This window comes from Mesorhizobium sp. M2A.F.Ca.ET.042.01.1.1 (genome assembly GCF_003997405.1).
GTDB lineage: Bacteria > Pseudomonadota > Alphaproteobacteria > Rhizobiales > Rhizobiaceae > Mesorhizobium.
Window position 1 is genome coordinate 1 of record NZ_RZRX01000019.1, and the last position, 42,216, is coordinate 42,216.

51 protein-coding genes are annotated in these 42,216 nt (G+C 63.3%); 21 read left to right on the forward strand and 30 right to left on the reverse strand.

Going from position 1 to position 42,216, the window contains the following annotated elements:
* The 4 genes from EOA23_RS04920 to EOA23_RS04935 form a co-directional block, all read left to right on the forward strand.
* Positions 1 to 556, forward strand: a 556-nt coding sequence (locus EOA23_RS04920; RefSeq protein ID WP_127303082.1) for an ATP-binding cassette domain-containing protein, incomplete at its 5' end; no start/stop codon positions are given.
* A gap of 155 nt (positions 557 to 711) precedes the next feature.
* The gene (locus EOA23_RS04925) at positions 712 to 2,604 is read left to right on the forward strand and encodes an ABC transporter ATP-binding protein (RefSeq protein ID WP_127303083.1); all 1,893 of its coding nucleotides are present in this window, start codon (positions 712 to 714) and stop codon (positions 2,602 to 2,604) included.
* Positions 2,601 to 4,484 carry an ABC transporter ATP-binding protein gene (locus tag EOA23_RS04930; protein WP_127303084.1) on the forward strand — a complete coding sequence of 628 codons (1,884 nt, stop codon included), beginning with the start codon at positions 2,601 to 2,603 and terminating at the stop codon, positions 4,482 to 4,484. The genes EOA23_RS04925 and EOA23_RS04930 overlap by 4 nt, the downstream gene beginning before the upstream one ends.
* Positions 4,485 to 4,493: 9 nt before the next feature.
* Positions 4,494 to 4,805 (forward strand): DUF6665 family protein, encoded by a 312-nt coding sequence (locus EOA23_RS04935; RefSeq protein WP_126059753.1) that lies wholly within the window; start codon positions 4,494 to 4,496, stop codon positions 4,803 to 4,805.
* An 82-nt stretch (positions 4,806 to 4,887) separates the two neighbouring features.
* Here the strand turns inward: EOA23_RS04935 and EOA23_RS04940 are convergent, their stop codons facing one another.
* Genes EOA23_RS04940 through EOA23_RS04950 form a run of 3 tightly spaced genes read right to left on the reverse strand, consistent with a single transcriptional unit; the run spans position 4,888 to position 5,944 of the window.
* Complete coding sequence (locus EOA23_RS04940) at positions 4,888 to 5,232, reverse strand: cupin domain-containing protein (protein WP_127303085.1); 345 nt, start codon at positions 5,230 to 5,232, stop codon at positions 4,888 to 4,890.
* A 5-nt stretch (positions 5,233 to 5,237) separates the two neighbouring features.
* Positions 5,238 to 5,657, reverse strand: a complete 420-nt coding sequence (locus EOA23_RS04945; protein ID WP_127303086.1) for a type II toxin-antitoxin system VapC family toxin — start codon at positions 5,655 to 5,657, stop codon at positions 5,238 to 5,240.
* Positions 5,657 to 5,944 (reverse strand): type II toxin-antitoxin system prevent-host-death family antitoxin, encoded by a 288-nt coding sequence (locus tag EOA23_RS04950; protein WP_127303087.1) that lies wholly within the window; start codon positions 5,942 to 5,944, stop codon positions 5,657 to 5,659. The genes EOA23_RS04945 and EOA23_RS04950 overlap by 1 nt, the downstream gene beginning before the upstream one ends.
* A 260-nt stretch (positions 5,945 to 6,204) precedes the next feature.
* On the opposite strand from EOA23_RS04950, the gene petA reads away from it, so the two are divergent.
* The 5 genes from petA to EOA23_RS04975 all read left to right on the forward strand — a co-directional run bounded on the left by petA (position 6,205) and on the right by EOA23_RS04975 (position 10,552).
* Positions 6,205 to 6,765, forward strand: a complete 561-nt coding sequence (gene petA, locus EOA23_RS04955) for a ubiquinol-cytochrome c reductase iron-sulfur subunit (RefSeq protein ID WP_042647595.1) — start codon at positions 6,205 to 6,207, stop codon at positions 6,763 to 6,765.
* 16 nt (positions 6,766 to 6,781) lie between these two features.
* Complete coding sequence (locus EOA23_RS04960; RefSeq protein WP_126059754.1) at positions 6,782 to 8,083, forward strand: cytochrome b N-terminal domain-containing protein; 1,302 nt, start codon at positions 6,782 to 6,784, stop codon at positions 8,081 to 8,083.
* 21 nt (positions 8,084 to 8,104) lie between these two features.
* Positions 8,105 to 8,977, forward strand: coding sequence for a cytochrome c1 (locus tag EOA23_RS04965; RefSeq protein ID WP_042647593.1), 873 nt, complete (start codon positions 8,105 to 8,107; stop codon positions 8,975 to 8,977).
* A 142-nt stretch (positions 8,978 to 9,119) separates the two neighbouring features.
* Positions 9,120 to 9,815: a phosphatase PAP2 family protein gene (locus EOA23_RS04970; RefSeq protein WP_127303088.1), complete on the forward strand. Its 696-nt coding sequence runs from the start codon at positions 9,120 to 9,122 to the stop codon at positions 9,813 to 9,815.
* A 191-nt stretch (positions 9,816 to 10,006) separates the two neighbouring features.
* A complete protein-coding gene (locus EOA23_RS04975; protein WP_126059756.1) occupies positions 10,007 to 10,552 on the forward strand; it encodes an adenine phosphoribosyltransferase in 546 nt (181 codons plus the stop codon).
* A gap of 162 nt (positions 10,553 to 10,714) precedes the next feature.
* Here EOA23_RS04975 and EOA23_RS04985 read toward each other — a convergent pair whose 3' ends face one another.
* The 6 genes from EOA23_RS04985 to EOA23_RS05010 form a co-directional block, all read right to left on the reverse strand.
* Positions 10,715 to 11,185 (reverse strand): MaoC family dehydratase, encoded by a 471-nt coding sequence (locus EOA23_RS04985; RefSeq protein WP_126059757.1) that lies wholly within the window; start codon positions 11,183 to 11,185, stop codon positions 10,715 to 10,717.
* Positions 11,182 to 11,643 carry a MaoC family dehydratase gene (locus EOA23_RS04990; RefSeq protein ID WP_126059758.1) on the reverse strand — a complete coding sequence of 154 codons (462 nt, stop codon included), beginning with the start codon at positions 11,641 to 11,643 and terminating at the stop codon, positions 11,182 to 11,184. The genes EOA23_RS04985 and EOA23_RS04990 overlap by 4 nt, the downstream gene beginning before the upstream one ends.
* 113 nt (positions 11,644 to 11,756) lie before the next feature.
* Positions 11,757 to 12,731 (reverse strand): magnesium/cobalt transporter CorA, encoded by a 975-nt coding sequence (gene corA, locus EOA23_RS04995; RefSeq protein ID WP_127303090.1) that lies wholly within the window; start codon positions 12,729 to 12,731, stop codon positions 11,757 to 11,759.
* 19 nt (positions 12,732 to 12,750) lie between these two features.
* Complete coding sequence (gene ychF / locus EOA23_RS05000) at positions 12,751 to 13,854, reverse strand: redox-regulated ATPase YchF (protein ID WP_127303091.1); 1,104 nt, start codon at positions 13,852 to 13,854, stop codon at positions 12,751 to 12,753.
* 92 nt (positions 13,855 to 13,946) lie between these two features.
* The gene (gene pth / locus EOA23_RS05005) at positions 13,947 to 14,669 is read right to left on the reverse strand and encodes an aminoacyl-tRNA hydrolase (protein WP_127303113.1); all 723 of its coding nucleotides are present in this window, start codon (positions 14,667 to 14,669) and stop codon (positions 13,947 to 13,949) included.
* A 41-nt stretch (positions 14,670 to 14,710) separates the two neighbouring features.
* Positions 14,711 to 15,352: a 50S ribosomal protein L25/general stress protein Ctc gene (locus EOA23_RS05010; protein WP_127303092.1), complete on the reverse strand. Its 642-nt coding sequence runs from the start codon at positions 15,350 to 15,352 to the stop codon at positions 14,711 to 14,713.
* A 346-nt stretch (positions 15,353 to 15,698) separates the two neighbouring features.
* Between EOA23_RS05010 and EOA23_RS05015 the strand changes: the two genes are divergently transcribed.
* Complete coding sequence (locus EOA23_RS05015) at positions 15,699 to 16,343, forward strand: glutathione S-transferase family protein (RefSeq protein ID WP_127303093.1); 645 nt, start codon at positions 15,699 to 15,701, stop codon at positions 16,341 to 16,343.
* Positions 16,344 to 16,403: 60 nt separating this feature from the next.
* On the opposite strand, the gene EOA23_RS05020 is transcribed toward EOA23_RS05015, so the two are convergent.
* Positions 16,404 to 16,847 (reverse strand): MarR family transcriptional regulator, encoded by a 444-nt coding sequence (locus EOA23_RS05020; RefSeq protein WP_126059763.1) that lies wholly within the window; start codon positions 16,845 to 16,847, stop codon positions 16,404 to 16,406.
* 148 nt (positions 16,848 to 16,995) lie between these two features.
* On the opposite strand from EOA23_RS05020, the gene EOA23_RS05025 reads away from it, so the two are divergent.
* Positions 16,996 to 17,853, forward strand: a complete 858-nt coding sequence (locus tag EOA23_RS05025; RefSeq protein ID WP_127303094.1) for an alpha/beta hydrolase — start codon at positions 16,996 to 16,998, stop codon at positions 17,851 to 17,853.
* A gap of 78 nt (positions 17,854 to 17,931) precedes the next feature.
* Here the strand turns inward: EOA23_RS05025 and EOA23_RS05030 are convergent, their stop codons facing one another.
* Positions 17,932 to 19,161: an MFS transporter gene (locus EOA23_RS05030; protein ID WP_189341502.1), complete on the reverse strand. Its 1,230-nt coding sequence runs from the start codon at positions 19,159 to 19,161 to the stop codon at positions 17,932 to 17,934.
* A 131-nt stretch (positions 19,162 to 19,292) separates the two neighbouring features.
* Between EOA23_RS05030 and EOA23_RS05035 the strand changes: the two genes are divergently transcribed.
* Positions 19,293 to 20,162, forward strand: coding sequence for a helix-turn-helix transcriptional regulator (locus EOA23_RS05035; protein ID WP_127303096.1), 870 nt, complete (start codon positions 19,293 to 19,295; stop codon positions 20,160 to 20,162).
* A gap of 114 nt (positions 20,163 to 20,276) precedes the next feature.
* Positions 20,277 to 20,840, forward strand: coding sequence for a dihydrofolate reductase family protein (locus tag EOA23_RS05040; RefSeq protein ID WP_127303097.1), 564 nt, complete (start codon positions 20,277 to 20,279; stop codon positions 20,838 to 20,840).
* Between the two features lie 97 nt (positions 20,841 to 20,937).
* Here the strand turns inward: EOA23_RS05040 and EOA23_RS05045 are convergent, their stop codons facing one another.
* From EOA23_RS05045 to EOA23_RS05075, 7 genes are all read right to left on the reverse strand, one after another.
* A complete protein-coding gene (locus tag EOA23_RS05045) occupies positions 20,938 to 21,873 on the reverse strand; it encodes a ribose-phosphate pyrophosphokinase (protein WP_126059768.1) in 936 nt (311 codons plus the stop codon).
* Between the two features lie 175 nt (positions 21,874 to 22,048).
* Positions 22,049 to 22,666 (reverse strand): hypothetical protein, encoded by a 618-nt coding sequence (locus EOA23_RS05050; protein ID WP_127303098.1) that lies wholly within the window; start codon positions 22,664 to 22,666, stop codon positions 22,049 to 22,051.
* A 55-nt stretch (positions 22,667 to 22,721) separates the two neighbouring features.
* On the reverse strand, positions 22,722 to 23,873 hold the full coding sequence (locus EOA23_RS05055) for a Xaa-Pro peptidase family protein (protein ID WP_127303099.1): 1,152 nt from the start codon (positions 23,871 to 23,873) through the stop codon (positions 22,722 to 22,724).
* The gene (gene pgeF, locus EOA23_RS05060; RefSeq protein WP_127303100.1) at positions 23,873 to 24,661 is read right to left on the reverse strand and encodes a peptidoglycan editing factor PgeF; all 789 of its coding nucleotides are present in this window, start codon (positions 24,659 to 24,661) and stop codon (positions 23,873 to 23,875) included. The genes EOA23_RS05055 and pgeF overlap by 1 nt, the downstream gene beginning before the upstream one ends.
* Before the next feature lie 86 nt (positions 24,662 to 24,747).
* Positions 24,748 to 25,815: a class I SAM-dependent methyltransferase gene (locus EOA23_RS05065; RefSeq protein WP_127303101.1), complete on the reverse strand. Its 1,068-nt coding sequence runs from the start codon at positions 25,813 to 25,815 to the stop codon at positions 24,748 to 24,750.
* Positions 25,812 to 26,666, reverse strand: a complete 855-nt coding sequence (lgt, locus tag EOA23_RS05070) for a prolipoprotein diacylglyceryl transferase (protein WP_127303102.1) — start codon at positions 26,664 to 26,666, stop codon at positions 25,812 to 25,814. The genes EOA23_RS05065 and lgt overlap by 4 nt, the downstream gene beginning before the upstream one ends.
* 102 nt (positions 26,667 to 26,768) lie before the next feature.
* Positions 26,769 to 27,008 carry a BrnA antitoxin family protein gene (locus EOA23_RS05075; RefSeq protein WP_127303103.1) on the reverse strand — a complete coding sequence of 80 codons (240 nt, stop codon included), beginning with the start codon at positions 27,006 to 27,008 and terminating at the stop codon, positions 26,769 to 26,771.
* A gap of 188 nt (positions 27,009 to 27,196) precedes the next feature.
* Between EOA23_RS05075 and EOA23_RS05080 the strand changes: the two genes are divergently transcribed.
* The 3 genes from EOA23_RS05080 to EOA23_RS05090 all read left to right on the forward strand — a co-directional run bounded on the left by EOA23_RS05080 (position 27,197) and on the right by EOA23_RS05090 (position 28,691).
* Positions 27,197 to 27,499 (forward strand): accessory factor UbiK family protein, encoded by a 303-nt coding sequence (locus tag EOA23_RS05080; protein WP_040990372.1) that lies wholly within the window; start codon positions 27,197 to 27,199, stop codon positions 27,497 to 27,499.
* Positions 27,500 to 27,812: 313 nt separating this feature from the next.
* Positions 27,813 to 28,313, forward strand: coding sequence for a YbjN domain-containing protein (locus EOA23_RS05085; protein WP_040989643.1), 501 nt, complete (start codon positions 27,813 to 27,815; stop codon positions 28,311 to 28,313).
* 18 nt (positions 28,314 to 28,331) lie between these two features.
* Entirely contained in the window at positions 28,332 to 28,691 is a 360-nt protein-coding gene (locus EOA23_RS05090) for a tRNA-binding protein (protein WP_040989641.1), read from the forward strand.
* Here EOA23_RS05090 and EOA23_RS05095 read toward each other — a convergent pair.
* The 4 genes from EOA23_RS05095 to EOA23_RS05110 all read right to left on the reverse strand — a co-directional run bounded on the left by EOA23_RS05095 (position 28,683) and on the right by EOA23_RS05110 (position 32,720).
* Entirely contained in the window at positions 28,683 to 29,747 is a 1,065-nt protein-coding gene (locus EOA23_RS05095) for a glycosyltransferase family 1 protein (RefSeq protein ID WP_245473996.1), read from the reverse strand. The genes EOA23_RS05090 and EOA23_RS05095 overlap by 9 nt on opposite strands.
* Before the next feature lie 269 nt (positions 29,748 to 30,016).
* Entirely contained in the window at positions 30,017 to 31,432 is a 1,416-nt protein-coding gene (locus tag EOA23_RS05100) for an ATP-binding protein (protein WP_127303104.1), read from the reverse strand.
* Positions 31,433 to 31,483: 51 nt separating this feature from the next.
* Positions 31,484 to 32,203 carry a response regulator transcription factor gene (locus tag EOA23_RS05105; protein ID WP_040989639.1) on the reverse strand — a complete coding sequence of 240 codons (720 nt, stop codon included), beginning with the start codon at positions 32,201 to 32,203 and terminating at the stop codon, positions 31,484 to 31,486.
* Positions 32,190 to 32,720, reverse strand: coding sequence for a MarR family transcriptional regulator (locus EOA23_RS05110; RefSeq protein ID WP_189341504.1), 531 nt, complete (start codon positions 32,718 to 32,720; stop codon positions 32,190 to 32,192). The genes EOA23_RS05105 and EOA23_RS05110 overlap by 14 nt, the downstream gene beginning before the upstream one ends.
* Positions 32,721 to 32,999: 279 nt before the next feature.
* On the opposite strand from EOA23_RS05110, the gene EOA23_RS05115 reads away from it, so the two are divergent.
* The 3 genes from EOA23_RS05115 to EOA23_RS05125 all read left to right on the forward strand — a co-directional run bounded on the left by EOA23_RS05115 (position 33,000) and on the right by EOA23_RS05125 (position 35,163).
* Positions 33,000 to 33,893, forward strand: a complete 894-nt coding sequence (locus EOA23_RS05115) for a branched-chain amino acid aminotransferase (RefSeq protein ID WP_127303106.1) — start codon at positions 33,000 to 33,002, stop codon at positions 33,891 to 33,893.
* Between the two features lie 146 nt (positions 33,894 to 34,039).
* Positions 34,040 to 34,357, forward strand: coding sequence for a hypothetical protein (locus EOA23_RS05120; RefSeq protein ID WP_126081674.1), 318 nt, complete (start codon positions 34,040 to 34,042; stop codon positions 34,355 to 34,357).
* Between the two features lie 164 nt (positions 34,358 to 34,521).
* Positions 34,522 to 35,163 carry an MBL fold metallo-hydrolase gene (locus EOA23_RS05125; RefSeq protein WP_127303107.1) on the forward strand — a complete coding sequence of 214 codons (642 nt, stop codon included), beginning with the start codon at positions 34,522 to 34,524 and terminating at the stop codon, positions 35,161 to 35,163.
* A gap of 169 nt (positions 35,164 to 35,332) precedes the next feature.
* Here the strand turns inward: EOA23_RS05125 and EOA23_RS05130 are convergent, their stop codons facing one another.
* The 3 genes from EOA23_RS05130 to EOA23_RS05140 all read right to left on the reverse strand — a co-directional run bounded on the left by EOA23_RS05130 (position 35,333) and on the right by EOA23_RS05140 (position 36,638).
* Positions 35,333 to 35,743, reverse strand: coding sequence for a BA14K family protein (locus EOA23_RS05130; protein ID WP_127303108.1), 411 nt, complete (start codon positions 35,741 to 35,743; stop codon positions 35,333 to 35,335).
* A gap of 233 nt (positions 35,744 to 35,976) precedes the next feature.
* On the reverse strand, positions 35,977 to 36,189 hold the full coding sequence (locus EOA23_RS05135) for a cold-shock protein (protein WP_006202521.1): 213 nt from the start codon (positions 36,187 to 36,189) through the stop codon (positions 35,977 to 35,979).
* A gap of 236 nt (positions 36,190 to 36,425) precedes the next feature.
* The gene (locus EOA23_RS05140; RefSeq protein WP_006202520.1) at positions 36,426 to 36,638 is read right to left on the reverse strand and encodes a cold-shock protein; all 213 of its coding nucleotides are present in this window, start codon (positions 36,636 to 36,638) and stop codon (positions 36,426 to 36,428) included.
* Between the two features lie 448 nt (positions 36,639 to 37,086).
* Here EOA23_RS05140 and EOA23_RS05145 point away from each other — a divergent pair, with 448 nt between their 5' ends.
* Positions 37,087 to 37,476 (forward strand): Kazal-type serine protease inhibitor domain-containing protein, encoded by a 390-nt coding sequence (locus tag EOA23_RS05145; RefSeq protein WP_127303109.1) that lies wholly within the window; start codon positions 37,087 to 37,089, stop codon positions 37,474 to 37,476.
* A 198-nt stretch (positions 37,477 to 37,674) separates the two neighbouring features.
* Positions 37,675 to 39,309 (forward strand): tetratricopeptide repeat-containing sulfotransferase family protein, encoded by a 1,635-nt coding sequence (locus EOA23_RS05150; RefSeq protein ID WP_127303110.1) that lies wholly within the window; start codon positions 37,675 to 37,677, stop codon positions 39,307 to 39,309.
* 276 nt (positions 39,310 to 39,585) lie between these two features.
* Here EOA23_RS05150 and EOA23_RS05155 read toward each other — a convergent pair whose 3' ends face one another.
* The 5 genes from EOA23_RS05155 to EOA23_RS05175 all read right to left on the reverse strand — a co-directional run.
* Positions 39,586 to 39,939 (reverse strand): DUF1428 family protein, encoded by a 354-nt coding sequence (locus tag EOA23_RS05155; protein ID WP_126059781.1) that lies wholly within the window; start codon positions 39,937 to 39,939, stop codon positions 39,586 to 39,588.
* Between the two features lie 102 nt (positions 39,940 to 40,041).
* Positions 40,042 to 40,458, reverse strand: coding sequence for a glyoxalase/bleomycin resistance/extradiol dioxygenase family protein (locus tag EOA23_RS05160; RefSeq protein WP_042645760.1), 417 nt, complete (start codon positions 40,456 to 40,458; stop codon positions 40,042 to 40,044).
* 147 nt (positions 40,459 to 40,605) lie between these two features.
* Complete coding sequence (locus tag EOA23_RS05165; RefSeq protein ID WP_127303111.1) at positions 40,606 to 40,788, reverse strand: hypothetical protein; 183 nt, start codon at positions 40,786 to 40,788, stop codon at positions 40,606 to 40,608.
* A 93-nt stretch (positions 40,789 to 40,881) separates the two neighbouring features.
* Positions 40,882 to 41,271 (reverse strand): nuclear transport factor 2 family protein, encoded by a 390-nt coding sequence (locus tag EOA23_RS05170; RefSeq protein ID WP_127303112.1) that lies wholly within the window; start codon positions 41,269 to 41,271, stop codon positions 40,882 to 40,884.
* A gap of 101 nt (positions 41,272 to 41,372) precedes the next feature.
* Positions 41,373 to 42,216 (reverse strand): ATP-binding cassette domain-containing protein (locus EOA23_RS05175; protein ID WP_145966400.1); only part of this gene is annotated, 844 nt, incomplete at its 5' end.

Genomic DNA, 42,216 nt, shown 5'->3' on the forward strand with positions numbered 1-42,216 from the left:
GACGCAGGACACCTCGCTGCTGCATCGCTCGGTGAAGGAGAACATCCTTTACGGCCGGCCGGACGCGACCGACGAGATGCTGATCGAGGCGGCGCGGCGGGCGGAGGCGCTCGATTTCATCGGCGGCCTTTCGGACCACAATGGGCGTAAAGGGTTCGATGCCCATGTCGGCGACCGCGGCGTCAAACTCTCCGGCGGCCAGCGGCAGCGCATCGCGATCGCCCGCGTCATGCTGAAGGACGCGCCGATCCTGATCCTCGACGAGGCGACCTCGGCGCTCGATTCGGAGGCCGAGGCGGCGATCCAGGAGAACCTCTACAAGCTGATGCAGGGCAAGACCGTCATTGCCATCGCGCACCGGCTGTCGACGATCGCGGCAATGGACAGGCTCGTCGTCATGGACAAGGGCCGCATCATCGAGGAGGGCTCGCATGAGGAGCTCGTCGCCAAGGGCGGGCTCTACGCCCAGCTCTGGCAGCGCCAGTCAGGCGGCTTCCTGCTCGATGACGGACCGGCCGAGTCCGACGCCAAGGCGACGGAAATGGCGGCGGAGTAACGCGATCGCGATTGGGATCAAGGTTACGGCGATTGCCGGGAATCGATCCCGGGCGTAACCACGGTACGGCCAGAGGCCCTGCCTCGACCTGCTCACAGAGGCCCGCCGGCGACCAAATCGGGTGCCGGCGGGTTTGTGGCCTCCACGAGACAAAAATGTTCGACCGCATCTTCACCTGGTTCGAAAGCCGTTATTCACCGGTGGCGCTGGCCGACGACAGGCAGCCGCCAATGGGGCTTTGGCGGTTCTACTGGTATTTCATTAGGCAGTTTCGCGCCGCCTATCGGCTGCGCATGATCATCGTTGCCGTAGCGGCAATCATCGACGCGATGCTGCCGATTTTCGTCGGCATGATCGTCGGCCTGCTCGCCAGCACCAGGCCCGGCGATTTCTTCGCCGCACATGGGCCGCTGCTCGTCCTGATGGCCTTCGTCGTGCTTTTGCGTCCGCTGTCGATGGTCGTCGATGCGCTGATCCGCAACCATGCCATCGCGCCGAACCTCATCGACCTCATCCGCTGGCAGAGCCACTGGCATGTCGTGCGCCAGGACTGGTCGTTCTTCCAGAACGACTTTGCCGGCCGCATCGGAACCAAGGTCATGCAGAGCGGCGATTCGGTGGAGATGAGCGTCAATCTCACCGTCGATGCCGTCTGGTACGCGCTGGTGTTCGTCGCGGTCGCCATCGTGGTGCTGGCCCGGCTCGACACGCTTCTGCTGGCGGTCGTGGCGGTCTGGCTGTTGTTCTATTGCCTGATCTTCTGGTCCGCGATGCCCAGGATCACGCAACGCTCGTCCCAATTGTCGGAGCGGTGGTCGCAGGTGAGCGGCCGCATGGTCGACAGCTACACCAACATCCTGACGCTCAAGACATTCTCGACCGGCGAGCACGAGGACAAATATGTCTCGCAGGCGGTGGTCGAGCACGCCGACACATTCTACCAGCTGATGCGCGTTTTCACGCTGATGTGGTCGGCCTTGTTCGTCCTCAACGCGGCGCTGCTTATCGCCGTGAGCTGGCTGGCGCTCGCTGGCTGGAACGCCGGGACGATGACCACCGCCGCCGTGGCGACGGCGATACCTTTCGCGCTGCAGATCGCCAACATCTCCGGCAGGATCCTCGATGTCGGCGCCAATGTCTTCCGGCAGATCGGCGTCGCCAGCAACTCGATGACGACGATCGCGCGGCCGATCGTCATGCAGGACCAGCCGGACGCACCGGCCCTCGTCGTGACCGCCGGCGGCATCGAGTTCGACCGGGTGAACTTCAACTATTGGCGCAAGGACGGCAAAGGCGGCGTCATCGACAATCTGTCGCTGAAGATCGCGCCGGGCGAGCGGGTCGGCCTCATCGGCCGTTCCGGGGCCGGCAAATCGACGCTGGTCAATCTCGTGCTGCGGCTGTACGACGTGCAGGACGGCAAGGTGCTGATCGACGGGCAGGACATCCGCAACGTCTCGCAGGAGAGCGTTCGCGCGGCGATCGGCTTCGTCAACCAGGACACCTCGCTCTTGCACCGGTCGGTTCGCGAGAACCTCAAATATGGGCGCCAGTCGGCCAGCGACGAGGCGATGGTCAGCGCCGCGAAAGCCGCCCAGATCGACGAGGTGATCGCGGGGCTCACCGATCCCCATGGACAGAGCGGCTATGAGGCGCTTGTCGGCGAGCGCGGCGTGAAGCTGTCCGGCGGCCAGCGGCAACGCATCGCCATTGCCCGCGTTATGCTGAAGGACGCGCCGATCCTCATCCTCGACGAGGCGACCTCCGCGCTCGATTCGGAGGTGGAGGCCGCCATCCAGGAGAATCTCTACAAGCTCATGCAGGGCAAGACCGTCATCGCCATCGCGCACCGGCTGTCGACGATCGCGGCGATGGACCGGCTCGTCGTCATGGACAAGGGCCGCATCGTCGAGGACGGCTCGCATGAGGCGCTGATCGCCAAGGGCGGGCTCTATGCCCAGCTCTGGCGCCGCCAGTCCGGCGGCTTCCTGCTGGAGGAAAAGCCGGTCGCCGACGCCCCGCCGACGAAAGGTGAAGCCGCCGAATGATGCAGGCCATCTATCGCTGGTTCGAGCACTGGGTCTACCCGTTCCGCGAGCCCGCGAATCTGCGGCCGCCCGCCAGCGTCGGCGGCTTCCTCTGGCACTATGTCGGACAGGCGAAGCTCGCCTTCTTCGCCATGCTGATCATCGGCGGCATCGCGCCGCTGGTCGAGGCCGGCCTGTTCTATTTCGTCGGCAGGCTGGTCGACATACTCGACCAGTTGCCCGGCGAGCGCAGCTGGCACGCGCTGTGGACCGCCGCGGGTCCCGAGCTCTTGTTCATGGGCGCGGTCGTGCTCGTCATCCGCACGGCCGTCGTCGGCCTGTCGGCGCTGGTCGACGAGCAGACGATCACGCCAGGATTCTACAACCTGGTGCGCTGGCAGGCGCACCGGCATGTCTCGCGCCAGTCCTATGCCTTCTTCCAGAACGATTTCGCCGGCCGCATCGCGACAAAAGTCTGGCAGGCGGGGCAGGCGACGGGCGACCTGATGGAAAGTTTCATCGAGGTCATCTGGTTCATGATCATCTATACTGTGACGACGCTGGCGCTGGTCGCCGGCCTGGACCTCAGGCTGGCGGTTCTGGTGGTGGTCTGGATCGCCGTGTTCGGCTGGCTGGCCAAACTCTATTTGCCGCAGATCCGCAAGCACGCCGAGGCGACAGCCGAGGCCGGGTCGATGATCACCGGCCGGATCGTCGATTCCTACTCCAACGTGCAGACGCTGAAGCTGTTCTCGGCGGATGGCGACGACCGCTACATCCGCAGCGGCTTCGACACCTATCTCGACGCGCTGCGGCCGTTCACGCGCCGTCTGACCGGCGTGCGCATGGCGCTGACGACGTTGTCGGGCGTCATGATCACCGTGATCGCCGGCTTCGCTATTTATCTGTGGGTCGAGGGTTCGATCACGGTCGGCGCTGTCGCCTTCACGCTTTCTCTGGTCCTCAGGCTCAACATGCTGCTTGGAAGAGTGATGATGCAGCTCAACGGCATTTTGAGAAACCTCGGCGTGCTGGAGAATTCCAAGGCGATGATCTCGCAGCCGCTCGGCCTCACCGACGCCCCGGATGCAAAGGAACTGGTCGTAACCGGCGGTCGTATCGACGTCAGCAACGTCACCTTCCATTACGGCAAGGGGGCAGGAGTGCTCGACGCCATCGACCTCGTTGTGCGTCCGGGCGAGAAGGTCGGCATCGTCGGCCGCTCCGGCGCCGGCAAGACGACCTTGGCCAATCTGATCCTGCGCCTCTACGACCTTGAAGGCGGCCAGATCCTGATCGACGGCCAGGACATCGTGCATGTGACGCAGAACTCGCTGCGCGGCAATATCGGCGTGGTCAGCCAGGACACGGCGCTGTTCCACCGCTCGCTGCGCGACAACATCAAGCTCGGCATGCCGGACGCCACCGACGCGCAGGTGATCGCCGCGGCGAGAAAGGCCGAGGCGCATGACTTCATCCTGCGACTGCGCGACACCAGAGGCCGCGCCGGCTACGACGCCTATGTCGGCGAGCGCGGCGTGAAACTTTCCGGCGGCCAGCGGCAGCGCGTGGCGATCGCACGCGTCTTCCTCAAGGACGCGCCGATCCTCATCCTCGACGAGGCGACCTCGGCGCTCGATTCGGACATCGAGGCTGCGATCCAGGAAAACCTGACCCGCCTGATGGAAAACAAGACCGTGATCGCCATCGCGCACCGGCTCTCCACCATCGCGGCGCTCGACCGGCTGGTGGTGCTCGACGGCGGCCGCATCGTCGAACAGGGCACGCATGACGAGCTGGTGGCGCTCGACGGGCTCTATGCGCGGCTTTGGAAACGGCAGTCGGGCGGCTTCCTGTTCAACGAGGAAAGCGCGCTGGCAGAGACGCGGCCGGCGGAGTAGAACGGCGTCATGTCGGTACGTATGCCTACCAATTTCGGACGCTCAGGCGCGCAGGAAAGCGCGCTCGACCTGCTCGGCCACGAAATCCTCGCCGAAAAGGCCGCAGCGCTTGGCCGCGCCGGCCAGCGCGTGGAGGAAACCCTTGCCAGATTGCGCCAGAGGGGGGAGGGCGAGCACCGCAACCGGCTGCTCAAGGAAGCGGCCGCGGCCGTGCACGCCTATTTCATCCAGCGCGAGCTTTGCGGTCTGCGCAAGCACGACGCGGTGATCCGCGAATACGACATCCCACGGGCGGTTTTGGTCAGGCTCGGCGCCAGCTAGGCGCTCTTTGGTTTGACCACAATCTTTCCCGAAAACCGATTCCCACTTTTTGCTACGCTGACCTGCGGTTCGGTATTATGCCCTATTCCAGCCATTCCGTGATGAAGTGGCCGTTCTCGTGGATGTCGGTGCTTTCGAGCGGACCGGGGCCGAGATTGGTGAATTTGTGCGGCGTGTCGGGGGGCACGATCAGGATTTGGCCGGGGGTTGCCCTGATTTCCTGGTCGCCGATGGTGAAAAGGCCGGTGCCGGAACGGATGACGAAGATCTCCGCATAGGGATGCTTGTGCAGGCGCGGGCCGGCGCCGATCTTCTCCTGATAATTGAAGATCAGGCAGGAATTGGCGCCGAACTGGCCGCATTGCAGCTCGCCTTTCCAGCGGTCCGGGGATTCGGCCCAGCTGTCGCGTTCAATGACATGCGCCATGGCCTCTACTCCTTCGCCGGTATCCAGGGATTGAACAACCTCACGCCGGTACCTTCAAAATCCTTGGTGTTGCGGGTCACGATTGTCATGTTGTTGACCAGCGCGGTGGCAGCGATATAGGCGTCGCGGTCAGGCTTGGGATCTGGGCCGTGGAGCGGCGCGCAACGCAGCACGACTGCGAGATCCACAGGCAATATGCGCTCCGCCATTTCGGCGACCAATCCGTCCACCCAGGCGCGCAGAATCACTCCTTTCTTCTCGTCTTTTCGCTCGGCTCTCAGGGCGCCGATCTGGGCCTCAAGAATGCTGACGGCTGATACATGGAACTCGCCCGGATTTCGGCTCTCGGCCCAGGCCCAGACGTTCGGGTCGCATCGGTCTTTCCGCCTCAGTTCGGAAATGACATTGGTATCGAGCAGATACATCAGTCCAACTCGGGCGGGCGCAGAGATAAGGCCTTGAGCTCCGGGATTTCGAAATCAAAATCGGCTTCGGGGCGATCATCGGCAATCGCGTCTGCGAGGCTTCTATGTTTCTCCGGCTTGCCCTGGGCTTTCAGTTTCTCATATTCCTCGATCGACATCAGCACATGCGAGGGCCTGCCTCGGTCGGTGATGATGACCGGACCGTTCCTGGCCGCGCGTTTTGCGAGTGCCGTATCCTGGTTGAACTCACGGCTCGACATGGTGGTCGCCTTCGTCGAGATGTTCATTTCGGCACCTCTTCCCAGAAGATGTAGACATATTGCTACATCCGTCAATGTGCGTCAAATTTCCGCTTGGCCAAAATGCCCGCGACAATCTGCCCTTGTGGCCTCACCCCGCTGGACAAAAACGGGCCGCACGCATAAACCGAAAATCCAAATGCCGGAGGAATTCGCTAGCCTGTTCGCCATGCGCTGTCGGGCAGGTGCGATTGAGCGGGGACAAGGCTCGGCCTCCGGTTAGGAAGAGGCGAAAGGATCAGGCACCCGTGAGCGCAACCGACATCCACGATCCCAACCGTCGCGATTTTCTCTACGTAGCCACCGGCATGGCCGCCGTTGTCGGCGCGGGAGCCGTCGCGTGGCCGTTCATCGACCAGATGCGCCCCGATGCCTCGACGCTGGCTCTCGCCTCGGTCGAGGTCGACGTCTCCTCGCTGCAGCCGGGCAGCTCGCTGATCGTCAAATGGCGCGGCAAGCCGGTGGTGGTGCGCAACCGCACCGAAAAGGAAATGAAGGACGGCGAGGCCGTCAATCTCGCCGATCTCAAGGACCCGATCGCGCGCAATGCCAACCTGCCGTCCGACGCGCCGGCGACCGACGCCAACCGCACGACGCCCGGCAAGGAAGCCTGGATGGTGATGGTGCAGGTCTGCACCCATCTCGGCTGCATCCCGCTCGGCCAGGAAGGCGATTTCGGAGGCTGGTTCTGCCCGTGCCATGGTTCGCAATACGACACCGCCGGCCGCATCCGCAAAGGTCCGGCGCCGGAGAACATGGCGATCCCGGTATTCAAGTTCATTTCCGATACCAAGATCCTTATCGGTTGAGGCAGGGGACATTTCGATGAGCGAGGGACACTCGACCTATACGCCCAAGACCGGTATCGAGCGCTGGTTCGACGCGCGCATGCCGCTGCCGCGGCTGATCTATGACAGCTTCGTCGCCTATCCGGTGCCGCGCAACCTCAACTACATGTGGACGTTCGGCGGCATCCTGTCGATCATGCTGGTCTCGCAGATCCTGACCGGCATCGTGCTGGCGATGCACTACACGTCCGACACCAATCTCGCCTTCGATTCGGTCGAGAAGATCATGCGCGACGTGAATTCGGGATGGCTCCTGCGCTATCTCCATTCCAACGGCGCCTCGTTCTTCTTCGTCGCCGTCTACATCCACATCTTCCGCGGCCTGTTCTACGGCTCCTACAAGGCGCCGCGCGAGCTCCTGTGGATCCTCGGCTGCATCATCTACCTGCTGATGATGGCCACCGGCTTCATGGGCTACGTGCTGCCCTGGGGACAGATGAGCTTCTGGGGCGCCACCGTGATCACCGGCTTCTTCAGCGCCATTCCGCTGGTCGGCAACTGGATCCAGCAGCTGCTGCTCGGCGGCTTCGCGGTCGACGATCCGACGCTGAACCGCTTCTTCGCGCTGCATTACCTGTTGCCGTTCATGATCGCCGGCGTCGTGGTGCTGCACATCTGGGCGCTGCATGTCGTTGGCCAGTCGAACCCGACCGGCATCGAGGTCAAGTCGAAGACCGACACCGTCGCCTTCACGCCCTACGCGACCATCAAGGACGCGTTCGGCATGATCGTGTTCCTGTTCTTCTTCGCCTATTTCGTCTTCTACCTGCCGAACTATCTCGGCCACCCGGACAACTACACGGTCGCCAACCCGCTGAAGACGCCAGCCCACATCGTTCCGGAATGGTACTTCCTGCCGTTCTACGCGATCCTGCGCGCCATCACCTTCAACATCGGCCCGATCAACTCCAAGCTCGGCGGCGTGCTGTGCATGTTCGGCGCCATCGCCATGCTGTTCCTGGTGCCGTGGCTCGACACCTCCAAGGTGCGCTCGGCGGTCTACCGTCCGTGGTACAAGCTGTTCTTCTGGCTGTTCGTGGCCGACGCCATCCTGCTTGGATGGCTGGGCTCGCAGCCGGCGGAAGGCGCCTACGTGTTCATGGCGCAGATGGCGACGCTGTTCTATTTCGCCTTCTTCCTGATCGTCATGCCGGTACTTGGCCTGATCGAGACGCCGCGCAGGCTGCCGAACTCGATCACCGAGGCGGTGCTGGAAAAGAACAAGGGCGGCAGCGGACATCCGGCAGGCGCGACCGCCGCGCCGGAAACCAAAGGCTGAGGATCTGAGGGGATTTTGGGTATGAAGAAGATTCTCACCTCGCTGGCGCTGCTCGGCCTGGTGGTCGCGGGCACCTGGATGTCAAGTGCTGGGGCCATCGCCGCGGAAGAGGAACACAACGCGGCCGCGCCGACGCATTTCCCGATCAACGAGCCGAAGGAAATGAGCTGGAGCTTCGCCGGCCCGTTCGGGACCTACGACAAGGCGCAGCTGCAGCGCGGCCTCAAGGTCTACAAGGAAGTCTGCTCGGCCTGCCACTCGATGAACCTCGTGGCCTTCCGCACGCTGGAAGGGCTCGGCTATTCGGAAGCGCAGATCAAGACGCTGGCCGCCGGATACACCATCCATGACGGCCCGAACGACGCCGGCGACATGTTCGATCGTCCCGGCAAGCCGTCGGACCACTTCCCGGCGCCGTTCCCGAACGAGCAGGCCGCGGCTTCCGCCAATGGCGGCGCCGCTCCGCCGGACATGTCGCTGCTCGCCAAGGCGCGCGGCGTCGAGCGCGGCTTCCCGCGCTTCATCTTCGACATCTTCACGCAATATGCGCAGGGCGGCCCGGACTATATCCACTCGCTGCTCACCGGCTACGACCAGACGCCGCCGGCCGGCATGGTGATCCCGGAAGGCACGCACTACAACCCGTACTTCCTGTCCGGCGTGTCCCTGAAGATGCCGAAGCCGCTCTCGGATGGCCAGGTGACCTATGACGACGGCTCGCCGCAGACCGTCGACCAGTATGCCCGTGACGTCTCGGCCTTCCTGATGTTTGCCGCCGAACCGCATCTCGAGGACCGCAAGAAGACCGGCTTCCGCGTCATGATCTTCCTGCTGCTCTTCGGCGCGCTGGTCTACATGACCAAGCGCAGGGTGTGGGCCGACGTCGCGCACTGAGCCGCGGCCGGCTTCCAGAAAAATGCAAGGGCGCCGAAAGGCGCCCTTTTTGTATCTCGGAACCGCGTCGATCCGGCCATGTCACATGGCCGTCATTGCGCATGGCGATCCTGCCTTGCCCCTACCGCAAAGGATCGTTCCCATGAAAAGATTCGCGCCGCTCGCAGCCGTGTTGCTGCTTCTTGTCGCCAGCCCGGCCGTCCAAGCCGAGGACGCCCAGCCCTTCGTCACCAACAAGGACATCGACCTGACGATGATCCTGCCGCCGCCGCCCGCCAACGATTCGGCCGAGACCAAGGCCGAACTCGGCGAGGTGTTGACCCTGCAGGTGACGCGCACGCCCGAAATGGAGAAGCGCGCAATTGCCGATGCCGAAGAGAATGTCTGGCGCTTCGCCGACGTCATGGGAGCGAAATTCAACAAGGAGACGCTGCCGAAGTTCAGCGCGTTCTTCGATCGCGTGGTCGCGACTGAAGGCGCGGTCGTCGACCCGGCCAAGGACCTCTGGAAGCGTCCGCGCCCGCATCAGCTCAGCGATCTCGTCAAGCCCGTGGTGAAGTTGTCCAATTCCGGTTCCTGGCCGTCTGGCCATGCCACGGTCGGCACCATGATGGCCATCATCCTGTCCGACATGGTGCCGGAAAAGCGCGCCGAGATCATGGCCCGCGCGGCCGAATATGCCCATAACCGTGTGGTCGGCGGCATCCACTACCCGTCCGACATCGAGATGGGCAAGATTTCGGGCAGCGTGATTGCGGCGGTCCTGCTCAGCCGTCCCGATTTCAAGGCCGAGTTCGAAGTGGCGCGCTCCGAGCTGCGCTCGGACCTAGGCATGTAGTTGCCAGGCAAGCGCCTGCTTTTCGAAGGGCGCCTTCGCAGGCGCCCTTTTCGTTACGGCCGAGGCCGGTCGGCGCCAATGCTTTGCCGGATGTGCTTGTCTCTGGCGCGACATCGCGGTAGCCCTTGTCGGTCGCGTCGGGCAGCAATGGCCGACGCCAAATCCGACAGCCGGACACGCGGAAAGCCTCGATGAAATCCTCCCTCGAAGACACGCTGCTTGCGGCCATCCGCACCATTCCGGATTACCCAAAGCCCGGCATATTGTTTCGCGACATCACCACGCTGCTTGGCGATGCCCGCGCCTTTCGCCGTGCCATCGACGAACTGGTGCATCCCTATGCCGGGCTGAAGATCGACAAGATCGCCGGCATCGAGGCGCGCGGCTTTATCCTGGGCGGCGCCGTGGCGCACCAGCTTTCGGCCGGCTTCGTGCCGATCCGCAAGAAGGGCAAGCTGCCTTACGAAACGGTGCGCGTCGCCTACAGCCTCGAATATGGCCTGGACGAGATGGAGATGCATAAGGACGGCGTCTCGCCCGGCGAGAAGGTGATCGTGGTCGACGACCTGATCGCCACCGGGGGCACCGCGGAAGCAGCGGTGAGGCTACTCAGGCAGATCGGCGCCGACATCGTCGCGGCTTGTTTCGTCATCGACCTGCCGGACCTCGGCGGCCGCAAGAAGCTGGAAGCGCTCGGCGTGCCGGTCAGGACGCTGATCGGGTTCGAGGGGCATTAGCGCGGCTTTCCCTTCTCCCCTTGTGGGAGAAGGTGTCGCCAAAGGCGACGGATGAGGGGTGCTCCAGATGCCGCCAGCGTCTCACTCCGCTGGAACACCCCTCATCCGTCTCGGCGCTGCGCGCCGATCCACCTTCTCCCACAAGGGGAGAAGGAAGAGACATTACTCCACCTTCACCAGCACCGCGCTGTCGAATTCAATCACCTTGTCGCCGGTCGAATCGAACCCTTCCGAGCGCAGCGTGAGCAGGTTCCAGCCCGGGCGTCCCGCGAGCGGGCGGTGTGCCAGCGCGGTGCGCGTGAAGGTCACCGTCTCGCCCGCGTAGACCGGCTTCAGCCATTTCAGATTGCGGAAGCCGGGCGAGGGGCCGAATTCGGGCTGCGGGCCGGGGCCGGTCCAGCGCACGCCCTCGGTCTCCATGCGCTTTGCGAGGTTGTATTTCATCCAGGTGGCGGCGGTGTGCCAGCCCGAGGCGCAAAGCCCGCCGAGCACGCTCTTCTTCGCCGCCTCCTCATCGACATGGAAGACCTGCGGATCGTATTTCCTGGCGAACGCCTTGATCTCGTCAGCCTCGAATTTGTGCGAGCCGAGCGTGACGGTCTGGCCGATCAGGAAGAATTCGTCGAGGGTCATGCCGCGGCCTCGCGGGTGAGGAACATGCCGATGTTCTCCAGCTCGAAGACACTCTCGCCGCGCTGGTTGACCAGTTCGCTGCGCATGGTGATCAAGCCGAGCTGAGGCCGCGATTTGGACTGGCGCTTGGACAGGATCGTGACCGTGCCGCGCAAGGTATCGCCGGCCAGAACCGGCTTCTTCCATTTCACATGCTCGATGCCGGGCGACCCTTGAGACGTCGAATCGAGCAGGAAGGCGTCGCACAGCATGCGCATGAACATCGCGCAGGTGTGCCAGCCCGAAGCCGAAAGGCCGCCGAGGATGCTCGCCCTGCCGGCTTCCTCGTCGAGATGCATCGGCTGGGCATCGAATTCCGAGGCGAATTCGATGATCTCGGCAGCGCTTACAGTCTTGCTGCCGAGGTCGAGCGAGGACCCCTCGACGAAATCCTCATAGGCCCAGGTCTTTCCGGTCATGCTGGCAATCCGGTTGACGAATGCGTGATCCCCAAATCGGCATTCCCGGATGAAGGTCCAAGGCAATTTGGTCAAGTGATTTCTGGTAAGCCAGCCGTCGCCGGCCGACGCTGTCAGAGCCAGCCGCGGCGGCGAAAATACCAGAAGGGCAGGATGGCCGAGACCACCATCAGGCCGATGGCGAAGGGATAGCCGAACTCCCATTTGAGCTCGGGGATGATGTCGAAATTCATGCCGTAGATCGAGGCGACCAGCGTCGGCGGCAGAAAGATGACGGCGGCGACCGAGAAGATCTTGATGATGGCGTTCTGCTCGATCGAGATCATGCCGAGCGTGGCGTCGAGCAGGAAGGAGATCTTCTGCGACAGGAAGGTGGCATGGTCGGCGAGCGACAGCACGTCGCGCGACAGCGTCTTGATACGGGCGCGCACATCCTTGCTCATCTTGGTCTGGCCCGCGACATGGGCGAGGAAGCCGGCGAGGCGCTGCAGCGAGATCAGGCTGTCGCGGACCGAGGAGGCGAGGTCCTCCTTGCGGCCGATGCCTTTCAGGAGCTCCTGAAAATCACGGTTGCGCTTCGAGGCCTTGGTCGAGCGCGCCTGGAAAATGTCGCGCGAGATCGCCTCGACCTCCCGGCCGGCGCGCTCGAGGATGTCGGCCAGGCGATCGACGATCGCCTCGAGAAGGCCGATCAGGATGGTGTCGCCGCTGGTGCAGCCGGTCGCCACCTTTTCGGCCCGCAACGGAAAGGTCTTGAAGGCCTTGGGTTCGTGGTAGCGGATGGTGATCAGCCGATTGCCGGCAAGCGCGAAGGTCACCGGCGACATCAAAGGATCGTCGGCCTCGGTCTGCGCCGGCAGCACGGCGGTCATGAAGTAGCCGCCGTCCTCGACATAGAGGCGGCTCGATATCTCGATCTCCTCCATCTCCTCGCGGGTCGGGATGGCTATGCCCAGCCAGCCCTCGATGCGCGCCTCTTCCTCCTTGGTCGGGTTGAAGAGGTCGGCCCAGACGACCCTGTCGCCATCCGCCGCGAGATCCTCGGTGAGACGCAGGCGGTCATTGTCCACGACGAAGGTCTTTATCATCGCCGGGTCTCCTGAAGGATCAGGTGTTGAACTTGAACAGCATGATGTCGCCGTCCTGGACGACATACTCCTTGCCTTCGTCGCGCGCCTTGCCGGCTTCCTTGGCGGCCACTTCACCGCCCAGCGTGACGAAGTCGTTGTAGGAGATGGTCTGGGCGCGGATGAAGCCGCGCTCGAAGTCGGTATGGATGACGCCGGCTGCCTGCGGCGCCTTATCGCCCTTGTGGATCGTCCAGGCGCGCGTCTCCTTCGGCCCGACGGTGAAGTAGGTGATCAGGTGCAAGAGCTCGTAGCCGGCGCGGATCACCTTGTTGAGGCCCGGCTCGTCGAGGCCGATCGAGGCAAGGAACTCCATTTCCTCTTCGTCGGAAAGCTGGGCGACTTCCGCCTCGATCGCCGCCGAGATCACCACCGTGCCGGCGCCCTGAGCTGCCGCCATCTTCTCCACCGCGCGCGTGTGCTCGTTGCCGGTGGCGGCGTCCGCCTCGGCGACATTGCAGACATAGAGAACGGGATGCGAGGTGAGCAGGTTCAGCCCCTGCAGGATGCGCAGATCCTCCGGTGCGATGCCGTTGAGCAGGAAGCGCGTCGGCTTGCCGGCCTGCAGCAATTCGAGCGACGCCTCCATCATCGGCAGGACGGCCATGGCTTCCTTGTCCTTGCCGGCGGCCCGCTTGCGGACCTGGAGGATGCGGCGCTCGATGCTTTCGAGGTCGGCGAGCATCAGCTCGGTCTCGACCGTCTCGGCGTCGGCGACAGGGTCAATACGGCCCTCGACATGGGTGATGTCGTCATCCTCGAAGCAGCGCAGCACATGCACGATCGCATCGACCTCGCGGATGTTGGCTAGGAACTGGTTGCCCAGCCCTTCGCCCTTGGAGGCGCCGCGCACCAGGCCGGCAATGTCGACGAAGGAGATGCGGGTCGGGATGATCTCCTTCGACTTGCCGATCGCCGCGATCTTCTGCAGGCGCGGATCCGGCACCGCCACCTCGCCGGTGTTCGGCTCAATGGTGCAGAAAGGATAGTTGGCGGCCTGCGCGGCGGCCGTCCTGGTCAACGCATTGAACAGCGTCGACTTGCCGACGTTGGGCAAGCCAACGATGCCACATTTGAAACCCATGTTCGTCCAGTCCTGTCGGAATTCGATTTTGCTGAGGGCTATGGGCGATAGCGGTGACGAACGTCAAGCCCTGGGCGACGTTCGTTCGGCGCTCACTCCTTGCCGAACAGCTTCTTCAGCATCGCGGCCATCGGGCCGCTCTCGGGAAGCTTTGCCGCCGGCTGCTGCGGGCGCGCCTGGCGGACATGGCTTTGCTGCTTCGGCGGCTTGGGCGGCGGGCGGTCCTCATCGCCGGTCGGCACGAGTTTTTCACGCAAGGCGAGCGTGACGCGGTTCATGAAGGAATTGTCGTCGCCCTTGGCGAGCAGAGCGGCATCGTCGGCGATTGCGTCCAGTAGGACATCCAGCCATTCGCGATCGGTCTTGGCGAAATCGCCGAGCACATGGCCGTGCACCATCTCCTTGACGCCGGGGTGGCCGACGCCGATGCGCACCCGGCGATAGGCATTGCCGACATGCTGGTCGAGCGAGCGGATGCCGTTGTGGCCGCCGGAGCCGCCGCCCACCTTGACCCTGAGCTTGCCGGCGGCAAGGTCGATCTCGTCATAGAAGACGGTGAGCGCGGACGGCTCGAGCTTGTAGAAGCGCAGCGCTTCGCCCACCGACTGTCCGGAAAGGTTCATGAAGGTCTGCGGCTTGATCAGCAGCACCTTCTCGCCGCCGAGCGTGCCTTCCGAGATCAGGCCCTGGAATTTTCGCGACCAGGGCGAAAAGGAATGGCGGCGGGCAATCGCGTCCGCCGCCATGAAGCCGACATTGTGCCGGTTGTTTTCGTATTTCGTGCCCGGATTGCCGAGGCCTGCAAAGACAAGCATTGTCTTCTCTGGCATCGCCGCCTCCGGACGCTTGAGAGAAATTACTTCTCTTCGGCCGCCGGGGCCGCCGTTTCTTCCGCAGCCTCCGTGGTCGCTTCCGTCTCCGGCTTCATCGCCGACGAGCCGGCAATGGTCGCGATGGTGAAGTCGCGATCGGAGATGACCGGCTTGACGCCGGCCGGCAGCTTGACCGCCGAGATGTGGATCGAGTCGCCGATGTCGGTGCCGGCGAGATCGACGGTGATGAATTCCGGGATCGCGTTGGCCGGGCAGTGGAACTCGACTTCGTGGCGAACGATGTTGAGCACGCCGCCGCGCTTGATGCCGGGCGACTTGTCCTCATTTATGAAGTGGACGGGCACGTCGACATTGACCTCGGTGTCCTTGCCGATGCGCAGGAAGTCGACATGGACAGGGAAATCCTTGACCGGGTCGAGCTGGAAATCCTTCGGCAGGACCTGAATCTTCTTGCCGTCGACATCGATCGTGGCGACCGTGGTCAGGAACCCGCCGCCATGGATCTTGTAGAAGATGTCCTTGTAGTTCAGCGCAATCGCCAGGGGAGGCTGCTTGTCGCCGTAGATAACTGCAGGCACTTTACCGTTGCGGCGAACTGCGCGGGCGGACCCCTTACCGACCTGTTCGCGCGCTTCGGCTTTGAGCTCATAAGCATCGTGGCTCATGGCATTTCCTTTCGCGTGTTGTGGAGCGCTCGCGGTCGGCGTAAGCCCGACCGTAAACGTCGAAAGCCGTCGCGGCCTTGCACGATCCGTCCGATGCGTTTGGCAATCCAAATGCGTTGGAATCATGCGAGGCCTGGCCGGCCTTCCTCCGCGTTGCCTCCAAGGGTGTCTACGCGGGTGGCGGCTCTATAGCGGAAGGCGGGCAAGCGCGCAAGCGGTTGTGCCGGAAGGCTTGCAGGGCGTTTTCCGATGCCGAAAACATAAACCGGATCTCCGTTCGTGACAAATGTAGGATCGGGCGGCTTCCGGTCGTCCTGCGGCATGCAACCAGATCCGTGGGACCAAAATGAAACTCCTGTTCAGCCGCAATCCCAATCCTCGCCTCGCGGTCGCGACGGCGCGCTATCTCAAGGCTAGGATCGCGTTCGAGTTCGCATCGCCGATGGCGCCGGGGCAGGCCGAGCGCTACCAGGCGCTCAACCCCAATCTGACCTTGCCGATCTTGGTCGGCGCCGGATGGAGCCTGTGGGAGACGGACGCCATCGCCTGCCGGCTTTCGCGCCAGATGCGTTCAGATTTCTGGCGCCGCGGGGACGATGAGCCGGACATGATCCGCTGGATCAGTTGGGGCAAGGAACGGTTCGCCTTCGCCTGCGACATGGTGCATTTCGAGCGCGGGACCAAGCAGCGTTATGGACTCGGCCCGATCGATCAGGCGCTGGTCGAGGAGGGGCTCAGGCAATTCCATAAGGCCGCGGCTGTCCTCGAGCCCGAGCTTGCCGCGCGGGAATGGCTGGTCGGCAATTCCATCTCCTATGCGGACTTCCGCATGGCGACGTTCCTGCCTTTCAATGATGTCGCCGGATTGCCGCTCGACGACTACCCGTCGATCCACCGCTGGTACGGCCGGCTGGAGGCGATCGACGCCTGGCGCGATCCGTTCCAGGGGCTGGAGGCGCCGCCGTTGCCGCCGGTGAAGGCGGAGGCGTGACCACACTGGCTTTTGTGCAATTCCAGACGGAGAAGGCTACGCTTTTTTCCCGGAATTGCCCTAGGCGGCGTCAACCACCTGGCCGCCGTTCAACGCATCGCGCAATTTCTGGATTTGCCGATTTAGGGCATCGAGCTCGGCCAACGTCATGCCCGAGCGCTCGATCAGGGTCTCGTTCAGGCAATTGCACTGGACGAGCAAGGCTCGCCCGATAGGGGTCAGGTCGACCTGCACCTGGCGCTCGTCGGTCTGGCTGCGCTGGCGAGTGACGAGGCCGGCCTGTTCCATTCGCTTCACCAGTGGAGTGATGGTGCTCGATTCCAGGGCGAGCCGATGCGCGATGCTGCCCACCGACATGCCGTCAGTCTCTCCCAGCGCATTGAGCACGAGATATTGCGGATAGGTGATGCCCATTTCGTCCAGCATCGGTTTGTAGGTACGATTGATTGTCATGCTGGTCGCGTAGAGCGTGAAACAGAGCTGATTGTCCAAGGGAAGGGGCACGACACGATCCTTTTGCCGACTGATAACCGATTATGTACCACAGAAAATGTTATCGTGATACATATTTCTATGGACAAGCCGGCTCGACAGCGGTACGCATATCATTATCGTGATATTATTTATTGCGAAAATTACAAAGGAGATGGAGATGACTGAAGCTTCGCAGATCAAAATTGGCAGCGGCACGATCACCACGAAGGACGGAACGCAGATCTTCTACAAGGACTGGGGGACCGGTCAGCCGATCGTCTTCCACCATGGCTGGCCGCTGAGCAGCGACGACTGGGACGCCCAGATGCTGTTCTTCCTGTCGAAGGGCTACCGCGTCATCGCGCATGACCGGCGTGGACACGGCCGTTCGACCCAGACTGACACCGGCAACGAGATGGACACCTATGCCGCCGATGTAGCGGCGCTCGTGGCGCATCTCGATCTTAAGAACGCGATCCATGTCGGCCATTCGACCGGCGGCGGCGAGGTGGCTCGCTACGTGGCGCAGTATGGTGGCGGCGGTCGGGTTGCCAAGGCCGTTCTGATTGGCGCGGTGCCGCCGATCATGCTGAAGAGCGACGCCAATCCAGGCGGCCTGCCGATCCAGGTGTTCGATGGCTTCCGCGCGGCCCAGGCCGCTAATCGCGCCCAGTTCTTCCGTGACGTTCCGGCCGGGCCGTTCTATGGCTTCAACCGTCCGGGCGCGATGGTCTCGCAAGCCGTTGTCGACAATTGGTGGCGCCAAGGCATGATGGGCGGCACCAAGGCGCATTACGATTGCATCAAGGCCTTCTCGGAAACCGACTTCACCGAGGACCTGAAGAAGATCGACGTACCGGTGCTGGTCATGCATGGCGACGACGATCAGATCGTGCCGATCGCGGACTCCGCTCTGCTTTCGATCAAGCTGCTCAAGAAGGGCGAGCTCAAGGTCTACAAGGGCTTCCCGCACGGCATGGCGACGACCCATGCGGATGTCATCAACGCCGACCTGCTGGCCTTCTTCAAGGCTTGAAGCAGGACGCCAAACACGAAGCACCCGCCAGGCGGCGGGTGCTTCGATCTTCGGAGGCCGTTTGGAGTGCCCGGGCAATCAGGCCCTTCGCGCTTCCTTCATATTGGGCAGGAACACCGTCAGCAGACCGAGGAAGGGCAGATACGAGCAGACCTGGAAAACGAAATCGATACCCTTCACGTCGGCGATGACGCCGAGCACCGCGGCGGCGATGCCGCCTATGCCGAAGGCGAAGCCGAAGAAGATGCCGGCGATCGTGCCGACGCGGCCCGGAACCAGCTCCTGCGCGAACACCACGATGTTGGAGAAGGCCGACGACAGGATCAGGCCGATCAGCACGGTGAGCACCATCGTCCATTCCAGATTGGCGTAGGGCAGCGCCAGCGTGAAGGGCAGGACGCCGACGATCGAGAACCAGATCATCGCCTTCTGCCCGTAACGGTCGCCGAACGGACCGCCAAGCAGGATGCCCAGCGCCGATGCGCCGAGGAACAGGAAAAGCATGACCTGACTCGTCTGCACCGAGACGCCGAACTTGTGGATGGAATAGAAGGTGTAGTAGCTGGACAGCGAGGCGATATAGGCGTTCTTGGTCAGCACCAGCAGCGTCAGCACTGCGAGCGCGCCCATCACCTTCTTGCGCGGAAAGGGCGATACATGGGCAACCTGCTTGCGGGTGGCCTGCGAGGCGCGCATTCGGCTGTACCAGCCGCCGACCTGCCACAGCACGAAGATGCCGATCAGCGAGCCGATGGCGAACCAGGAGATGCTGGTCTGGCCGAAGGGCACAACGATGAAGGCTGCGAGCAGCGGGCCCATCGACTGGCCGAAATTGCCGCCGACCTGGAACAGCGACTGCGCAAGGCCGAAGCGGCCGCCCGAGGCGAAGCGCGCGATGCGCGAGGATTCCGGATGGAAGATCGCCGAGCCGATGCCGATCAGCGAGGCGCCGACCAGAAGCAGCACATAGTGGCCGGCATAGGCCAGCACGATCAGGCCGACCAGCGACGAAGCCATGCCCCAAGGCAAGGAATAGGGCATTGGCCGCTTGTCGGTGATCATGCCGATCACCGGTTGCAGCAGCGAGGCCGTGACCTGGAAGGTGAAGGTCAGAAGGCCGATCTGCCAGAAATCGAGACTGTAATTCTCTTTGAGGAGCGGATAGATCGCCGGCAGCAGTGACTGCATGATGTCATTGATGCCGTGGCAGAAGCTCACCGAAAGGATGACGGCAAAGACCGTCGCTTGCGCCGAGGTGCTGCTTGCCGTCGCCGGCGTGGCGACGGTTGTGGCGGTCGTATCAGTCAAGGCAATGCTCCGTAGTCTTTTTGGCGGCGAACCGCAGCAGTCTCATGGATAGGACGCTTGCCTTATAATCGGCTTGAATGGCGACTTCTTTCGTGGTTTGGTCCAATAGTTTCGCAAGTGGGCCACATCCGATGCCGCATGGCCGGGAAATCTTCAGAGGCGACGCCGCCGAGCTGGGCCGGCTGCATGAAAGCCGCTGGCAGTGGCTGGAGGAGGCCGTCGGGCCGGCGGTGGCGTTGCCGACCGAATATCCGGACGGCTATCACGTGCCGCAACACCGCCACAGCCGCAGCCAGCTTTTGCATGCCCTGGTGGGGGTGGTGCTGGTGACGACGAAGCACGGGCGCTGGATGGTGCCGCCCGACCATGCGATGTGGATACCGGCCGGCACCGAGCATTCGGTCGAGATGCTGGGCGACGTCTCGATGCGCTCGGTCTATGTGATGCCTGATGCCATTGCCGGCCTGCCGGAGGGATTGCGCGTCGTCGGCATCACCGAGCTGATGCACAGCCTGATCGTTGAATCGGAGAAATTGCCGCAAGGCGGCGAGCTCGAAGGGCGGGCAGCGCTGGTCATGGGACTGCTGCTGCACGAGATTCCGAACCTGCCGGAACGCCCGCTTGGGTTGCCTTTCCCGTCCGATCCGAAGCTCGCGGCGCTTTGCAGGCGCTTCGTGGCGGCTCCTTCGCCGCACGCCACTATCGACGAGTGGGCGGATGCCGCAGGCATGAGCCGGCGCACTTTCACCCGCGCTTTCCAGCGCCAGACCGGGCTGTCGCTTTCGACCTGGCGCCAGCAGGCCTGCCTGTTCGCCGCGCTGCCAAGGCTCGCCGACGGCGAGCCGATCACCAGGGTGGCGCTCGATCTCGGCTATGACAGCGTGCCGGCCTTCACCACCATGTTCAAGCGCATGCTCGGCGCTTCGCCGCGCGGCTATATGCGCGGCGCGCGCGATGCCGGTGAAAACCCGCGCCGCACAGGCGGTCCGATCGCTGCGTGAGACGGCGCCGCGGCATGGGCCGATGCGTCGCCTCTCCGGGTTCCATTCAGATTTCTGGTTGCAAATTGCAATCAGATATGGTCCTTTTGGGGGACGCGAAATCGGAGGAACGCTATGGCGACGATCGTCTATGCCATGCTGACATCGCTCGATGGCTATATCGCAGGGCCGAGCGGAGACATCGACCTGCCGGTCCCCGAAGAGGAACTTCATCAGCATTTCAACGACGAGATGCGGCGGACGTCGATCGCGCTCTGCGGACGCCGGATGTATGAGACCATGCGCTTCTGGGACAGCCCGGAGCGCGAGATCGCCGCCGAGGAGGTCGAGCGGGATTTTGCCCACGCCTGGCGTGAAACGCCGAAGATCGTGTTTTCGACCACGCTTCAGGAAGTCGGGCCGAATGCCCGTCTGGTGAAGGGGGACGCGGAGGCGGTGGCGAGGTCGCTGAAGGGAGAAGCAACTGGCGAGATTTCCGTCTCCGGCGCTGAGTTGGCCTCCCATCTCGCACGCGCGGGGCTGATCGACGAATACCGGCTCTATATGCATCCAGTCGTGCTCGGCGGCGGCAAGCCGTATTTCCAGTCCGGCCTGTCGCTGGCGTTGAAGCCGCTCGGCACGGAGCGGCTTGCGCAAGGCGTGACGCTGCTGCGTTACGCGCCTATCGAAATCGATTAGAGCAATTCCAGGAAAAGTGTGAGCGGTTTTCCGTCCGGAATTGCGCAAAAACAAAGGGATAGAGCGGTTCGCCGTTTCCGTGAAACGGTGAAACGCTCTAGTCGAACAGGCTCGAGACCGACTCTTCCGTCGCCGTGCGCGAGATCGCCTCGCCCATCAGGTCGGCGATCGAGATGACGCGGATGTTCGGTGCATCGAGCACGCCCTGCGTCGGCTGGATGGAATCGGTGATCACCAGTTCCTGCAGCTTCGAACCGGCGATACGGGCGACGGCGCCGCCCGACAGCACGCCATGGGTGATGTACGCGGTGACGCTGGTCGCGCCGTTGGCGAGCAGCGCGTCGGCCGCGTTGCACAGCGTGCCGCCGGAATCGACGATGTCGTCGATCAGCAGGCAATCCTTGCCGGCGACCGCGCCGATGATGTTCATGACTTCCGATTCACCCGGGCGCTCGCGGCGCTTGTCGACGATGGCCAGCTGCGCGTCGAAACGCTTGGCCAGAGCGCGCGCCCGAACCACGCCGCCAATGTCGGGCGAGACGACGACGACATTGCCGAGCTGCTTGTACTTGGCCTTCACGTCGCGGGCCATCACCGGCACCGAGAACAGATTGTCGGTCGGGATGTCGAAGAAACCCTGGATCTGGCCGGCATGCAGGTCGAGCGTCAGCACGCGGTCGGCGCCGGCGCGGGTGATCATGTTGGCGACCAGCTTGGCCGAGATGGGCGTGCGGCCGGAGGCGCGGCGGTCCTGCCTTGCATAGCCGAAATAGGGGATGACCGCCGTGATGCGCCGGGCCGAGGAGCGCATGAAAGCGTCCATCATGATGAGCAGTTCCATCAGATGGTCGTTGGTCGGATAAGAGGTGGACTGCAGGATGAAGACATCCTCGCCGCGCACGTTTTCCTGGATCTCGACGAAGATTTCCTGGTCGGCGAAGCGCCTGACGCTGGCCTTCCCCAGCGGGATGTTGAGATAGCGAGCGACCGCTTCGGCCAGCACCCGGTTGGAATTGCCCGCGAAAAGCTTCATGCACCGTTCCTGGTGAAGGATGGAGAGACCCGAGAGACTCTCAACGAGCCTTTTAAGCGGGCTTTTAGCGGCCCGCGCCGGTATTGCAAGCCTCGTTATCGGGAATCCCTTCGGCGACTGCAACAAACAAGCAAAACATCGCAAGCCGGCAACAGTTCGGCCGGCTACCGTACGGTCAACCGGCGCCGCCGCTGCCGAGCCACGCGGCGAACTGGTCGATCGTCTGGTCGGCGATGGCCTGCATGGTCGCGGGCGCCACCGCGGGCCAGCCCTCGCCGCTGCCGACCGTGGGCGCTTTCTGCTGGCCGTTGATGCGATGCAGGCGGTTCCCCGAGGGGTCGTAAATGTCCCAGACGTAGATGACGGTGGTGTCCTTGCCCTCGGACATCGTCGAGAAATAGCCTTTCAGCACATGCGTCGCCGTCTGGTCGGTGCTGCCGACAAGCGTCAAGCCGCGTTGCTTGGCGCGGGTCTGCAGTTCCGCCGTCAACGGTGCTGCCGCGTCCACCGATGCGCCGACGATCGGCGCCACCTGCAACCGTGTCTTGGCCAGGGCGGCGGTCTGGGCCGATGTCCTGGGTGACGCTGTGGTGGAAGGCGCGGGAGAAGGGGCAGGCGCGGTCGTGGTCGGGGTTGTGGCCGTCGTCGATGTGCCCTGCGGGGCGGCCGAGGACTGGGCCGAGCTCGCCGGCGGAGTGATGGCCGAAGGTTCGAGCACGTCCTTGGCGTTGGTGCAGGCGCCGAGCGCCAGCGCCGCAAGCAATGACACGGTCGTCATCCGCGATCGTCTCATTTGCTTGAAAACTCCCTATTGGCGAACGCCCCCGCGTGAACCAACCATTATGGATTCACTGCACGATCAAGTCGAGATCATGGCGCGACAGCGGCTTCGGCGCCGATTCCGTGGTGAGGTAGGTGCGGCCGAGCGTCATGGCCGTCTCGGTCTCGGAGTCCATGATGATCATATGCGCGAACAGCGTCATATTGGGCGCGATCGGCTCCGGATTGCCCTGGTAGAACATCGGCATGTCCATCCAGGATGGCGTGAAGCGGGCGCCGACCGAGTAGCCGCAGGCGTTCAGCCGGTGCTTGGTCAGATTGTGTGCTTCGAGCGTGCGGGCATGCGCGTCGAAGACATCGCCGAAGGTGTTGCCCGGCGTCATCGCCTTTTCGACCGCGAGCAGCGCGGCTCGGGAAGCGTCGAACAGTTCCTGATGGCGCTTCGACACCTTGCCCGTCAAAATGGTGCGCATCATGGGGGCATGATAGTGGTGGAACACGCCGGCCCATTCGAGCGTCAGCTGGTCGTTCTTGGTAAGCTTGCGGCGGCCGGCCTTGTAGCGGCAGAGCAGGGCGTCGGCGCCTGAGCCGATGATGTATTCGTTGGCCGGATAGTCGCCGCCGCCGGCAAAGACCGCGCCCTGCATGGCGGCGAGGATGAGCCTTTCGTCACCGCCCTGCTTGATCAGCGGCAGGGCGGCATCGAGCGCGTCGTCGGAAAGGTTGGCGGCCTTTTCCGCCTTGGCGATCTCGGCCGGGCTCTTGAACAGGCGCAGCCGGCCGACGATGCCGGAGGCATCGGCGATCTGGCCGAAAGTCTGCAACTGCTCGTCGAGCCGGCGGCCGTTATAGGCGGTCAGGCCATGGGTGTCATATTCGACGCCGATGCGGGCGCCGAGCAGATCGAGGTCGTTGAGCAGGTTGCGCAGGTCGATCGCCGGGTTGGCGCCCTGACGATCGGTCCACAGCACGATGTTCTCGAGGGTCGAGGTATGGCGCGCCTGCCTCAGATCAGCCGAGCGGGTGAGCAGCACCATCGAGCCGTCGGCCTTCACCACCAGGCATTGGAAGAAGCAGAAGCCGAACGTGTCGTAGCCGGTCAGCCAGTACATGCTCTCCTGCGCGAACAACAGCACGGCGTCGAGCTTCTTTTCAGCCATCTCGATCAGCAGCCGGTCACGCCGCGCGTCGAATTCCGAACGTTCGAAATGCAGCGCCATTACTCTTTCTCCAGAACGATTGCCGAAACCTGGCGCCCGTAATCCGCTTCCTTGCGGTGTGTGGTGCGCCGGTAGGAAAAGAAAAGGTCTTCTTCCGCGTAGGTGCAGCGGCCAAGCCCCTCGGCGGTCACGCCGGCCTTTCGCAGCCGGTCGACCGTATATTGGTTGAGGTCGAACATCGAGTGGCCGACAGTCCTGGATGGCTTGAAATAGCGTTCATTGCCGGCGTCGGCCTCGACGAAGCGGGCGACGAATTCCGGCCCGACCTCGTAATTGTCGGGCCCGATCGAGGGGCCAAGCACGGCGACGATTCGGTCGCGGCGGGCGCCGAGGCCTTCCATCGCCGCGACGGTGTTCTCGAGCACGCCGGTGAAGGCGCCCTTCCAGCCTGCATGGGCGGCGCCGATGACGCGCGCCTCGGCATCGGCAAACAACACCGGCCCGCAATCGGCGGTCGATGCGCCGATGGCGATGCCCGGACGATCAGTGACGATGGCGTCGGCTTTCGGACGAGGGCCGGCGAAGGGTTCCCTGGCGACAACGACATCCGGCGAGTGGATCTGGTGCGCGGTCAGCAGATGGTCCGCGGGCACGCCCATCCAGTCGGCGACGCGCCGCCGGTTCTCGGCGACCAATGTCTGGTCGTCGCTGGAGCCCGTGCCGATGTTGAGGCCCCGGTAGATGCCGTCGGAGACGCCGCCGATGCGGGTGAAGTAGCCGTGGCGCATGCCTTGCGCCATTTCAAGCAGCGGCGAGCGTACTGGATCGGGTCTGGTCTGATTCAGCATGGTTGGGTTTGTCGTCCGTGCAAGGCGGGTTCGTCAAGGCGAAGTTCGGAGACGAGCGGACCAGCCGCCGCGGCCGCTCGCCGATCTCAGCCGCCTTTCGCCTTCGGCAGGACCTTCATCACCTTGAACAACTCGCCCATCGCGTCGGGGCCGGCCAGGCGTTCGACCGCGTCCGAGATGACCTGCCGTGTTTCGGCATCGGCATCGGCGCCGAGCATTCCGGCACGTTCGAGCAGGCCCATGCCGAGCAGGAATTCGCCCTGGGTCGACAATTGCACATCGAGACCGTGCGCGCGCGCGATGTCGGCAAGAGCGGCGAAATCGACATGGGCGGTGAGGTCGGCTTCGCCTGGATTGGCCAAAACGTCCTCGCGCTCGTGCCGGCGCAGCGCCTGGAAAGTGTCGCCGATACCCGGCTGCAGATGGCCGTAGTCGATGAAAAGGCCGGCGGCGCCCTGGCCGGCTATGCGTTCGGCGATCTGCGCCATCAGCGCCGAGCGAGCAGGCGCCACTTCGACGATGGCGCCTTGCGGCGCATCGGCGGCTGCTGGTGGCAGCAGCGCCGGGTCGACGGACCCCGCGCCGGCGAAGAAGTGCAGTTCGTCGGCGCCATCGAGGCCGACCACGCGCTCACGCCAGCCCGCGCCGACATAGACGAACTGCCGGATAGGCACCGCATCGAACAATTCGTTGCCGACGATGAAGAGCGGCTGTGGCGGCAGCGCGTCGAGGGTCTGGTGCCAGCCAAGCGCAACGTTGTGCCCCGCAAGCGTCTGTTTCTGGATTTCAGTCAGGCGCGGGCTGTTCTCGATCATGGCAAAGGAAGCGCCGGCCACGAGCGCCGGGTCGAGCCGCGACCAGGTGCGCAGCATGTCCTTCATCAGCGTGCCGCGGCCGGGACCGATCTCGGCAAAGGTCGCGGGCAGGGGCCGGCCGGCACCTTGCCAGGCCTGGTAGAGCCAGACGGCGACAAGCTCGCCGAACATCTGGCTGATCTCGGGCGCGGTGATGAAATCGCCGGCGGCGCCGAAGGGCTCGCGCGTCGTGTAATAACCCTCCTCGGGATCGAACAGGCAGAGCGCCATATATTCGCTGACCGGGATCGGCCCCGCCGCGCCGATCAGGCTTTTGATGCGTTCCTTCAGCCGGGTCATGCCGCCCGCGGCTGCGGCGCCGGCTTTGCCGTGACCATGGCCCATATGCCGGCGAGCACCATCGGGGTGGACAGGATCATGCCCATGGTCAGCCAATTGGTGCCGAGCAGATAGCCGAGCTGCTGGTCCGGCTCACGGAAGAATTCGACGAAGATGCGCGACAGGCCGTAGCCGCAGATGAAGGCCCCGCCGACGAAACGCGGCGTCTTCAGCTTCAGGCGCGAATGGGTGAGGAAGCGCAGCACCAGGAACAGCACCAGGCCCTCGAGCAAGGCCTCGTAGAGCTGGCTGGGGTGGCGGGTGAATGGGCCGCCATTGGGGAATTCGATCGCCCAGGGCACGTTCGACGGCCGGCCCCAAAGCTCCGAATTGATGAAGTTGGCGACACGCACAAGGCCGAGACCGACAGGCACGCCTGCCGACACCACATCGAACAATGTCCAGGTCGGAATGCGGCGCTTGAGCGAAAACAGCGTCATGGCGAGGATGACGCCAAGCAGGCCGCCATGGAACGACATGCCGCCTTGCCAGACGGCGAAGATGTCGAGCGGATGCGCGATGTAGCGCGGCAGGTCGTAGAACAGCACATAGCCGGTGCGCCCGCCGAGCACGACGCCGATCGCCGCCCAGACGATGAAATCGTCAAGGTCCTCGGGCTTCATCGGCAGGTGGCCGTCCGGCCAGAGACGAGCGTTGGTGACCAGCCGTTTGGCATACCACCAGGCAAAGAGGATGCCTACGATATAGCCGACGCCATACCAGTGCACAGCCAGCGGCCCGATCTTGACGATGACCGGGTCGATGTGGGGGAAGGGCAGGGAGGCCAGCGGCAAGAGGAAATATTCGCTCAACAGGGTCTCCAGGGCGCGGTCATTCGGGCGCGACCATGCGGCAGGGTTTTGGCGGGGTCAAGGCAACGGCGGCGATTGCCTTGATCGCACAGATGGCGGTTTTCAAACCGGCCGTTTGCCGGCGAGAATTTGCTTTAGAGCGTCGTTGATCCTGTCCTGCCAGCCTGGACCATCTTCCTGGAAATAGTCCAGCACAGCTCGATCGATTCTGATCGAAACAAGCTCTCTGACGTTTGGTGCGCTGGCGGGCTCGCGAATCGGGGCCGCTGGTTTCTTGGCCGGCTTGAAGGCAGCTTCTGCGGCGGCCATCGGATCTGTTGGTCGGCGCGGGGGTGTTGCCATTGGTTGACCCTGACTGAAGAGTGCTGAAGGAATGCAACACACTAGGCGATTTGGCGCCTTCAAGTACAGCCGCGCAAAGCCAATGCTGCGCCATGCGCCATAGCAACGCACAGGTCGCATTGACCCTTAACGTTCTTGCATTCCACGCCGCGCGCCACTACGTCAAAACGACAAAGCGAGGATCTGCCATGGCGACCGGACCGAACCGCATTCTCGACGAATTCGCAAAGATCATGACCGATGCCGCGGGTGCCGCGCAGGGCGTTCGGCGCGAAGTGGAGACGGCGTTCCGGGCGCAAGCCGAGCGCATGCTGAATTCCATGGATGTGGTGCAGCGCGAAGAATTCGAGGCGGTGCGCGAGATGGCGGTCAAGGCGCGGGAAGACAACATCCAACTGGCGACGCGCGTCGAGGCGCTCGAGGCCAGGCTCGCCGAACTGACCGGACAGGCCGCACCTGCGGGTGCCGCGAAGCCCCGCGCAAAAAAATAATCGCTAAACTTTTCCACATAGCGCGATCCGAAAAATCGCTTTGCCGTGAATCGCTTACCGGCATTGCATGAATCTTTGTGACAGCCACCTTTCCACATGCGGATGACGCGGTGCGAAAAATTGGGCTGTTCACGCGACTCCCGATCAATAGACTGAATTTGTTGCATGATTCGAAGCAGGGTCATGCGCCGGGCGGTGGGGTCCGGTTGGGTCTTTGCGTTGGAAAGTCCTGACCGTCCGAGTTCTAGACAAGATTGTTCGTCGTGTGTGCCCCGCGGAGCGTGTGGCGCTCCCCTGAACACAGGAAGCATTCATGGAACTCCTCGAACTCGAATTCTCCCGCGAAATCCACCCGGTGGACGTCATCGAGCAGGTGGCCCACAACAATGACTGGTCCTTCGAGCGCGCCGGCGACGACGAGATTTCGATTTCGGTGGCCGGCAGCTGGACCGACTATCATGTCTCCTTTTCCTGGATGGAAGATTTCGAGGCGCTGCACCTGGCCTGCGCTTTCGACATCAAGGTGCCGGAGACGCGCGCGCTGGAAGTGATGCGGCTCTTGTCACTGATCAACGAGCAGATGCTGTTCGGGCATTTCGATCTGTGGGAGCAGGAAGGCGCGATCATGTTCCGCCAATCGCTGCTGCTTGCCGGCGGGGTCGAGCCGTCGAGCCAGCAGGTCGAGGTGCTTCTATCGTCGGCGCTCGAAGCTTGCGAATGCTATTTCCAGGCCTTCCAGTTCGTCGTCTGGTCGGGTACATCGGCCAAGGACGCGCTCTCCAGCGTGCTCTTCGAGACTCACGGAAACGCCTGAACCAAGCCGATATCGCCGATGAGTTCCAGCAGCGAGCGCAAGCCCGAGATCAGCTTTGCCGATTTCGACCGTGTCGATATCCGTGCCGGCACGATCGTTGAGGCCGAGCCGTTTCCGGAAGCGCGCAAGCCGGCAATCAAGCTGAAGATCGATTTCGGCCCGGCGATCGGTGTGAAGAAGTCGTCGGCGCAGATCACCAAATACTACGCGCCGGAGACGCTTGTAGGCCGGCAGGTCTTCGCGGTGGTCAATTTCCCACCGCGCCAGATCGGTCCGTTCATGTCGGAGGTCCTGACGCTCGGCTTTCCCGATGAGGAGGGCGCGGTGGTGCTCGGCGCCATTGAGCGCAAGGTGCCCGACGGCGGGCGCCTATTCTAGGACGAGCCTAGGGCGACCCGGAGCCACCCTGTCCTCGTCGGCGCGCTTACTTGGCATGCCCAGCGCTTCGTCGACCGCGTCGAGGAACATTTCGGCGCAGGCCTTCCAGCTGTAGCGCATGGCGCGCTGGCGCGCTTCGGCGCGATCGACGTCAAGCGCCTTCATCGCCGCCTCGCCCAGATCCTCGGACACGGCTCCGCCGACGCCATCGCCGACAATGTCGATCGGTCCGGTAACCGGATAGGCGGCCACCGGCGTTCCGCTGGCCAGCGCCTCGATGATGACGTTGCCGAAAGTGTCGGTGCGGCTCGGAAACACGAACACATCGGCCGAGGCGTAGATCTCGGCCAGCTCGTCGTTCGGGCGATGGCCGAGGAAATGCGCGTCGGGATAGCGCGCCTTGAGTTTTGCCAGTTCCGGCCCTTCGCCAACGATCACCTTGCTGCCGGGCAGGTCGAGATCGAGGAAGGCGGTCAGGTTCTTTTCGATTGCGACGCGGCCGACGCACAGGAAGACCGGGCGCGGAAATCCGGTTTCCTTGCGCTTGTCGGGCCGGAAATGGTCGGTGTCGACGCCGCGCGTCCAGGGCCTCAGCTTATTGAAACCGCGCGCCGCGAGATCGTCCGCCAGAGATTGCGTGGCGACAAGCGTGCCATGTCCGGAATTGTGGAAGTCGCGGAGCCAGTTGTAGGCCCAGCTTTCCGGCACCGGCAGGCGGGCGCTGAGATATTCGGGAAAGCGCGTATGGTAGCTGGTGGTGAAGGGGCGGCCGGCCTTGCGGCAGTAGCGGCGCGCCATGATGCCGAGCGGACCCTCGGTGACGATGTGGATGTGGTCGGCCCTGGCGGCATCGATCCGGCGCGCCACATGACCCGGCGTCGTCAGCGCGAGCCGGATGTCGGGATAGGTCGGCATCGGCAAGGTGCGAAAGAGGTTCGGCGTCAGGAAATCGAGCTCGACGTCAAAGGGCTTCAGCGCCTCGGTGAGGCGTTCGAGCGTGTGCACCACGCCATTGACCTGCGGCCGCCAAGCGTCGGTGACCATCAGGATGCGCATGGCGATCCCGCTGCGTATGACGGTCCATCGCCGCGATAACTCCTGGGCGCGCCGGCGCGGTGCCGGAACGGCAGCCAGGCGGCAGCTCGCGCCTCGCTCCAGCGCACCCGGGCAGGGGCGGGATCGAAGCGGGGCGGCAGAGCCGAATCAACAAGGGTCGCGCGCTTCATGCGCGCTCTTCACCATGATTTCATGACGGGCGGATGAAGTTGTTTTTTGATTGAGCATGATCTTGTCCGAAACGAAGGTCGGTTCGGCACATGCTCTGGCTAGGCGGGCACCTTGATGACGGCGCGCAGGCCGCCGAGCGGACTATCCTCGAGGCTGATGTCTCCGCCGTGGCTGCGGGCGATGTCGCGAGCGATCGACAGGCCAAGTCCGGTGCCGCTGGCATCCAGGTTGCGCGCCTCGTCCAGCCGCAGGAATGGCTTGAACACCTCTTCACGCTTGTCAGGCGCGATGCCCGGCCCATTGTCGTCGATGGTGACGGTGAGCGTGCCACGGCCGTGGTCGGCGTGGACCTCGACGGTCTTGGCATAACGGAAAGCATTGCCGATGACGTTCGAAAGCAAACGGGCAAAGGCGTTCGGCCGCACATGCACGGCCGGATCGCCTGTCAGTGTGGTCGTCAGCTGGCAGCGGCGCAGTTGCGCTTCCTCGCCGAGCTTCTGGAAATAGGCGTTGAGGTCGAAACGGCCGGTATCCTCCGCGGCCTCGCCACGAGCAAAGGAGAGATAGCCTTCAAGCATCGACTGCATGTCGTCGATGTCCTGGTTCAGCGCGGCCTTGGTCTCCGACTTGCCGCCGGCCAGCGCCAGCTGCAGCTTGAAGCGAGTGAGGATGGTCCTGAGGTCGTGGCTGACGCCGGTCAGCATGGCGGTGCGCTGCTCGATCTGGCGCTCGATACGCTCACGCATCTGGATGAAGGCGAAGCCGGCGCGGCGAACCTCCTCGGCGCCGCGCGGGCGGAAATCGCGCGGCATCGGCCGGCCCTTGCCGAAACTCTCGGCAGCCTCGGCGAGCGTCAGGATCGGCCTGATCTGATTGCGCAGGAAGGGAATGGCGATCATCAGCAGAACCAGCGAGGTGCCGACCATCCAGATCAGGAAGATATGCGTATTCGAGGCATAGGCTTGGCTGCGCCGCACGAAGACGCGCAGCACCTTGCCTTCGAGCTGGACGCGGACCTCGACGACGTTCGAGTTGCCGACCGTGTCGATCCAGAACGGACGATTGATCTGTCTCGTGATCTCCGACGACAGCGCCTCGTCGAGGATCGAGAAGAACGGCTTTGGGCCGGGCGGCGGCAACGGATCTGGCGGCAGCAAATCCACTTTCAACTGCATGCGATCCTGGGCGATGCGGATGATGTTGGCGTAGTCGGCGTCGTGCGGATAGGTCTCCATCATGTCGATGACGGCCGCAATGTCCGAGATCGTCGCCTGCGACAGGCGCTGGGTGACGGTCTGCCAGTGACGTTCCATGAAAACGAAGGCAATCACCGACTGCAGCAGGATCATTGGCGCGATGACGATGATCAGCGAGCGGGCGTAGAGCCGCTTCGGCATGTAGAGCGCGATCAGGCGCCAGAACCGGTTCCAGGCGCGCGGCATCGCCCTCAGCGTCCGCAGCGCGAGATCGCCGGGGCCGCCTCCTTCTGGCTTGTCCAGTTGCGTGGTCGCCATTCGCCCTTCCGCTCGTCGATGGCCGTTCAGCAAAGGGCCTTCGAAGGTAGTTTATTCGACGCTGAGCCGATACCCAATACCGCGCACCGTCTGCAGCCACACCGGATTGGACGGATCGCGCTCGATCTTGCGGCGCAGCCGGTTTATCTGCACGTCGATGGTGCGCTCGCCGACATCCGATTCATCGCCGACCAGCTCATGGCGCGGTATGGTCTCGCCCGCCCGCGCGGCGAAGATCGCGAGGATCTCCTGCTCGCGGTCGGTCAGCTTAAGCGCCTCGCCGCCGCGCTTCAATTCACGCTTGGCGATCTGGAACGTGTAGGGCCCGAACACCAGCTGTTCCACCTTCGGCGTCGCGGCCGGGCCGCCACGGCGCAGGATGTTGTTGATGCGCAGGATCAGCTCGCGCGGATCGAACGGTTTCGGCAGGTAATCATCGGCGCCGGCTTCCAGCCCGGTGATGCGGCTGTCGGTCTCGGACAGCGCCGTCAGCATCAGGATCGGCACGTTCTTCTCTGCCCGCAGCGCCTTGGTGAGGTCGACGCCGGTTTCCCCCGGCATCATGACATCGAGCACCAGAAGGTCGAAGTCGAGGCCGGCGAGCTTGCGCCTGGCTTCGCCGGAATTGCCAGCGACAGTGACGCGAAAGCCATTCTCGGACAGATACTGCTTGAGCAGGTTGCGGATACGCGTGTCGTCATCGACGACCAGAAGATGCGGCGCGTCATCGTCGGGCGCGGCCGGATGATCGACCTTCTCAATGGTCTCCATGGTTCTTCCCCGATGTTTGCGCAGGCACAATGTCGATCTGCGCTCTTAGTTCCGGATTGACCATCGCTTCCAGGAATCGCTCGATCGTGGCGCGTTCGGTGGCTCCGGAATCCTCCAATGCCGCACGGATGCGGCGCGACTGTGGCCGCGCCAGCGCCAAGGCCAGCGCGCGGCCCTTGGCGGTCGGGTAGAGCTCGCGCTGCCGGCGGTCGCGCGGCCCTTGCACCTGGACGATATGATCGGTGTCGATCAACTGCTTCAAGACCCGCGCAAGGCTCTGCTTGGTGATCTTCAGCACATCGAGCAGTTCGGCGACGGTGAGGCCCGGCCTGCGGTTGACGAAGTGCAGCACTCGGTGATGGGCGCGGCCGAAGCCATAGTCGGCGAGGATCTGGTCCGGGTCGGAGGTGAAATCGCGATAGGCGAAGAAGAACAGTTCGATGATGGCGAAGTCGATGCCGTCCTCATCGGCGATCGCCGTCCTGATCGGTTTTCCGGCTGCGGGGCTCCTCATCATTTCTCCATGCGAGGCGGGAATTATGTCAGTACTATTGACGTAATTCCCGGGCAATGATAATTTTTGACAAGCTTTTCGGCGGATTGCGAACGAAAAGGCAAGCGGAAGCCGTTTTTCCGGAACTTCCTGAGTTTGCCACGAATTGAATATCCGCCTACGCTTCCAAGCAGGCCAGCGTTTCGGATCCTGTTCGGATCCTGTTCGGATCCTGTGATGGGGCCGGCACGAAGGCTATAAAAAACATAACGATTTGCGGGCACCCGCCCGCGGGAGGTTTCCATGGCATCCGTTCCCTTCGATCAACTGGACGGCTTCATCTGGATGAACGGCGAGTTCGTCAAATGGGCCGACGCCAAGATCCATGTGCTGACCCATGGCCTGCACTATGCCAGCGCCGTCTTCGAGGGCGAGCGCGCCTATGGCGGCCAGATCTTCAAGCTGACCGAGCACAATGAGCGTCTGCATGAATCGGCACGCCTGCTCGGCTTCAAGATTCCCTATCCGGTCGCCGAGATCGACGAGGCCTGCCGGACGCTTTTGAAGAAGCAGGGTTTTCAGGACGCCTATGTGCGCCCGATCGCCTGGCGCGGCAGCGAGCAGATGGGCGTCTCGGCGCAGAACAACCGCATCAATTGCGCCATCGCCATCTGGCAGTGGCCGAGCTATTTCGATCCCGCGCAGAAGCTCAAGGGCATCCGCCTCGATGTCGCCGAATGGCGCCGGCCAGATCCGCGCACCGCGCCGTCCAAGTCCAAGGCCGCCGGCCTCTACATGATCTGCACGCTGTCCAAGCATGCCGCCGAGGCCAAGGGCTATGCCGACGCCATGATGCTCGACTGGCGCGGCCAGGTGGCGGAAGCCACCGGCGCCAACATCTTCTTCGTCAAGGACGGCAAGATCCATACGCCGACGCCCGACTGCTTCCTCGACGGCATCACCCGTCGCATGGTGATCGGCCTGGCCAAGGACCGTGGCTTGGAAGTGATCGAGCGCGCCATCATGCCGGAAGAGCTCGAAGGTTTCGAGCAGTGCTTCCTGACCGGTACCGCGGCCGAGGTAACACCGGTTTCGGAGATCGGTCCATACCGATTCGAGGTCGGCGAGATCGCCAAGACGTTGATGAATGACTATTCTGCTGCAGTGCAACCAAAGCACGCGATCGCCGCAGAATAGCGATAGTCACAGCTTTTTTGTGCAATAAGGGCGGTTTTCGGGCCGCCCTTTTTATTTAAGCTTTCATGCATTTGACTTTCGGACGGTTCGGCGTCTCATGATGCTGTCGGCCCTTGGAGGCAGGCGGCTATGGAGGGACTAGTTACATGGATACGAACACGCTCGTTGCGATCGTTATACAGGTGATTACGGGTATCATCGGTGGCCAGGCGGTCGGCGCGGCGCTCAAGCAGGCGGCGTTGGGTCAGCTTCCCAAAATTCTCGGCGGCGCCATCGGCGGCGTCGGCGGCGCGGCCATTCTCGGCAGCCTTCTCGGCGGCGGCACGGTCGATCCGGCGGCGGCCGCGGCAGCGGCAGGCGGACTTGGCAGCGCGCTCAACGTGCAGAACATCGTCGGCGGCGCCGGCGGTGGCGCGATCCTGACCGCCATCATCGGCGCGGTCATGGGTGCGATGAAGAAGTAAGGCCTGCCGCTTCAGGCTTTAAAATGGGCGGCTTCGGCCGCCCATTTTCGTTGCCGGGATATTTATGCCGGCCGGCAGTGGACGGCGTTTGCCCGCCTGTCTACATCAGGGCGACAACCGGAGCGGTTCGGACTTTTCCTGGAATTGCTCGAGAAAGGAAAGCCATGGGTCAGCTCAATGCCGGCATCGTGCCGGTCACGCCGTTCCAGCAGAACTGCACCATCCTGTTCGACATGGACGACAAGAACGGCGTCGTCGTCGATCCCGGCGGCGATATTGACCAGGTGCTCAAGGCGCTGAAGGACAATGCCATCAAGGCCGGTGCGATCTGGATCACGCATGGCCATATAGACCATGCTGGCGGCGCGATGGAGTTGAAGGATGCGCTGGGCATCGACATTATCGGCCCGCACGAAGCCGACAAGCCGCTGCTTGCCAATCTCGAGAACCAGGCCAGGCGCTTCGGCCTCACCGATCCGGTGCGCAACTGCGTGCCGGACCGCTTCCTCACCGAAGGCGAGACGGTATCCTTCGGCAATCACGTGTTCGAAGTGCTGCATTGCCCGGGGCACGCGCCGGGCCATGTCGTCTACTACAACCGCGCGGCCAAATTCGCGCATGTCGGCGACGTGCTGTTCCGCGGCTCGATCGGCCGCACCGATCTGCCTGGCGGCGACCACGCCGCGCTGATCGCCTCGATCAAGGACAAGCTTCTGCCGCTTGGCGACGATATCGGTTTCATCTGCGGCCATGGACCGGGCAGCCGTTTCGGCGATGAGCGGCGGACCAATCCCTTTCTCACCTGACCCGCATGCAAAGAAAAAGCGCCGCTGGAGGCGGCGCTTTTCTGGGCAGGGAACCCTGGATTTTCTTAAAGCGCGTCGCGATCTTTCTGATTCGCTCCATGCGCTTTAGGTTTTTAATTTTACGCATGTCTTTATCCCGAAACCGGTTCCCACTTTCGGGAGACATGCTTTAGTTCGCGACGCAGAAATGCTGGTCGCCGTCGCTGCCGGTGAAGGTGCCGGTCCGCGAATTGAAGGTGCGGTAGCGATCAGAACAATATTCGTACCAGGCCCGGGTCCACGGCTCGGCATAGCGGTCGGCATAGACGACGCGCGGCTGCACGTAGTAGCGGCGCACCGGCCGATCGACATAGTAGTCGTCACCATAGGCCGGTTCGTAATAGCGTGGTCCGGGGTTGCTGAGCGCGCTGCCGATCAGGGCGCCGGCCGCGAGGCCGACAACGCCGGCGGCAAGAGCGTCGCCGTTATGATGGCGATGATGGTGCCAGCGCCAGTCGTCGGCATTGGCCGTCGAGAAGGTGGCCAGGGTGGTCCCGGCGATGCCAACGCCCAGGATGGCGGTCTTGAGAAAACGGTTCATCTTCGGTCTCCTTCGCGCCGGCACGTGCATTTTTCAGGGGATGCGAGCCGGCTTTAGCAAAGGTTAATAGAAGACCGTGGCTGAACGGAGGCTGAACGGAAATCGGCGTAATCGATTTTTCGTGGCCTGGCGATTTCGATGCCTGGCGGTTTTTCGAGGATTGAGCACAGCCCGATACCGGGCGGGAGCGCCCCCGCCTGACATAGCCTCCGTCGGATCCGTCGTGAGCCGGCTTAGCCGATCGACAGATTGACGGCCTTCGGACCCTTGCCGCGCTTGTCCGGCTCGGTGTCGAATGTCACTTTCTGCCCATCCTCAAGACCGGGAAGGCCCGACGCCTGCACGGCCGAGATGTGGACGAAGACATCCTTTGCGCCATCGTCGGGCGTGATGAAGCCGAAGCCCTTGGCATGGTTGAAGAATTTGACGGTGCCGGTCTGCGGCATGGGAAACTCCTTTGATCCCATCAAGTCAAGTCTCGGGCCGGCAAATTGCCCGAGAGGAAATTTGTCCTTTATTTTAGCGTCATCGGCAAGAGAAAGTTTTCGCCTGCCGATCCAAGCATTTGCGCGCGAAAAAGGCGCGACGGTTCGGTCGCGCCTTCGCAATTTCGAGCCTGTCCAAAAGCCCGTTCAGGATCCTGCCGCATCATTGCATTCGCAAGGACAGGCGATTGCGCCGATCAGGCGGCGCGCAGGTTGACCGCCTTCGGGCCCTTGCCCATGCGGTCCGGCTCGACGTCGAAGGTGACCTTCTGGCCGTCGACCAGCGTGCGCAGGCCGGATGCCTCGATCGCGGAAATATGGACGAACACGTCCTTGGCGCCGCCATCCGGCGTGATGAAGCCGAAGCCTTTGGTGGCGTTGAAGAACTTTACGGTACCGGTCTGGGCCATTGGGGAAACTCCTTCACCCGTGTCAGTCTTGTGGTTTGCCCGCTGCCTCGCGCCTTGGGCAAATCCCGGTGGTTGCTTCGGCGGTCATGCATTCGCGCATGGTCAAACCCCCCGCCGAAAAACGGGGCTGTCAGAGATTCACACTTATCGGGGAAAGGTCGTCCAAAACGGTCCGCTCTCCGGGTCGCAAATGCCCGAACGGGGAAATTTATTACACGGAAACGTGATGGTTGCAAGACGACGGTCGCGGGCGGCCCGCGGCGCGTCCAACGCTGGGCCTCGATAGACCCCGTGCCGGCACGGGTCATCGGCCAGAGAGGGGCCAAGCATGGGCCAGAGCGAGGCTGTCGGCCAAGGCCCTGGCGGCGTCACAAACGATGGTTGCGTTTGCCGCGTGGAATGCGAGGATATCGCGAGTTGGCATGGTGTGCCGGACGGAGGAGGACACATGCGCTTGCTGGCGATTTGTCGACAGGGCTCGGTCATTTTCATTCTCGCGGCGCTGCTGGCGGCCTGTACGGTGGTCGTCGACGATGGGCCCCGGCCGCACCCGCCCAGGCCGCATCCGCAGCTCTGCACCATGCAATACCAACCGGTCTGCGCTCGGCGCGGCGGCGACCGCCAGACCTTCGCCAATGCTTGCCTGGCTGAAAGGGAAGGGTACCGCATCGTGCGTGACGGTCCTTGCCGCGACGGCGGTGTGGGCGGCGAGCAGACATTCTGCACACGCGAATACGCCCCGGTCTGCGCCAGGCGCCATGGGCAAGCGCGCACCTTCCCGAACGCATGCGAGGCCCGCGCGGCGGACTACCGCGTCGTCGGCGACGGGCCGTGCTGAAAAGCAACGCGGTGTCCGGCTAAACATTCAGGTATGGACACCGCAATGCGCGTGGTGTTGCTTAGCCTTGAATCTCTTGCCCGCATGGCTTAGGTCCGGCGGACCAACAAACACGGTAGGTTTCCCATTAACAGAGATCAAAGAAGAGCGGCGAATGCGGGCGGCAAGCCGGGAACGGCCAGCCCGCTCGATCCCTATGTGCAGCGGGCGCTGCAGCTGCACCAGGCCGGGCGCCGTCAGGAAGCCGAGGCGCTCTATCGGCAGGTCCTGGGGCAGCAGCCGAACCATGCCGCCGCCTTGCACTTCCTCGGACTGCTGCTGCACCAGACCGGCCGCAGCGAGGAGGCGCTCGAGCTCATCGAGCGGTCGGTGACGCTGCAGCCCAGGAATGCCGACTTCCTCAACAACATGGGCACCGTCATGCGCGACCTCGGCCGGGTCGCCGCCGCGGTCGATTTCTTTCGCGGCGCGGTGGATATCAAGCCGGACCAATTGGCCGCGCGCGACAATCTCGGTTCGTCGTTGAAGCAGCTCGGCCAGTTCGACGCCGCCGAGGAGGTCTATCGCGGCACGATCGGCCGCAACCCGTTCCATGTCCGCGCCCGCGTCGGTCTTGCTGAAACGCTGCAGGAGGCCGGGCGGCTCGATGAGGCGATCAAGCTGTTCCGCGAGTCCTTGTCGATCCGGCCGAAGGACGCCGAACTGCTCTATGGGCTCGGCGTGGCCATGATGGAGAAGGGCAAGCTCGACGAAGCCGCCGATCTTGCCCGACAGGCGGTGGCGGTTGTTCCCGGCATGGCCAAGGCCTGGCTGCTTTTGACCCAGGTCAAGCGTCAGACCGAACGCGACAAGGAGCTTGCCGGCATGGAGGCCGAGCATGCCAAGGCGCCACAGGGCAGCCTGGCGCGCATGCAGCTTTCCTTCGGTCTCGGCAAGGTCAATGACGACCTCAAGGACTATGGCCGCGCTTTCGACTATTTCGCCGAGGGCAATGCCATCCGCCGCCAGGGCATCGACTACGATCCGGTCCGCACGCGCGGCGAATTCGAGGCGATGAAGGCGGCCTTCGACAAGGCCTTCTTCGAGAAGCACCGGACGAGCGATATTTCAGACGACACCCCGATCTTCGTCGTCGGCATGCCGCGTTCCGGCACCACGCTGGTCGAGCAGATCATCGCCAGCCATCCGCAGGTCTATGGCGCCGGCGAGTTGAACATCTTGAAGACGGCCGTCGGAAAGCAGTTTCCGATGAGCATGCCGGGTGGATTTCCCGCCGGGATCGCCGACATGCCCGACCAGGCCTTCGCCGAGGCGGGTCAGGCCTATCTCGACATGCTGCATAGCCGCTATCCCGGCTACCGCCATGTCACCGACAAGATGCCGGGCAACTTCATGCTGGTCGGCTTCCTGCACATGATGCTGCCGAAGGCCAAGATCGTCCATTGCGCCCGCGATGCGGCGGCGACGTGCCTGTCGATCTTCAAGGTGCATTTCCGCGGCGACAGCCATCGTTACGGCTACGACCTAGGCGAGCTCGCGGATTTCCATAATCTCTACACCGATATCATGGCGCATTGGCACAAGGTGCTGCCAGGCGTCGTGCACGATGTGCGCTATGAGGATTTCGTCGCCGACCAGGAAGGGCAGACGCGGGCGCTGATGGCGCATCTCGGCCTGCCCTGGGACGACAAGGTTCTGTCCTTCCACGAGACGGACCGGCCGGTGCGCACCGCTTCCGCCGCGCAGGTGCGCCAGCCGATGTATCAAGGCTCGGTCGATCTGTGGAAGCGGTATGGGGATCGGCTGAAGCCGCTGCTGGACAAGCTGGGCTGATATTGAGGTGAGGCCGGCCTGCGAACGGCGGTTCCGGTGCTCACTGTTTGGTCGCAGCCTCTCGGCTTCGTCATCCACGGGCGGAGCAGCCGCCAAGCGGCGTCGCGAAGACCCGAGGATCCATTCCGTGACATCGCGCGAAGGGCAAGGCGGTGCAGAACAGAGATCGTTCTGCACCGCAGTGACGCTCATAGGTAACGGAATGGATCCTATGGTCTGCGCTGCGTCGCTTCGCTCCTTGCTTCGCCATAGGATGACGAAGCGAAGGACCGTGCCCTACAGCTCCACGAATGGCTGAAAGCCGCCGAAGATCATGCGCTTGCCATCGAAGGGCATGGCGGACCAGTCCATCTTGAGACGCTCATCGGCCATCACCTTAGCCATGACCGCGTCGCGGCTCTGTCTGGATTCGTAGACGACCCAGGCGAAGATGACGATCTCGTCGTCCTTCGCCTGCACGGCACGCGGGAACGAGGTCAACTCGCCATAGGGCACGTCGTCGCCGATGCATTCGACATAGGAGAGCGCGCCGTGCTCCATCCAAATCGGGCCCGCGGTGTTGGCCAGCTTCTTGTAGTCGTCGAGATTTGCCTTCGGCACGGCAATCACGAAACCGTCGACATAGGACATGTGAAACTCCTTTGCTGAAAAACAAGCGCCGGGTCGGCGGGGATACGACCCAGCGCGGGTGAGCGCGTCAGCCCTGTGGGCAACGCTTGCTCGCTAGGAAATTCACTTCACCGGTGCGTTCATCGCCCAGGCGATACCGAAGGGGTCCTTCACCTGGCCCCAGCGGTCGCCCCAGAACATCACCTGCAGCGGGGTGACGACTTCGCAGCCGGCATCGACCGCGCGCTGCCACCAGGCATCGATGTCGTCGCTGCCGAGATGGAGCTGCAGCGTGTAGCCCTGCGCCGCCTGATGCGGGTGGCCGTGTTCCGGATAGGCATCACCAAGCATCAGCGTCGAGCCGTTGACATAGAGATGGATGTGCATGGTGCGGCCCTTGTCGTCCGGCGGATAGGCGAACACTTCCTCCGCGCCAAAAGCCTTCTTGTAGAATTCGGCGGCCTTGATGGCGCCGTCGACCTGCAAATAGGGGGTCAATCCGCCAAGAACCTTGGCGCGGGGCGGGGTCTGATCGTTCATATTCGTGTTCCTCTTCACGGGTTTGACCTGGCTTGCGGCCCAAGGACGGACGAAGCGGCGGCGATCCTACATGCCTCTAGAAATTCTTCTTAAGCGCCTTGCCTTGCAGGCGCGCGGCCGCAGGACAATCGCATCGAAAGCGTCGCTTCATATGACCTTCGCCGAGAAGGTGCCGGCGCGTCGGCTTTCCCGGGTTTCGAAAATTTCCGGAAAGCCGATGTCCTTGCGCAACTCGGCAGGCAGCGAGAGCAGGATGCGCTCGCTGCGGTGACGGGCACGCGCCTCGGCATACCGGTTGGCGAGGCGGCCGATGGATGACAGTACCGACATGATGGTTCTCCCTGGTTGAGGCCGGCATCATCGTGTCGGCATCCCAAGGACGAGGTGGCAATCGGCGATCCGACAGATCGCTCCGAATCTTTTTCAGAACACCGATGCCGCCAGCGCGGTGTCGTAATATTCCACCATCTCGATGATCTCGCCGTCGCGGACGGTCCAGAAATTGGCGGTGCGCATGATGAGCTCCTCGCCCGTGGTACGGCGCGTCATATGGATCTCGACCTGCGCGGCAACCTTGTCGCCACCGTCGATGATCTCGACCGGGACGAAGTGGCGGTATTCGAAGTCATCGTCGAGCGCCAGGAGCCTGGAGAGGAATTCCTGTTTGCCATGCGCGGTGCCGGCATGACGCGATTGCCGGGGATCGGCAATCCAGCGGAACACGACATCCTCGGCGCACTGCGACAAGGCACCCTCGATGTCGCGATCCGCATAGGCTTTGTAGAGATTGCTGACGATGTCCACTGCACGCATGGCCCGTTCCCTCCATGGCTGAGCAATCCAAGATGCTCCTTTTTTAGCAGATGGAAAAGTATCGCCAGGCCGGCGGCGACGGCCCGGCGGGGTATCCTCTCTCAGTTCGGCATTGCGGCGACGGAGCGGAAGAACGCTTCCGGGTCGTCGACCTCGGTCAGCCGCCGCTTCTCGATCAGCCAGAAGCGGTTGCCGACGGCGCGGATGAAGGAGCGGTCGTGCGAGGCAAGCAGACAGCTTGCCTGATGCTTCAGCAACTCGTCCTCCAATGCTTCCTGGCCATCGATGTCGAGATGGTTGGTCGGCTCGTCGAGCAGATAGAAATTGGGGTTGGTCAGCCGCAATAGCAGCATCATCAGTCTCGACCGTTGCCCGCCCGACAGGGCGCCGATCTTTTTCTCCTGCATCTCGATGGCGACGCCGGCGCCGGCAAGGAGCGAACGCGCCCGCTGCTCGCCGATCTCGAAGCAGCGCGAGACCATCGCCAGCGGCGTATCTTCGCCATCGATGCCCGATAGCGGCTGGTCGCTGTAGCCGAGCACGGTCGACGGCGTCACCTTGATGTTGGCGATCGAGCCGGGTTCGGCAATGGCGTTGCGGATCATGGCGATGAAGCGCGTCTTGCCGACGCCGTTGCGGCCAAGCAGCACGATGCGATCGTCCTGGCAGATATGGCGTTTTCCGGTCCTGAACAGCACAGTGCCGTCAGGCGTTTCGACCGCCGCATCCTCCAGCGTGACCAGCACCTTGGCGTGGGTGCCGCGGTTCGCCAGCCTGATCGCGCCGGCCGAGCGCTCACGATGCGCTTGTACGGCGGCATCCTTCAGCTTCTCGGCCCGTTCCTTGAGCTGCTTGGTCTTCACCGTCAAAAGGTCGCTGCCTGAATTGATGCCGATGTTGTTCAGTTTGGCGGCCTGCCTGCGCAACTGCTGGGCGATCTTCATG

What these genes read in the sequence shown, in the direction of transcription:
- EOA23_RS05095 (WP_245473996.1), bottom strand. Translation starts at nt 29,747, where the DNA reads ATGCGCATCCTGATGGTCACCGACGCTTGGCGGCCGCAGGTCAATGGC.
- EOA23_RS05085 (WP_040989643.1), top strand. Translation starts at nt 27,813, where the DNA reads ATGGAACTCCTCGAACTCGAATTCTCCCGCGAAATCCACCCGGTGGAC.
- EOA23_RS04990 (WP_126059758.1), bottom strand. Translation starts at nt 11,643, where the DNA reads ATGACCGGAAAGACCTGGGCCTATGAGGATTTCGTCGAGGGGTCCTCG.
- EOA23_RS04945 (WP_127303086.1), bottom strand. Translation starts at nt 5,657, where the DNA reads ATGTATCTGCTCGATACCAATGTCATTTCCGAACTGAGGCGGAAAGAC.
- ychF (WP_127303091.1), bottom strand. Translation starts at nt 13,854, where the DNA reads ATGGGTTTCAAATGTGGCATCGTTGGCTTGCCCAACGTCGGCAAGTCG.
- EOA23_RS04935 (WP_126059753.1), top strand. Translation starts at nt 4,494, where the DNA reads ATGTCGGTACGTATGCCTACCAATTTCGGACGCTCAGGCGCGCAGGAA.
- EOA23_RS05155 (WP_126059781.1), bottom strand. Translation starts at nt 39,939, where the DNA reads ATGTCCTATGTCGACGGTTTCGTGATTGCCGTGCCGAAGGCAAATCTC.
- EOA23_RS04930 (WP_127303084.1), top strand. Translation starts at nt 2,601, where the DNA reads ATGATGCAGGCCATCTATCGCTGGTTCGAGCACTGGGTCTACCCGTTC.
- EOA23_RS05055 (WP_127303099.1), bottom strand. Translation starts at nt 23,873, where the DNA reads ATGGCGCTGCATTTCGAACGTTCGGAATTCGACGCGCGGCGTGACCGG.
- EOA23_RS05115 (WP_127303106.1), top strand. Translation starts at nt 33,000, where the DNA reads ATGGCATCCGTTCCCTTCGATCAACTGGACGGCTTCATCTGGATGAAC.
- EOA23_RS05040 (WP_127303097.1), top strand. Translation starts at nt 20,277, where the DNA reads ATGGCGACGATCGTCTATGCCATGCTGACATCGCTCGATGGCTATATC.
- EOA23_RS05105 (WP_040989639.1), bottom strand. Translation starts at nt 32,203, where the DNA reads ATGGAGACCATTGAGAAGGTCGATCATCCGGCCGCGCCCGACGATGAC.
- EOA23_RS04975 (WP_126059756.1), top strand. Translation starts at nt 10,007, where the DNA reads ATGAAATCCTCCCTCGAAGACACGCTGCTTGCGGCCATCCGCACCATT.
- EOA23_RS05130 (WP_127303108.1), bottom strand. Translation starts at nt 35,743, where the DNA reads ATGAACCGTTTTCTCAAGACCGCCATCCTGGGCGTTGGCATCGCCGGG.
- EOA23_RS05145 (WP_127303109.1), top strand. Translation starts at nt 37,087, where the DNA reads ATGCGCTTGCTGGCGATTTGTCGACAGGGCTCGGTCATTTTCATTCTC.
- EOA23_RS04925 (WP_127303083.1), top strand. Translation starts at nt 712, where the DNA reads ATGTTCGACCGCATCTTCACCTGGTTCGAAAGCCGTTATTCACCGGTG.
- EOA23_RS05140 (WP_006202520.1), bottom strand. Translation starts at nt 36,638, where the DNA reads ATGGCCCAGACCGGTACCGTAAAGTTCTTCAACGCCACCAAAGGCTTC.
- EOA23_RS05025 (WP_127303094.1), top strand. Translation starts at nt 16,996, where the DNA reads ATGACTGAAGCTTCGCAGATCAAAATTGGCAGCGGCACGATCACCACG.
- EOA23_RS05135 (WP_006202521.1), bottom strand. Translation starts at nt 36,189, where the DNA reads ATGCCGCAGACCGGCACCGTCAAATTCTTCAACCATGCCAAGGGCTTC.
- EOA23_RS05035 (WP_127303096.1), top strand. Translation starts at nt 19,293, where the DNA reads ATGCCGCATGGCCGGGAAATCTTCAGAGGCGACGCCGCCGAGCTGGGC.
- EOA23_RS04960 (WP_126059754.1), top strand. Translation starts at nt 6,782, where the DNA reads ATGAGCGAGGGACACTCGACCTATACGCCCAAGACCGGTATCGAGCGC.
- EOA23_RS05100 (WP_127303104.1), bottom strand. Translation starts at nt 31,432, where the DNA reads ATGGCGACCACGCAACTGGACAAGCCAGAAGGAGGCGGCCCCGGCGAT.
- EOA23_RS05075 (WP_127303103.1), bottom strand. Translation starts at nt 27,008, where the DNA reads ATGGCAACACCCCCGCGCCGACCAACAGATCCGATGGCCGCCGCAGAA.
- EOA23_RS04985 (WP_126059757.1), bottom strand. Translation starts at nt 11,185, where the DNA reads ATGACCCTCGACGAATTCTTCCTGATCGGCCAGACCGTCACGCTCGGC.
- EOA23_RS05065 (WP_127303101.1), bottom strand. Translation starts at nt 25,815, where the DNA reads ATGACCCGGCTGAAGGAACGCATCAAAAGCCTGATCGGCGCGGCGGGG.
- EOA23_RS05050 (WP_127303098.1), bottom strand. Translation starts at nt 22,666, where the DNA reads ATGAGACGATCGCGGATGACGACCGTGTCATTGCTTGCGGCGCTGGCG.
- EOA23_RS04950 (WP_127303087.1), bottom strand. Translation starts at nt 5,944, where the DNA reads ATGAACATCTCGACGAAGGCGACCACCATGTCGAGCCGTGAGTTCAAC.
- EOA23_RS05110 (WP_189341504.1), bottom strand. Translation starts at nt 32,720, where the DNA reads ATGATGAGGAGCCCCGCAGCCGGAAAACCGATCAGGACGGCGATCGCC.
- EOA23_RS04970 (WP_127303088.1), top strand. Translation starts at nt 9,120, where the DNA reads ATGAAAAGATTCGCGCCGCTCGCAGCCGTGTTGCTGCTTCTTGTCGCC.
- EOA23_RS05160 (WP_042645760.1), bottom strand. Translation starts at nt 40,458, where the DNA reads ATGAACGATCAGACCCCGCCCCGCGCCAAGGTTCTTGGCGGATTGACC.
- EOA23_RS04965 (WP_042647593.1), top strand. Translation starts at nt 8,105, where the DNA reads ATGAAGAAGATTCTCACCTCGCTGGCGCTGCTCGGCCTGGTGGTCGCG.
- EOA23_RS05165 (WP_127303111.1), bottom strand. Translation starts at nt 40,788, where the DNA reads ATGTCGGTACTGTCATCCATCGGCCGCCTCGCCAACCGGTATGCCGAG.
- EOA23_RS05010 (WP_127303092.1), bottom strand. Translation starts at nt 15,352, where the DNA reads ATGAGCCACGATGCTTATGAGCTCAAAGCCGAAGCGCGCGAACAGGTC.
- corA (WP_127303090.1), bottom strand. Translation starts at nt 12,731, where the DNA reads ATGATAAAGACCTTCGTCGTGGACAATGACCGCCTGCGTCTCACCGAG.
- EOA23_RS05080 (WP_040990372.1), top strand. Translation starts at nt 27,197, where the DNA reads ATGGCGACCGGACCGAACCGCATTCTCGACGAATTCGCAAAGATCATG.
- EOA23_RS04940 (WP_127303085.1), bottom strand. Translation starts at nt 5,232, where the DNA reads ATGGCGCATGTCATTGAACGCGACAGCTGGGCCGAATCCCCGGACCGC.
- EOA23_RS05045 (WP_126059768.1), bottom strand. Translation starts at nt 21,873, where the DNA reads ATGAAGCTTTTCGCGGGCAATTCCAACCGGGTGCTGGCCGAAGCGGTC.
- EOA23_RS05090 (WP_040989641.1), top strand. Translation starts at nt 28,332, where the DNA reads ATGAGTTCCAGCAGCGAGCGCAAGCCCGAGATCAGCTTTGCCGATTTC.
- EOA23_RS05125 (WP_127303107.1), top strand. Translation starts at nt 34,522, where the DNA reads ATGGGTCAGCTCAATGCCGGCATCGTGCCGGTCACGCCGTTCCAGCAG.
- EOA23_RS05170 (WP_127303112.1), bottom strand. Translation starts at nt 41,271, where the DNA reads ATGCGTGCAGTGGACATCGTCAGCAATCTCTACAAAGCCTATGCGGAT.
- EOA23_RS05120 (WP_126081674.1), top strand. Translation starts at nt 34,040, where the DNA reads ATGGATACGAACACGCTCGTTGCGATCGTTATACAGGTGATTACGGGT.
- pth (WP_127303113.1), bottom strand. Translation starts at nt 14,669, where the DNA reads ATGCTTGTCTTTGCAGGCCTCGGCAATCCGGGCACGAAATACGAAAAC.
- EOA23_RS05015 (WP_127303093.1), top strand. Translation starts at nt 15,699, where the DNA reads ATGAAACTCCTGTTCAGCCGCAATCCCAATCCTCGCCTCGCGGTCGCG.
- pgeF (WP_127303100.1), bottom strand. Translation starts at nt 24,661, where the DNA reads ATGCTGAATCAGACCAGACCCGATCCAGTACGCTCGCCGCTGCTTGAA.